Here is a 57,671-nt window from a genome sequence, read left to right as displayed (position 1 = left end):
TATGCGAATTTTCGTGGTATAGCGTAACCAATAGGTTATCGTTTAGCCAATAAATATTATTAGGCTCTATGTTGTTTATCTCGGTTAAGTGTACTTTAGTCCCTGCCATAGCAAGTCCCACATTTTTAGAGCCATCAGTGTTAAAAGCTGGCTGTCCCAACAATACAAGTGTATTGAAAGAATGTTCTTTCAAAAACCTTTGTGAAGTAATTTTCACATAAGGCTCTATGAATAAGTATTTAAATACATTTACAAATTCTACTGCCTTATCGTATTGTGTAGGTGTATAGGGATACTCTCGGTTAATAAACTTTTTATCTTGAAATCGATACACTACCTCTATACCGTAAGGTCCCGCAATGTATTTGTCTAAATATTTATCCAATCGGTTTTGAGGATTCAAAGGGCGTTGAGGAGTAGCGTTTTCTTTCATCACCTCCTCAGGAATTATATCATCGTTATCACAGCCCATAAAGCTGAGTGCAACGAGCAAAGGAAATATTATTTTTCTCATAACGGTCTCTTTTTTAAATTATTTCTAAAAGGTTATCTCGGGTTTGCTTGCATCCCTGCCCCAATGGCTGCATCGGGTAGTTGTAGCGTGCGTCTTAAGTCGTTAGGAGGCAAAATAGCTTTAATAGTAGAAAGGTTTCTATCACTATTATCGCGCTCATAGCGAGCCACTTCTATATTGTAACGGCGTATATCTTGCCAGCGTAAGCCTTCACCCAAAGTAAGGATACGCCTACATTGTAGTACATAGTGTAATAAAGGTTCTTGTATACCGTCATTTACTATTGTAAATGAGGGTGATAAACGTTTCTTCTGGGTGGCACCATTGTTAGTAGCTGTAGATGAATATTCCAGTCCGTTATAAAAATCAACAATTTCTTGTTGTGTAAATTCGTTCTTGCTGGTATATCCTCCTATGGTTACATCTTTTTTTATAAATTTAGCCGTCCACATATTCAGGTCGGTAATGGCACTTTGATATTGTTGCAAATGTATTTTAGCTTCTGCACGCACCAATAGCGTTTCATCTGTAGTAAAAGGCACCATTATACTCTTTGTTGTGTTGGCACCCATTTCTGTTTTAGCAGTAAATTTAGGAAATTTATCCAGTACTACCCCATCAGCTCGGGCACTAGTAGGTATAAAAGGCTCAAAATAGTAGTAATTAAATACAAAATTAGTACTTGATTGTCTTTGTTGATACCACACATTGGCAGTTACCAAAGTTTCTTCACTATTAGTACGCCTATTATGTACAAACCGAACAGTATAAGGATTGAAATACAAAACCGAAATATCTGAATTTACAGGTAAAAGTAATAAATTAGCAATATGGCTTTCTTTAGTATAGTAAATTGCAAACCTACCAAATACTTTTCCTCCAGTTTTATTAGCATCGGTAAAATCGCTCCAGTTGCGCAATAAGCCTGCCGTAGTAGCATTATTAGTAGTTAGTACTACATTAGCAGCATCTAAGGATTTTTGCCATTGTTGATAGTACAAATAAAAACGTGCTGCAAACGCATAAGCCGCTTTTTTATTGAAGTGATATTTAGGCGTTTTATAATAGCTATCGTTTATCAGTGGTAAGCCTGCTGTTAGGTCTGCATCTATTTTGGCATATACCTCAGCCACAGTACCCCTATCGTATTTAGGAAAAAGTTTTTCTTCGGGACGCAACATATAAGGAATACCCAAATCGGTAGCGCTGGTGGTAAGATTATAAGGTTTTGAAAAAAGATTAACTAGTACAAAGTGAGCATAAGCTCTTGCCAATAAGGCTTCTCCTTTGCTCGCTTTCACTTCAGCAGAGTTACCCATCTTCTCAAGGGCTTCCAATGCTGTATTAGCTGTATTAATCGCTTGGTAGTGAGCTGTCCAAACGTTTTGTAACCCATCTTTATTAGAGTATTCTTTTATCACCTGCCAATACGAAGCCTCTACACTCAAGTAGTTTGCATTAGATATAATAGTACCATTATCATCTATATTGTCTGATGATAACTCACTAATAAGTGCTTCACTACTTTTAGGATAGGCATTAGTAAGCAAGCGGCGCGCTTTTTCGGGAGTATCTATGCGCACTTGGTTATCAGGTATTTCATCTAACAGATTGTTACAAGCAGTTAAACTACAAGCCGTTAGTATTAGGGTATATATCTTTTTCATCATATGCTAAGTTTAAATGTTAAGTATTAAAGTCCTACACGTAATGTAAAAATCAATCGTTTAGGCTGAATAGGTGTACCAGTCGCCAAATAGTCAGGGTCATCACCATTCAATTTTTTATCAGCATATAGTAGAGCAAGGTTAGTACCTTGTACTTTGATACTCAGCTGGCGAAGGTGATTTCTCTTCAAGAAGTCTTTATCAAAAGTATAGCCTATAGAAATCTCTTTCAAGCGTATATTATCACCTTTAGCAATACGAATATCAGTATAATCATAAGTGCTATAAGCTCGTACTAAAGGATCTCTTTGATATTGCTCAAGCATATAAGAGGTAAATGTCCTTGGCATATTAGTTATTTTTTCATCACCTTCTTTTAGCCAACGATTATTTACTTCACGAGGGGCAGAACCATATTCAGTAACATAAGCATTAATAATCTTGCTAAGACGTACTACGTTACCGTAAGAATACGTAAATACCACACCTAATGACAATCCTTTATAGGTAAATGAATTGCTCAAACTTCCTTTATCGGTAGGAATGAGTGTACCCGAGTATTTAAGAAAGTCTACATTTCGGCTGTCAAAACTTATACCACTCATAGTAGGGTTCCCGTCAGCTCCCATAAAGGTAGGTAGTCCTTTTTCGTTCAAACCGTTAAAAGGTACCGAAAAGAGTGAGTTCAGCGGATAACCTTCTTTTGCAAAACCTACAGAACCGTTAGAGGTAGAGTAGCCTGTCATATCCTTAATTGTAGGGGCAGTAAGTAGTTTGGTAATTTTATTAGTAGCACGAGAGTGAATAAACGACGTTTTCCAGCTGAAGTCTGCTGTTTTTATATTCGTAGTTTCTAACCCAAATTCCAAACCTTGAATACGCATCTCTGCCATATTTCCTTTTTTGGTTACGACACCTCCCACACCTTGTGTTGTAATGTTACCTATCAAGTCGTAGCTATTACGGTTAAACCACTCTGCCGATATATTGATGCGATTATTAAATAATCCAAATTGGGTACCGAGGTTTAACTCTTGGTTTTTCTCGTAAGTAAGGTCGTGATTGGCTGCATTTTTTATATATAAAGCCGTTTCACGCTCATTAGAGTTACGCCAAGGTATATCGGTGTAAATTTGAGAAAGCGAATTGGTAATTGAAGGTGATATTGCAGTTATCCCAAAAGATGCTTTAAATGATAAGTGTGAGAGAGGTTTAAGTTTAGGGAAGAAACTTTCATTGGTTACATTCCAGCTTACCCCCGTATTCCAAGTTGGCATCCAGCGTATATAACGCGATTCTGCAAATTTGTTAGACGCATCGTAGCGCAAAGTGCCGTTAAAGCTATAACGATTTAAAAACGTATAACTCATATTGCCAAAAAGTGCTTGGTTGTTATTCACTGTGTTGTTAATGGCGTAATAACCTTTATTTTCCTCTTGTCGTTTTTTGAAGAATAAATAAGAGTAATAACTATGGTTTCCAGAATTGTAAAGCACTCCATAATCTTCATTTTCATCTACGTGGCGTTTTGTATTGTCCATTTCAAAACCTGCCAACATTGTCAAGGCGTGCATACCATTTTTGAAACTATCATTGTAGCGTAAGGTCGTACGAAAGTTATTAGTAAAAGTAGAAGTTTCTCGTTTAGAACGTATTCCACCTTCTGGCAGTACCGAGATAGGCAAAGCAAAAGGATCATTAGGATCTTTATACAAATAAGTATTGTTACTGCGTATTATATCGGTGGACATTTCGCGATATGACATTGCTTCGTTTGAATTTTCAGTACGCTCAGTATTGCGTATGAGCGTTTGGTAACGCACAGCTCCCATCATAGCCGCTTCCAATTTGGCGTTTATTTTCCACGTAAGTTGTGCTTGCAAGCGCACATTAGAAGTATATTTGTTTCGGTAAGCATTATCTATCTCATTAAATATATTATAGGGAGTATGTCTGTAAGTGTAATAGGCTTTAGGGTCTAAAGTACGTGAATAACCCAAAGCATAGTTATACAAATCCTTCTCAGGGTCTCTTTCTTCTCTATACGACAAATCATTGATGATATTCAAGCGAAGTTTCTTTGATAGATTGTAGTTGGCATTTAAGTTACCCGCGTATTGTTGTAGCGTACTTCCTTTTGTCCATCCTGGGTCGTTTAGCATACTCAAGGCTGCATAATAGGTAGATTTTTCATTCCCCGAAGTAAAAGAAAGTGTATGATTTTGCATTATATTAGTTTGAAACAATTCATTAAACCAATTAGTATTTCTAAGAGCTGCTTCTCGCAAATATGCATTACGTCCTGCATCGGTATTAGGAACTATAGCATTACCATTAGCATCAAGTTCTCGGTAGAGTTTATACATTTTATAAATAAGCCCCGATTGAGCGTAATAATCATCTACCTTGAAGTGTCCATTCTCTATAAACTCCTTATATAGTATTGCCTGATTTTGTGAGTTCATAATATTGTATTGTCCATAGGTAGGAATAAACCTAAAGGTAGACTCATTGGTATAAGTTATATTACTACTACCTGTACTACCGCGTTTGGTGGTGATTACCACTACCCCACCAATAGCTCGCTGCCCATAAATAGCCGTTGCCGAAGCATCTTTCAGTATTCTAAAACTATCAATACTTTCAGCTGTAAGCCCTGGTATGGCAGAAGCTATAAGCATCTTAGCATCGTCCGATACCAAATCCTCAGGCTTAAGGTCTACTGTATCTTCCAAGATTACCCCATTGAGTACCCATAAAGGCTTGTTACTCCCCGAAATTGAAGTCTCACCCCTCGTATTGGTATTCATAGGCGTTTGGGCTGTAGCTGTTTGGGTAGTTTGCACCGTAGTTTTCGTTTGTTGAGCAAACAACGTACCTGCAGTAGCCAAACAAAGCAATAAAAATAATTTGTTCAGTTTTTCCATAGTCATTATTTTAGTTTTACTACCTATCATCTTTACATTCCTTTTTGCAGGTTCAGTATTTTTTAATACTTTTGTAAAGTAATACAATATTTATTATTTTTTTAACAATGAAACAACGTAATCTTCTTATTGATGTACTTAAAGGATTTACTATTATCTTAGTAGTAATGGGGCACGCCTCGCAATGGTTCTCAGGTGATGACCGTTCCAATCCTTTTTATGTAACTATCTACGCTTTTCATATGCCCTTATTTATGTTCCTATCAGGCTATGTGTGTTATAACAATCGTGGTGAAATAAACTTATTTAAACGTTTTCAAGTGCTGGTAATCCCTTTTTTTGTTTGGTTTTTTATCTCACTCGCCTTCCACAAAGAAATTATTTATCCCAATATAGTAATAGAAAAACTTCTCATTCTGCTAAAGAACCCTGCTAAGGGAATGTGGTTCTTATGGTTGTTGTTCTGGCAATGTGTGTTACTATATCTTGCTATTAAAGTCAACAAACAACGCGAAGTGTTTGTACTTATAGGGTTATGGAGTATCCTTATTTTCATTCATCGCATTTTAGGTGCTCCTATTCCTTTTTACGGACTTTCAGATTTATGTTGGTATCTTCTTTACTTTACAATAGGTTATGTACTACATAAATACGAACCCATTGCTATAAAAGTGATACGCCCTGCAGGCTGGTGCAGTTTGATCATTTTCCCTACCTTACTCTTCATTACTATAGATCCCGCAGAAAATCTATTTTATGCACTTCGTCTTTATTGTTTAGCACTATCAGGTACTTTTGCTTCCTATGTGTTTTGGGAATGGATAACCCAACGTAACAGCCTCTTAAAGCGATGCCTTGTCTATTTAGGAGGTATCTCGTTAGAAATATATGTTACACACTATTATTTTCGCTTTTTAAAACAATACATTACAAAATATATAGGTGATAATTTCTATATCAATGTAATTGTATTTACAGCTTTAGCTATTTTAGGTTGCGTACTTACCGAATTGCTCATTCGTCGTATCAAACCCTTGCGCCGTATTCTTTACGGACGCTTTTAGTTAGCATTCTCGTTTTCTTTTTCTTTTTCCCTATTCATTTCTCTTTTTCGTGATACCTCTATAAAGGTTTTAAATTCCTTGCCATAGGTAGAAGCAGCTACCTCTTTTGAAAGTTTGTTGTAAATAGAATCTAAGTATTTTACCCTTGTATTAGGTGCATCTACTAATACCACATAAGGTGTTATATACGAATCGGGGTGGGTAAGTGCGTAGTTCAGTACAAATAAATGTCTGCGAAAGTTATTCTTTTCAGATACTGTATTTAGTGAATCTACCAGCTTCATCTTCCCTGCTTTAAAAGCATTCACTTGTTTTTCTAATAATTCAGCATTTCTATTAGAAAACTGGCGCATCACTTTAGAGTATTCAGCGTATTGTTTTTGTGATTCAGAACCACTTACCCTCGCCTTTACCTCCAACATATCATACGAGCTATTAATTGTAATTTTCTTAGGCTCACCAAAGAACATCAATCTATCACCAAGGTCAGTGCCTGCTTGTTTGTGAAGGTCTAAGTAAAGGTAAAAAACTTCAGGTGTCTTTAAAGGCTGTTTAAAGCTAAATTTGCCACTGCCATTTGCCACTACCGAGTCTATATTTACGAGCTTATCTTTTATGTACTTCTGCAAATAGATAGTCCCTATTTTTAGCCCATTGATATCACCCTCCACTGTCATTGTATCCTTCTCTTCTGTATCATTACAACTAATTAAAAATAAAGCTGTTATGGCTATAAAAACTTTTTTCATAAAGGTATAGTAAAATTAATTGATGTGGCAAAAGTAATAAAAAAAATCATATTAGCAAGTTTTTATAACATTCAATCTGTAAAAAATACATTATATATAATCAATCCTATCTATCTATAAATAATTTTTGTATATTTGCACCCACTTGTATTACTTACAATTAATAACACATAGAAACAATGATACAAATTAAAATCTTTGGTAAGCTTACCGAGTTTTTCGGCACCGATACCTACAATACTTCTTTTGATAAAAAAACAGTAGCCGAGCTAAAAGCCCAGCTACATAATACTTTTCCTACCCTTGCTACAATGACCTACCTTGTGGTAGTAAATAACCAAAAAGCTAATGATGATACTATTATACCCGTCAATGCTTCATTAGCACTACTACCCCCTTATTCTGGAGGATAGAGAACACTTATTTTTCATCATTCACCACTAATCATGTCTTCCCCCTTTTAGCATCTTAAAGATGTGAAATACAGCAGGAAAAACAGCATCCATAGATTCGGTAGCACCTTTGGTAGAACCTGGCAAGGCAATTACCAAGCTATTACCTATGGTACCCGCTACACTGCGCGAAAGCATAGAATAAGGGGTGCGATCTTGCCCATAACTGCGAATAGTTTCGGCAATACCTTCAATTTCTCTATCCAACAGAGGGCGAACCGCTTCGGGAGTAACATCGCGAGGCGATAAGCCTGTGCCTCCTGTAATAAGTACTAACGAGGTGTTTTCGTTTACAGCTTGTTTTATATGGTTTTGTATATCAGCTACTTCATCAGGAATAATGGTATAAGTAGCAGGAACAGCATAGCGTTCTAAGTGTGCTAAAATCGCTTTCCCAGCTTTGTCTTCTTTTTTACCCGCTGCAATAGTATCAGAACATACTATTACTGCAGCAGTAAGCCCTTCAGTAGCTTCTTTATAGTCAGTTTTACCTCCTTTTTTCTCTACCAAGCGAATATTGCGTATTTCAATACCTTTATCAATAGGTTTTAGCATATCGTAAAGTGTAAGAGCTACTACCGAAGCAGCGTGCATAGCCTCTACTTCCACCCCTGTTTTGTAAATAGTATGTACTTCTACAAAAATGTGAATTTCTAATCCTTTTACCTCAAAACTAATATGCGTATATTCTATAGGTAACGGGTGGCAATCAGGAATCATATCACTTGTGCGTTTAGCAGCAAATAGTCCTGCTGTTTTGCTCATTTCAAACACGTTACCTTTAGGCACTTGATTGTTATTAATTGCAGTAATTGTAGCCTCGCTACTTACTGCCACTACTGCGGTTGCGATAGCTTTGCGCAGCGTATTACTTTTATGAGTTATATTTACCACAATTTTAATGTTTAATTATTTTCTTTCCACTGATGGCTACCATCTTCAAAAAGTTCTTTCCCAAAGATAGGCACTTCGTTTTTGATGCGATCTACGATTTCATCACAAGCCTGAATGGCAGCTTTGCGATGTGGAGCTGAAGTGAAAACAAAAAAACACACTTCACCTGCAGCAATTACACCCAATGAATGATGAATATGCGCACACGATAAACCATACTTTACAATAATTTCTTCACGTATTTCAGCAGCCTTTTGGTTTGCCATTTCTTCGTAAGCAGTAAATTCTATAGCACTTACTGTCTTGCCGTCAATTACATCGGCACGCACTTGTCCTAAAAAAATACTATGTCCGCCAATATCAGTTTTCACTTGGTGTTTAGCAATGCTATCAGCTACAGCGGTTGCTTGTATAGCTCCTTGTTTAAATATATTTTTTATCTTCATATTTCTTATTATTACACTAATGGTGAAAAGCCTTTTGTAAAACTTTTAAGTTCCTTTTCAGGGAAAAAGTGTTGCATAAATTTAAGTGCTTTTTTGCTTCTAACACCAGCTACGCACACAAAGCAAATTTTAGGGTAATCTTTCAGCTGTTCCCATTCATCAGGCAAGGTAGATAATGGAATTTCCAATACTTTGTACTTTTTTATCTTAGGCTGCTCATTGGCTTCGCGTACATCTACCAAGATAGCATTTTCATCAGCCAAAAAGCGTTCTAAACCGCTCACAGTATCAATATCTTCGTCTATACCTTGATGACAAAAAGATGGGTAATCGCAGTTTTGCACCTCTTCAACAGTTTTCGGTACATTTTGTTGTTCAGTTGCCATATATTGTATTTTTGTAAGTTGATAATTTTTAGTATTTACAATTAAAAGAGTATGTATTAGTACCTCATCAGAATGGGTAAGGAGTTTTATTACCTCATTGGCTTGCAAATGTGCTATAAATGACGATATAGTAGGCAGTACCCCCGCCTGATTGCAAGTAGGGATTTCCTCAGGTTGAGGAGCAGTAGGAAACACATCGCGATAAGTGGTAGTATAACCATTTTTAGGAACATTAAACACACTCACCTGACCTTCATATTGGTAAAGTGCCCCATATACTAAAGGCTTTTTAGCAATAGCACAAGCGTCGGATAATAAGTAACGAACCGCAAAATTATCAGTACAATCTACTACTATATCGTAAGGAGAAATTGTAGCAAATACGTTAGCATTAGTAAGCGTATAAGGGTAGGTAAGATATTGAATACTATCATTACGCGCTTTCAGGCGAGCCACAGCAGCTTCAGTTTTTAGTAAGCCTACCGAAGCCTTATCAAAAAGAAACTGACGGTGCAAGTTGTGTGCCTCTACCCTATCAAAATCAACCAGACCCAGCTTGCCAATACCCATTGAAGAGAGCAGCTGCAATACAGGGCAGCCCAATCCTCCTATACCTACCACCAGCACGCTTGCTTTTGATAAAAGTTCCTGATTATCAGCTCCAAAAAGCTGTATTTGTCGTGTATAATCCACTTAACAATCTCTTTATTAAAATTCAAGTGCAAAGATATAAAATAATGTTTAATTATCAATACCTAATGATTATTTTTTCTATTTGTCAATTCATAATTCATAATTCTTCCCAGCGAACCTTCAGCGAAGGATGAGCGAAGGATAAGCGAAGGATAAGGGGTAGATAAGGGGTAGATAAGGGGAGGATATGACAAAAGTCAGTGAGCTGGTGCAGCCGACAAACCAATATATTCATATCATATTTTTTTTATGCTATCTCTTTGTTTATTTCTATTTTTTTACTACCTTTGCCCGCTCAATGGGAGTAATTTATAACACTACTTAAATTCTAAAATCACAAAAAATGAATAAATTAGACGCTTTTAAAGAAACAATACACAACGGATATACTTTCAAGGGGGACTATATTACCTTAGGGAGTGCTGTTTATGAAGGGCAACCTCTTCAGAATGTATTCGTGAATATTCCTTTAAAAACGCTCAATAGGCACGGACTAATAGCAGGAGCTACAGGTACTGGTAAAACAAAAACCTTACAAGTAATGGCTGAGCATCTCTCAAAAAAAGGAGTGCCTGTATTGTTAATGGACATCAAAGGAGACCTTAGCGGCATCGGGGCTGCTGGTGAGGTAAAACCTTTTATTTTGGAACGTCTTCGCAAAATAGGGCTCGACTTCCAGCCTCAAGCCTTTCCTACCGAACTGCTTACTATTTCAAAACAAAAAGGCGTTCGCTTGCGCGCTACAGTATCCGAATTTGGAGCTGTTCTCTTATCGCGTATCTTAGACCTTAGCGATGTGCAAGAAGGTGTTTTAGCCGTTGTATTTAAATACTGCGATGACCATTCTCTACCCTTGTTAGACCTTAAAGACCTAAAAAAGGTACTTCAATACGCTACCGATGAGGGAAAAGCTTCTTTTGAAAAAGAATACGGTTCGGTAGCCAAAACCTCTACAAGTGCTATTTTACGCAAAATAACTGAATTGGAACATCAGGGAGGAGATCAGTTCTTTGGTGAGCTGAGTTTTGACCCACAAGACCTAATGCGCACCAACGAACAAGGTGAGGGTTACGTAAATATCATTCGCCTGACAGATATACAAGACCGCCCAAAGCTATTTTCTACCTTTATGCTCAGTTTATTAGGCGAAATATACACCACTTTCCCCGAAGTAGGTGATATGGCAAAGCCTAAATTGGTGATTTTTATAGACGAAGCTCACTTAATATTCAACGAGGCATCAAAAACATTGCTAAACCAATTAGAAAACATCGTAAAACTGATACGTTCTAAAGGTGTGGGGCTTATTTTTTGTACTCAAAACCCTACCGACATACCCGATGGCGTACTTTCACAGCTGGGTATGAAGGTACAACACGCCTTACGTGCCTTTACAGCCAAAGACCGTAAAGCCATTAAGCTCATAGCCGAAAACTACCCCTTATCCGACTATTTCGATACGGTAGAGGCACTAACAACATTAGGCACGGGCGAAGCTCTTATTACTGCTTTAAACGAAAAAGGAGTTCCTACCCCCTTGGCAGCTACAATGATGCGTGCGCCAATGAGCAAACTCGATATCCTTACCGATGAAGAAATAGACGCTCTTGTAAACAACTCGGCTTTAGTACGCAAATACAACGAAACCATAGACCGCGAAAGTGCTTATGAAATCCTCAACAAAAAAATAGATGAGGTGCACCAAGAAGAAGAAAAACAAAAAGAAGCTACACAAAGCAAAGAAACCGAAAAAACAAATACCACAAGCAAAGGAAAAACAAGTACTGCCAAAAAAACAACTTCTAATAGCACTACCAATAGTATTATAAAAATGGTTACAAGTGCTACTTTCATAAGAGGTGTTTTTGGTATATTAAATAAAATAATGAAAAAATAATGAAAAAGTACATCATCACTGCTATTACACTTTTAGGTATTATAGCTTGTAATAATAGCAAAAATGAATTTTTAATTACGAATAATAGTGTAGGTGGTATAGAAAAAAATACTCCTATACAGAAATTAGATTCTATTTTTGCAAAAGATTCAATTGTAAATTCTAATTTGGAAGGAGAATTGCGCTATGCAAGTACCGAACGCATTACAATATACAACAAAGAGGGTAATGAATTATTAGAAATTACTCCCAAAATAGATGAAAAGAACGAAAAATTGGTAGAATCAATCTTTGTTTTATCACCTTTATACGTTACTGAAAAGGGAATTTCGCTAAAAAGTACCTTTAAAGATGTAAAAGAAAAATATCCCGATATAGAGATAGAGCCCTCTATCAGCAGTATTATTGTAACTCCTAAGGGCAAAAACTACTATTTTACTTTTGATAAAACAGCATTGAAAAGTACTAACTTTGGGCTCAGCGACAGTGTGAGCGAAAACGACATTGAAGAGAGTGCTGTAATCACAAGAATAACGCTAAACTTTTAAGTAACAATCGTTACCCTATAAATTTTAAAAATAAATGAACACTTTTAAACTAAACAGCATAGAAGAAGCTGTTGAAGATATTAAAAAAGGGAAAGTAGTTATCGTAGTAGATGACGAAGATCGTGAAAATGAAGGAGACTTTGTAGCTGCGGCAGAAAAAGTTACTCCCGAAATGATTAACTTTATGATTACTCACGGGCGCGGGCTGGTATGTGCCCCGCTTACTGAAAAACGCTGTGCCGAGCTGGACTTACCTATGATGGTACAAAACAACACGGTATTGCACGAAACACAGTTTACAGTATCAGTAGATTTAAAAGGGCAAGGGTGCACTACAGGTATTTCAGCTTTTGACCGTGCCAAAACCATAAAAGCATTAGTAAATCCTGATACCAAGCCTTTTGACTTGGGTAGACCGGGGCACATATTCCCTTTACGTGCTAAAGAAGGAGGGGTATTGCGCCGTACAGGACACACCGAAGCAGCTATAGACCTTACTCGTATTGCAGGATTACAGCCTGCAGGTATATTGGTAGAAATACTAAACGAAGACGGCACTATGGCACGCTTGCCACAACTGACAGAAGTTGCTAAGAAATTTGACCTTAAAATTATATCAATAGAAGACCTGATTGCCTACCGTATGCGCAAAGATACTTTGGTAATTAAAAAAGAGGATTTTGCTTTGCAAACACCTTATGGCGAATTTCGTTTGCGTGCATACGAGCAAACTACAAATCACCAAATACACTTAGCTTTTACTAAAGGGTCTTGGAAGGCTGAAGAGCCTGTGCTCACAAGGGTACATTCATCATTCATCAGCAATGATATACTAGAAGTATTGGCAGGCGATAAAGATAACCCCTTAGAGCGTATTTTTAAGAAAATAAGCGAAGAAGGTAAAGGAGCGGTAATCGTTATCAATAAAGAAGGTTATTCGCAAAATTTATTACAGCGAATTACCGAAATGAAAGAACAACAGAAAGGGCATACACTTCCTAAAACCGACAAAGATACTAAGGACATAGGAATGGGTGCACAAATACTAAACGATTTGGGCATCAGGAAACTGCGATTGCTCACCAATTCTAAAAACGCTTCTAATTACGTAGGTATGTCGGGTTACGGATTGGAAATTACAGAGGAAATTCCATATTAATAATATTTACTTATTAAATTTAATTATTTAATTGAGAAAGATTACATTAATTTTATCATTATTGGCTACAGCTCTTGCTACTGCGCAAGAGCTGAATGCCATTGTAACAGTTAATACACAGCAGGTAAACCAAAGCAATCGTTCGGTATTTAAAACCTTAGAAAAGTCATTGCACGAGTTTATCAATCAAACGCGTTGGACAGAGCTGAAAGTAGAGGAAAATGAGCGCATTCGTTGTAATTTTACTTTGGTAATCAACAAAGTGGAAGGCAATCATTATCAGGCGACACTTTTAGTACAGTCATCACGCCCTGTGTATAACAGCAATTACCAAACGCCTATATTTAATCTACAAGATAAGGAAGTAGATTTTGATTATCAGGAGTTTGCTCCGCTTACATTTTCAGAAAATACCTTTGAGTCTAACCTTACTTCAGTAATAGCTTACTATGTGTACGTGCTTTTGGGTACTGATGCAGATACTTTTGCCTTGCAAGGAGGAAAGCCCTATTTTATAAAAGCACAACAAATAGCCAACATAGCACGTACCAACAACAATGGAGGTTGGGAAGACAACGGCAAGAGCAATCGTTTTTTGCTCATAAACGAACTTATATCGGAAAACTACGATCTTTACCACAAGGCTTATTACAATTATCACCGCTTAGGCTTGGATATGATGAGTAACAATGAGAAACAAGCCAAAGAAGAGGTAGCTGCTGCTGTAGATTTGCTCACACAAATCCCCAGTTTGCGACTTAATTCATATGCTATGATTGCATTTTTCAATGCAAAGACCGATGAAATTACAGCTATTTTTTCTTCAGGAGCTATGGTAGATACCAAAAAGCTAAAAGAGGCGGTATTTAAACTATCACCAGCACAAGTAACCAAGTGGAACAAAATAAAATAAACTAAGAAAAGTATATGCTTACAGCTTTATCTATAAAAAACTACGCCCTAATAGATGACTTAAAAGTTAATTTTGGGGAGGGATTTATTATTATCACAGGAGAAACGGGGTCGGGTAAATCGATTATGCTTGATGCACTATCGCTTATTTTAGGAAAAAGAGCCGATATGTCGGCATTGCGCAATAAGGAAGAAAAATGTGTAATAGAAGCCGAGTTTAGTGTAGATAAATACAATTTTCAGTCGCTTTACGACTCTTTAGAACTCGAGTACGACCCGCAAACCATTATAAGGCGCGAGATACTCCCTTCGGGAAAATCACGTGCTTTTGTGAATGATTCGCCCGTAACCTTAGATGTACTTTCACAATTAGGGCAAGCCTTAGTAGATATACATTCGCAACACCAAACGCTTGCCTTAAGCAACACTTCATTTCAGTTTGAAATTATAGATGCAATGGCTGATAATTACCAGCTACTTACTGACTATGCACAATTGTACAAACAACTGAAAAAAGAACAAAAAAAATTGGAAGAGCTCATTGAGTTTCAGAAAAATGCCAAAAAAGAATACGATTACAATGTACATCAGCTAAAGGAGTTTAAATCGGTAACATTAGAGTCCGGTATATTGGAAGAATTGGAAGAGAGTTATGAAGAAGCATCAAATGTAGAGGACATCAAGGCTACTGTGGAAGAGAGCTTGCAACTGCTAAACGATGAAACAATAGGAGTGCTAAACAATTTACGCGACTTGAGGCGTATATTTGCAGGGCTTACCGAATACAAACAGCAATATAGGGAACTCTACGACCGCATAGAATCGGCTTTCTTAGATTTAGAAGATGTAAATAGCGAGATTATAGATATAGATGAGAACATAGAAACCGACCCTGAAAATTTAGAACATATATCACGACAGCTAAACAAAATATACGCCCTACAAAAGAAACATAGGGTACAAACCATTGAGGAGCTTATTGCCATACGCAAAGAATTAGAAGAAGCCGTATCTAAAACAGAAACTGCTGATTTAGACTTAAGTGAACAACAAAAAGCAGTAGCTGAACAACAAGAAGCTACCCTGAAGAAAGCAACTCAGCTACACAAAAACCGAAGCAAGGTATTGCCTGCTTTAGATAAAAAACTTACTGAATATATGCACGAGCTGGGAATGCCCAACGGTAAATTTAACATACAACTCACTACAAGTAGCAATTTCTTCAGTAATGGTAATGATGAGCTTACGTTTTTATTCTCGGCAAACAAAGGCGGTGACTTTGGTCAGCTAAAGAAAGTAGCCTCTGGGGGGGAACTTTCGCGTATTATGCTGGCTGTAAAAGCTATAATGGCAGCGCATACAGCATTGCCTACAATAATGTTTGACGAAATAGACACAGGGGTATCCGGCGAAATATCACAAAAAATGGGTGATATAATGAAAACTATGAGCCAAAACCGACAAGTATTTGCAATTACACACTTGCCACAAGTGGCAGCAAAAGGAGCTTACCACTACAAAGTATTTAAAGATGATGTGAAAGGTAAGACTACTACTCATCTAAAACTCTTAAGCGAAGAGGAACGCATCGTAGAACTATCGGAAATGCTGGAAGGCAAAAATAGTGGAGCTTCGGCACGCAATCACGCAATAGAACTACTCAGAAAAGGTTGATACACAAGCAATGAAACAACACCTCTTAATATTTATTTTACTACTGAGTAGTGGCAGCATACTCTGGGGGCAGCAGCCTACCCCTATGGCAACCATTAAAGGGGGAAGTTACTTGCCGCTGTACGGCATTAAAGATCGTGATAAAACTACCAAACGCGTAAGCCTAAAATCTTTTAAGATAGATATTTACCCCGTTACAAATGCTCAGTATAAACAATTCTTAGAAAAATACCCTGAGTATAGACGGTCTCGCCTCAAAGGTATTTTTGCAGAAAAAAGTTACCTTTCGCAATGGAAAGGAGATGTAGACTTTGGAACGCTTGATGCTGAAGCTCCTGTTACTAATATTTCTTGGTTTGCTGCTAAAAAGTACTGCGAGTGCCAAGGCAAACGTTTACCTACAATGGACGAATGGGAATACGTAGCACAAGCTAATGCCACACTGATAGATGCTCGCAAAGAAAAAAGTTATCAGGAGTTTATTAGCTTATGGTTGCAAACCCCTAAAACTTACCTAAACAAGGTGGGCAGTACTCCTAAAAATTATTGGGGGGTGTATGATATGCACGGACTGGTATGGGAGTGGGTATCAGACTTTAACAGTGTATTCTTTTCGGGTGAAGGACGTAAAGATAACTTTGGTGATGATAGTTTATTTTGCGGAGGGGGTGCTTTAAACGCTACCGACCTTACTAACTATGGAGCGTTTATGCGATATTCACTTCGCGGTAGCCTAAAAGCGAACTATACAACTATCAATTTAGGTTTCAGGTGTGCAAGTAGTAATAACTGAGGTAATTTAAACATTTATAATTAAAAATTATTTTGTAACTTTGCACTTTAATAATTTATAGTATTTATGAAAAAAATTAGTATGACCCTTATGGCGATGTTGCTGCTTATCCCTGTAGCACGTGCTGATGAAGGAATGTGGTTTTTGATGTTCATAGAACGTTTAAACCAAAGGGATATGCAGAAGCTGGGCTTGCAACTAACAGCTCAAGAGATTTACAGCATCAACAATAATAGTTTGAAAGATGCTATAGTGCAATTCAATGGTGGATGTACAGCGAGTATCATATCAAAAGATGGATTGGTGCTTACCAACCACCACTGTGGCTACGGCAATATAGCTGAGCTTTCTACTCCTGAAAAGAACCACCTAAAGAATGGTTTTTGGGCACGTACTAAAGCTGAAGAACTATCACCTAAACAATCATTTGTGCGTTTCTTTGTGCGTATGGATAACGTAACCGACCGTATGCTAAAGGTGGTAACTCCAAAAATGACCGAAGAGGAACGCCAAGCGGCATTAAACCGAGAAATGGCTGCTATTCAAAAAGAAAATAGTGAAGGAGGAAAATACGTAGTTTCGGTACGTCCTTTCTTTCAAGGGAACGAATATTACTATTTTGTTTACCAAGATTTTAAAGATGTGCGCTTGGTAGGTACACCACCTGAAAGCATTGGTAAATTTGGTGGAGATACCGACAACTGGGAATGGCCACGCCAAACAGGAGATTTTTCGCTCTTCCGTGTATATACTGATAAAAATGGAAATGCTACTAATGGTTACGCAGCTGATAATATACCTATGAAGGCTAAAAAATACCTAAAAGTAAGTTTAAAAGGGGTACAAGATAAAGATTTTGCTATGATTATGGGATACCCTGGCAGAACAAACCGTTGGGAAAGCTCATTTTGGGTAGATCAGAAGGTAAAATATGCTTATCCTGCGTGGGTAGAAGGTTCTAAAACAGCAATGGATGCTATGAAGCAATTTATGGATAAAGATGATGCTATCCGCTTGCAATACGCTTCTAAATACTCAAGCATAGCTAACTATTGGAAGAACCGACAAGGAATGATAGATGCTTTGACAGCTCACAAAACAGCTGATACCAAACGAAAAGCAGAAGCTAAATTTGAGAAATGGGCAAATAAACCTGAAAACAAAGCTGAATATGGTATTGTATTAAAAACTATGGCTGATTATTTTACTAAAACAAATGATAAATCGGCTGATGAGAACTATATGATTTCTATATTGCGCTCTTCATTCTTAGCCGTGTTTCCTTCGCGTTTTATAGCGATGAAAGAAGCAGCTGAAAAAGGTAATATGCCTGCAGAAGTAGCAAAACAAAACTTAAATTCGCTTATTGCAGGATATGACGATATAAATATAGATGTAGAACAGGCTTTATTGGCAGACCTTTTGAAACTTTACGCTACCAAAAGTAAAGACGTAGCCCCTGAGGTATTGGCTATTAAGAAACAATACGGAGGAGACTTTAATAAATACGTAGATAATGCTGTGCAAACAAGCTTTTTTGGCAGTAAAAAAACGGCAGAACAAGCTACTGCTGCAAAAACTGCTGACGAACTGAAAGAAGACCCTTTATACAAACTTTCGACTGCATTGTTTGAAAAATACAATACCATTTCGCCTGAATTTAACCGTTTGGAAGATGCTTACCAAAAAGCTTTCCGCAAGTTTGTAAAAGGAATGCGTGATTCAAAAATAAGTACTATTCTTTACCCTGATGCTAATTCTACTTTGCGCCTTACTTATGGTACTGTAGTGCCTTTGGCTGCTGATAAACGCAATCCCGATGTAAGTAAGAATTTTTATACTACCTTTGGTACAATGGTAGCTAAATACAAAGCAGGAGATGCTGAATTTGATATGCCCCAACGTTTATTAGATCTTTACAAAAAGAAAGAGTTTGGAAGGTATTTGGACAAAGATGGTTCTATGCACGTAAACTTCTTAACAAATAATGATATTACAGGAGGAAACTCAGGTTCACCAGTGATGAATGGCAAAGGAGAGCTTATAGGGCTTGCTTTTGATGGTAATATAGAAGCAATGGCTGGCGATGTAATTTTTGACGAGAAATTACAACGCACTATCAATGTAGATATACGCTATGTACTTTGGGTAATAGATATTTATGCCGGAGCTAAGAATATTATTGATGAAATAGAAGTAAATTAGCGTTTGGAAGTTAGTCTTTAGTTGTTAGAACTATGCAATCTAATGACTAAAGACTAATTTTTACATAGGTTAACTAACTATAATACAATCCATTACCAAAATGTTTTACCTTTTCTTTTGATGCTACCAATAGCATTAAAATTAAAAAATTAACAATTCATAATTAGAGAAAGTGTCGTTATCAGATTATACAAAAGAATTTAAATACAATTTTAAGATAGCTTACCCTGTGATATTGGGAATGTTAGGACATACGTTGGTAGGTTTTGTAGATAATGTAATGGTGGGTAAAGTGGGTATTACCGAATTGGGTGCTGCGGCTTTGGGTAATACCGCTATTTTTATAGCGATGTCGTTTGCCATAGGTTTTTCAATAGCTACAACTTCATTGGTAGCGATGAATGACGAAGCAGGCAATAAAGATGCTGTACAATCTATACTAAACCATAGTATGCTATTAAATGTAATATTAGGTATTATCCTTTTTGTATTGATGTTCTTTGTAGAACCTGTGATGCGACTTACAGGGCAAAGTGAAAATATCGTTGCTTTGGCAGTACCTTATACTCACTTAGTAGCTTTTTCACTAATTCCTTTAGGGGTATTTACTACCTTTAAACAGTTTGCCGATGGACTTTCAATGACCAAATACGCAATGTACGTTACCTTACTAGCAAATTTAGTGAATATATTTTTCAATTACCTATTTATCTATGGGCACTGGGGTTGCCCTAAATTAGGGGTATTGGGAGCTGGTATTGGTACGCTCATTTCACGAATAGCAATGCCTATAATGCTGTATTATATGCTGAAATACTTGCCAAAGAGCAAAGCGTATGTTACGCACATCAGTTTTAAAAACATCAAGAAAACAATGCTGAAGAAAATCAGTGGGATAGGTTTTCCTACAGGATTACAAATGATTTTTGAAACAGGAGTATTTTCAGCAGCAATATGGATTAGTGGTATGCTGGGTGAGAATGAATTATCGGCGAACCAAATTGCCTTAAACTTATCTACGATGACTTTTATGGTGGCTAACGGTTTAGGGATTACAGCAATGATACGTGTAGGAAACCAATTAGGAGCTAAAAACTATGTAAATTTGCGTAGAGTAGCCTTTTCGGTATTTCTATTAGTGCTTTGTACACAAGTATTTTTTGCTATTCTTTTAGCCGTATTGCGTGAATGGCTGCCCTCATTATACTTAGAAATGGATAATATAGAAAAAGCTGCTAATAACGCCGTTGTGATAGGTGAAGCTGCCAATCTTTTGCTTATAGCTGCTATTTTCCAAATTTCGGACGGATTGCAAGTTACAGCTTTAGGAGCTTTACGAGGGGTGCAAGATGCTAAGGTGCCTATGTATATTACTTTTGTAGCTTATTGGCTTATTGCCTTTCCAATATTATATGTGCTAGGGGTACATACCTCTTTGGGCAATATCGGTATTTGGATAGGTTTATTAATAGGACTTACTGCGGCAGCTGTGTGCTTATTTTATCGTTTTAACCGCATCAGTTTAAGACTTATAAAAAACAGACATCAAATTAATTAGCCTATTTGCTAATTCAAAAATCATAACTTAAAATTCAAAATTAATTCAATATGAAAGCAGGGATTGTAGGCTTGCCAAATGTGGGCAAATCCACTCTTTTTAATTGTTTATCAAATGCTAAAGCACAAAGTGCAAATTTTCCATTTTGCACTATAGAACCAAATTTGGGGGTAGTAAATGTTCCTGACCCACGCTTGGAGATACTTGAAAATCTTGTAAAACCAGAACGAGTGTTGCCCGCTACGGTAGAAATCGTAGATATAGCAGGACTTGTGAAAGGGGCGAGCAAAGGTGAAGGATTGGGCAACCAATTTTTAGGAAATATACGTGAGTGCAACGCTATCATACACGTATTGCGCTGTTTTGAAAATGATAATATAGTGCACGTAGATGGTAGTGTGAACCCTATACGCGACAAAGAAACAATTGATATAGAACTACAACTAAAAGACCTTGAGACTGTAGAAAAACGATTGGAAAAAGTAACTCGTGCAGCTAAAGCTGGCGATAAAAAGGCAGCTAAAGAAATGGAGCTGCTAAATCGTATAAAAGAAGCCCTTTTGACAGGAGTCTCTGCACGGGCAGTACAGGTAAATGACGATGAAAAAGAGCTTTTAGAGAGTTTTCAGTTACTTACTACCAAGCCTGTACTTTATGTGTGCAATGTAGATGAGAAATCGGCTAAAGATGGGAATGCTTTTGTTGCACAAGTGAAGGAAGCTGTAAAAAACGAAGAAGCCGAAGTAATTGTACTTGCTGTGGCTACAGAGGCTGATATTACCGAATTGGAAAGCTACGAAGAACGCAAAATGTTTTTGGAAGATATAGGCTTAGAAGAGCCAGGAGCTTCTAAACTAATACGTGCTGCTTATCATTTACTGAATTTACAAACCTACTTTACAGCAGGGGTAAAAGAAGTGCGTGCTTGGACAATACACCAAGGAGATACAGCACCACAAGCCGCAGGGGTAATACACACTGATTTTGAAAAAGGGTTTATTCGTGCTGAAGTAATTGCTTATGATGACTTTGTAACCTATGGTAGCGAAGCAAAAGTAAAAGAGGCAGGAAAAATGCGTGTAGAAGGTAAGGAATACATAGTGAAAGATGGTGATATTATGCATTTCCGTTTCAATGTATAAAAAAAATCGGTAAGTGATTCACATCACTTACCGACAAAATAATTCTAAATTAAATAATCTTTATGGTTCAACTCAGTCATTCAAAGATCTTGCTTACCTTTGAATAACGGTGCAAAGATACAACAAGGTGCTTTTAGAAACAATATAAATTGATAAATTTTAGTTATACGTATTTAGATTGTTTTCTATTTTTATATATAATACACTGAAATACAAAAATATAATCTTTCTTACCAAAGATGAAATATTGAGATTTAACACTTGTTATTAAAAATTCATCATTGATAATTAAACATTATTTCGTATCTTTGCCCCAAAAGAAATAGAAACCAAAAATTCATTATATGAGAAAAAAAATTGTAGCAGGAAACTGGAAGATGAACAATGATATAAAGAAGTCATTATCATTAATTTCAGACCTATTAGGAAAACTACCTCAAACAGAAGCAGAGGTGATGATAGCCCCTACTTTCGTAAACCTTATACCATCGGTAGAAGCTGTAAAAAACAGCAAAATAGAGGTAATTGCACAAAATATGCACTTTGCTGAAAGTGGGGCTTATACAGGTGAAATATCAGCTGATATGCTTACAAGCATAGGTGTAAAAACTACCATTTTAGGACACTCAGAACGCCGTGCTTACTTTAATGAAACTGACGAGAGTTTATCAAAAAAAGTAGATACTGCACTTAAACACGGTATTCGCGTGGTGTTTTGTATTGGGGAAGAGTTGGCAGACCGTAAAGCTAACAAACACTTTGAGGTGGTGGGTAACCAAATAAAGAACGGTTTGTTTCATTTGCCAGCCGAAGCGTGGCAACACCTTGTATTGGCTTATGAGCCTGTATGGGCTATTGGTACAGGAGAAACAGCTACTCCTGAGCAAGCACAAGAAATTCACCACTTTATTCGCAAAACAATTGCAGATAAATATGGTAAAGATGTAGCTGACAATGTATCTATTCTTTATGGTGGTAGTGTGAAACCCGATAACGCTAAAGAAATCTTTGCAAAAGAAGATGTGGACGGCGGACTTATAGGGGGCGCTGCCCTTAAAGCTGATGACTTTGTGAGCATTATCAAAAGCATTTAGTTTAGTATTATTAGATGAAGGGACTGCCCAATGAGAGTTGAGCAGCCTCTTCTTTTTTATCTTATAAAAAATGTTACAGAACGATATATTTTTAAGAATCCTCAATGGTGAAATTACCGAACGCCCTGCTGTGTGGATGATGCGACAAGCAGGACGCTATTTACCCGAATTTAGGGCATTACGTGATAAATACGATTTCTTTACACGATGCAAAACCCCTGAATTAGCAGCAGAAATTACTGTACAGCCCGTAGACATTGTGGGGGTAGATGCTGCTATCTTATTTTCAGATATACTTGTAGTACCCCAAGCTATGAATATAACTGTTGAGATGAAAGCAGGTGTGGGACCTGTAATTCCTAACCCTATACGCACTATCCAAGACCTTAACAATGTAATTATCCCCAATATAGAAGAGCGCTTGGGCTATGTAATGGACGCTATAAAACTTACTAAGGAACTTTTGAACCATAGAGTACCTCTTATAGGTTTTGCAGGAGCTCCTTGGACGATATTTTGTTATGCTGTTGAAGGGTCGGGGTCACGAGACTACAGTAAAGCTAAAGAACTATGTTTTACTAATGCTGCTGTAGCGCATCAATTTTTACAAAAAATCACAGATACAACAATTGCTTACCTAAAAGAGAAAGTAAAGGCTGGAGTGGATGCTGTACAGCTATTTGACAGTTGGGGAGGGGTTCTTTCTCCTGAAGATTATAGTAGCTTTTCACTTCCTTACATCAAGCAGATTGTAGAAGCTCTTGCCCCTATTACTAAAGTAATTGTTTTTGCTAAAGGCTGTTGGTATGCCTTGCCTGAAATGGCTGCTACTAATGCTGCCGCTTTGGGTATCGATTGGACTTGCTCTGCTGCCAAAGCACGCCAACTGACAGGGGGCAAAAAGGTGCTACAAGGTAATTTAGACCCTTCTTTTTTGCTGTCTTCTCCTGCAGATATTAAACAAAAAGTACAACAAATGATTCGTGATTTTGGCAGTGCTCATTATATTGCCAATCTAGGTCACGGCATCTTACCCAATGTGCCTGTAGCTAATGCACAAGCCTTTGTAAATGCTGTAAAAGAATATCATTCTTAAAAAACTCGTATCATAGGGTGCAGATATCAATAAAAATTGTATTTTTGCACCCACTTATTAAAACTATAATGAAATCAAAATATGCTTTCCTTATTATCCTATTGGTACTTATTATAGATCAATGGAGTAAAATATATATAAAAACTCACTTTATATTGAATGAAGCAGTAAGAGTATTTAGCTGGTTTCAAATCTATTTTGTAGAAAATGAAGGAGCTGCTTGGGGTACTAAAATACCTGGTGAATATGGCAAGCTTCTATTGACCCTTTTCCGTATTATAGCTGTAATAGGTATTGGGTATTGGTTGATAACAGCCACTAAAAAACAACAGCCTAAAGTGCTTATTGTCTCTATTTCACTGATTTTAGCAGGTGCATTAGGAAATATTATCGACTCGGTTTTCTATGGTATACTATTCAACCATAGTTATGGACAGATAGCCACCCTATTTTCTAACGAACCCTATGGAACGCTATTACACGGTAAAGTTGTAGATATGTTCTACTTTCCTTTAATAGATACCACACTACCCAATTGGGTACCTATATGGGGGGGCGAACGTTTTCGTTTCTTTGAGCCTGTTTTCAATGTAGCTGATTCGGCTATTTGTATAGCTGTAGGGCTAATGATTATTTTCCACAAGAAAGTATTTAAAAGTTAGTATTTTTCATTTCTACATACAGAGGCTGTCCGAAAAGTTTTGTTTTGTGAGGGCGATTGGCAAATCACCCTCACAATGTGAATAAAAGTGATTGATTATCAGAGCAATTAACTTTGTCAAACTTTCAAAGTTTGACAAAGTGTGTATTAACATCCCCCCTTCCCCCCTTCAAAGGGGGGAGATGCCGAAGTAGTACTACTAAAGACTTTTCGGACAGCTCCTTTTTTATTGTCTATACTTCCTTTCCACAATTCACATAATACTAATTTCAAATTAGCAAATTAGCAAATTAGCAGATTAGCAAATTAGCAAATTAGCAAATTTGTTAATCTGCCAATTATCCCCTATCTTTGCCTCTATTATCATTTTATTAGTTGGTATGGTGGGAATAGAAGCCCACTTGTGGGACGATCAAGAATATTTTGCTATCATCAAAGGATATTACAACCTTGAAGAGCAATTCCCTAAGTTTGTATTTCACTATTTTAGCTGTTAAATCATTAACCACGCATCTTACCACTCACATAAAAAAGCAAATTTTTGAGCAACTCTCTCAAAAAATTAAAAAATATAAATGTAATGAAAGATATATCTAAAATATTAAAATCTGATATAAAAATAGAAGACGTAAAACAAGAAAATGGTATTTTTTGCTGTATGAATGACCATTTTGTAAGTGGAGACAATCAAAAGTATATGAAAATGTATGATTGGATGTCTTTTTTCTATGATTTTGGAGAAAAATGGATAGGAAAACTCAAATATGGCAATGCTATTGACCATTTGCGTACGGAATTGATGCATCGTTTGGAATGGAAAAATAACATTTCAGTACTTTATGTTTCTATAGGTACAGGGGCAGACTTGCGTTATATACCACAAGGAATAGACCTGAAAACGATAGAGCTTATAGGGGCTGACATCTCAATGGGAATGCTCAAAAAATGCAAAAGAGAGTGGCAAAAACAAACAAATCTTACGCTTGTACAATGTCCTGCCGAAGAATTACCTTTTGCCGATAATACTTTTGATATTGTATTTCACAACGGAGGTATCAATTTTTTCAACGATAAAGCACTTGCCATAAGCGAAATGCTCAGAGTTGCAAAAATAGGGAGCAAACTTCTTATTGCTGATGAAACTGCTGATTTTGTGGAGACCCAATACAAAAAAAGCCTCTTCTCCAAATCCTATTTTAAAGACAAAACAGTAGATTTGAATGCTATAGAACAATGTATTCCTACTTCAGTAACAGAAAAGAAAACAGAATTGTTCTGGGATAATAAATTTTATAGTATTACTTTTAGAAAACCTATTTAAGCGTGATGTAATGGAGTATTCTCCTTTTTCAAAGTATAAAAACAAAGTAAGATTTATGATAACACAAAAACTAATAGCCTTAGCCGATGTTCCTTATCGCGATTTCACGGCTGCTCTTATCCCTACGATTGATAAATCACGTATTATAGGGGTACGCACCCCTGCTATACGCACATTGGCTAAAGATTTGCTAAAAAACGAATCTGAAAAAGCAATAACTTTCTTAGAAAAACTGCCGCATTATTACTACGAAGAAAACAATTTGCACGCTTTTATAATAGCAGAACTAAAAGATTTTGAGCAGGTAATGAAGTATACCGAACGCTTTTTGCCTTATATTGATAATTGGGCTACTTGCGATACATTTGCCCCTAAAATCTTTCTGAAATACCCCAAAGAGACACTCACCTATGTACAGAAATGGTTGGCAAGCACTGATACTTACACAGTGCGCTATGGTATAGGGATATTGCTATCTAACTATTTAGACACACACTTCAACCCAATACACCTGCAATGGGTTACAGCTATTCAATCGGACGAATATTATATCAATATGATGATAGCGTGGTACTTAGCAACGGCTTTAGCCAAACAATACGAGGCTACCTTACCTTATTTGACATCTAAAACGCTGAAGCCTTTTATCCAAAATAAAACGATACAAAAAGCACGCGAAAGCAGACGTATTGCTCCCGAAATAAAAGATTATCTAAAAACGTTACGCAAGTAATAGAACACATTAATTGGGGGAGTCCCTCCCCTACTCCAAAAAAATTAACGAAAAAAACTTGCTACTTTCAGTAGAATCATTTATTTTTGCACCAAATTTAACATACTCTAATGAAAGTAGCTATAGTGATGGGTAGCCAAAGCGACCTTCCGGTGATGCAACAGGCTATAGACATCTTAAAGACATTTGGTATAGAAACCGTTGTGGACATTGTTTCGGCACATCGTACCCCCGAAAAGCTTACAGATTTTAGTACAAACGCACATAAGCGTGGAATAAACGTAATTATAGCAGGTGCTGGAGGTGCAGCCCACTTGCCAGGTATGGTAGCCGCTATGTCGCCTTTGCCAGTAATAGGAGTACCCATTAAAAGCTCAAACTCTATTGATGGCTGGGATTCTGTGCTCTCTATCTTGCAAATGCCCGCAGGAGTGCCTGTAGCCACTGTAGCCCTCAACGGGGCTAAAAATGCAGGTATCTTGGCTGCGCAAATATTAGCAAGCCAACAAGCTTCATTATTACAAAAAATATTAGATTACAAAGATAGTTTAAAACAAGCCGTACTCACTGCTGCGGCTGCTCTCAAAAATGAATAAAGATACTTTTCAGGGCTCTCGCCTATTGATTTTAGACTTTGGGTCGCAATACACCCAGCTCATAGCACGCCGTGTGCGCGAACTTAACGTTTATTGTGAAATACACCCTTATAACCATTTGCCTGAGAACATCAGTAGCTTTTCGGCAGTGATACTTTCCGGCTCACCTTATTCAGTGCGCAGTGCTGAAGCTTTACACCCCGATTTAAATGCTTTAAAAGGTAAAATGCCACTTTTGGCGGTATGCTATGGGGCACAATATTTAGCACACTTTGGAGGTGGAGAAGTAGCACCCTCTAACATACGCGAATATGGGCGTGCACAGCTATCTTACATCAAAAAAACTGACGATCCTCTGTTTGAAGATATTAGTGAAGGTAGCCAAGTGTGGATGAGCCATAGCGACACTATTAAGCAACTACCTACCAATGCGGTTTGCTTAGCAAGCACCGCCGATGTTGCTAATGCTGCTTATCGCATTGAAGGTGAAGACACTTATGCTATTCAGTTTCACCCTGAAGTTACTCACTCTACCGATGGTGTAAAACTATTGAGCAACTTCCTCTTCAAGATTGCTAAATTAACTCCTAATTGGACATCTGCCAACTTTGTAGATATGACCGTAGCCCAGCTAAAGGAACAAATAGGCAACGATAAAGTAGTTTTAGGTTTATCAGGTGGTGTAGATTCTACCGTGGCAGCAGTGTTATTACATAAGGCTATTGGGAAACAACTACATTGTATTTTTGTAAATAACGGCTTATTGCGAAAAAACGAGTTCCAAAACGTACTAAAGCAGTATGAGGGTATGGGCTTAAACGTGAAAGGTGTAGATGCAAGTGAACGCTTTTTAACAGCCTTAGCAGGGAAAACAGACCCTGAAGAAAAACGAAAGACCATAGGGCGTGTATTTATTGAAGTATTTGATGATGAAGCACATAAAATAGCTGATGTGAAATGGTTGGGACAAGGCACTATTTATCCTGATGTGATTGAGTCGCTATCGGTGAAAGGTCCTTCAGCAACTATTAAATCGCACCATAATGTGGGTGGCTTACCTGACTATATGAAACTGAAAATTGTAGAGCCTTTGCGAATGCTCTTCAAAGATGAAGTACGCCGTGTAGGACGCAGTATGGGCATTAGCGATGAACTATTAGGGCGACACCCTTTCCCAGGTCCTGGTTTAGCTATCCGTATTTTGGGGGACATTACAGCTGAAAAGGTAGCTGTATTGCAAGAAGTAGATGCTATTTTTATCAATGCACTAAAAGAACATCAGCTATATGATAAAGTATGGCAAGCTGGGGCTATTTTACTACCTATTAATAGTGTGGGGGTAATGGGAGACGAACGTACTTATGAGCGTGTAGTTGCCTTGCGTGCTGTAGAAAGCGTAGACGGAATGACTGCCGACTGGGTAGATTTGCCTTATAAGTTCTTGCAAAAAGTATCAAACGACATTATTAATAAGGTAAAAGGCGTAAACCGTGTGGTGTATGATATCAGTAGCAAACCACCTGCAACAATTGAATGGGAATAATAAGCATCAAACTAAAAACGAAACTATATGAAAAAATTTTTATCACTAACCACCTTATTATGTTTTGTTGCAGTAGGCGCACAAACAAAGCACACTGCAAGTAATTACGAAAGCATTGAAAGCATTGCCAAAACGTATCGCTTTTCACCTTCTGATATACTAAAACTGAACCCAGGTGTAAAAGAAGGGATTGCTAAAGGCGTGAGTATCAACATTCCTGTAAGCGATGTAAAACACTATAATACTGAACGCCCCGTAGGCTTTGATTCCTATATAGTACAACCCAAAGAGACATCTTTTAGTATTGCTCAAAAAAAAGGTATCTCAGTAGATGATTTGAAGCGCTACAACCTTGAATTGTACAAACGCGATATTTACGAAAATGAGCGTATCACTATCCCTATCTTTAAGCGAGCTCAAGATATGGTGAAAAAAGGTGTAGAGGGTTACAAACGCTATGTGGTAAAACCTCAAGAAACACTTTGGAAAATAGCGAAAAACCACAATGTGAATGTAGAGGATTTAGAGCGTATCAATAAAAAAGAAAAAAACTTCAACCCCGACCAATTGCGTGAGGGACAGGAAATATGGATACCTGCTTCAGCAGTAGATAGTTCGGTACCCAACACTAATAGTAGCTATGTAGCACCTGCGAGCAATAATAGCACAGGAGGTATGGTTACTTATATCATTGAAAAAGGGGAAGGTTTTTTTAGTTTAGAACGCAAATTTGGGTTATCTGAAAACGAACTTATCAAACTAAATCCTTCACTTAAAAGCGGATTGAAAAGCGAGATGCAAATAAATATCCCTAAAGAGAATTACGATCGTTATGTAGCGAGCTCTTTTGGTACTTATAACTTTGAGGATTCTAATAGTGCTCTACGCTCTTCATCTCATCCTTCTAATGTAAAAGAAATCTCATTTGTATTACCTTTCAAGGTGGAGGGTGGAAGCAACAAAACTACTGATTTGCGCAGCCTCCTTACCGATAACAAAGTAACGCCTATAGCTACTGATTTTTATTCAGGAGCACTTATCGCTTTGGACTCATTGCAAAAAATGGGCTATAAGTTTAAAGTAAACGTTTTTGATAGTGAAGGTGACATAAAAAAGATTATTAATAATGCTAATTTTAAGAGTTCGCAAGTAGTAATAGGGCCTTTTGCAACCAAAACATTCAATAGCTTAGCTTCGGCAGTGGGTGGTGGTAGCAACACTGCTTTGTTAGCTCCTTTATCTAACAAAAATGTATTATTAAACCCCAATGTATATCAAACATTGCCATCAGATGACGCACAGCAAGCTCAAATGCTTAGTTATTTAGCTAAAAACTATTCTGATGAAAATATGATTCTTTTAGCAGATAGCAAAAATGCTGCTTTACGCGAAAAAATGGAGCGTTTATTCCCTAATGCTAAAGTAGTAACTGAAATGTCTGCTAATGGTTTTGCCAATGCACTGAATTACGGCAAAGAAAATGTAGTGATTTTACAATCTAACAACATAGGCTATGTATCTATGGCAGTACGTTTATTGCACGGAGCTTTGAAATCTAAAAAGAACAACGTTTCTCCGAAAATAGTACTTGCTACAGTTGATAGAGGCTCTGTATTTGATTCGAGCAGTCTTTCTAACAACCAGCTTTCCGACCTTCACTTTACTTACCCTACCATAAATAAATACAGCAATGGTAGTGATACATTCTCTGTACGTTACCTAAAAACTTATGGTGTGTTGCCCAACAAATATGCCGTACGAGGCTTTGACCTTACTATGGACGCTGTACTACGTTTGGGAGTAGCTGGTAACCTGACAAATAACAATAATACCATAGGGGAAACCTCGTTTTTAGAAAACAAATTTGCCTATAGCAAGAATAGCCTAAAAGGTGGAGGTTATGAAAACCAAGGTATTTATATTGTGCAATACGACAATATGGAAGTAAAAGAAGTAAAATAATTATGGAAGTACGTATAGACCCCAGCTGGAAAGCCGTATTACAAAACGAATTTGACAAGCCTTATTTTGCTACGCTCACAGCGTTCGTAAAAGAAGAATATAAAAAAAATATTTGTTACCCAAAAGGGCAACAAATATTTTCTGCTTTTAACCATTGTCCACTCCCCAAAGTAAAAGTAGTACTTTTAGGGCAAGACCCCTATCACGGAGCAGGACAAGCTAATGGGCTTTGTTTCTCGGTAAATGATGGGATAGCTCACCCTCCTTCATTGGTGAATATCTTTAAAGAAATAAGCGATGATGTAGCTTTGCCATACCCTATTAGCGGTAATTTGGAGCGCTGGGCTACCCAAGGTGTGCTGTTACTCAACGCTACCCTCACTGTTCGTGCTAATGAGGCAGGAAGCCACCAGCATCAGGGGTGGGAAACTTTTACTGATAATGTTATAAAAACCGTATCTGACAACTGTGAACACGTAGTATTTATGTTATGGGGAAGCTTTGCTAAAAAGAAAACAACCCTCATAGATAGTACTAAGCATTGTATCCTTACTTCAGGACACCCTTCACCCTTGAGTGCCAACAGAGGCTATTGGTTTGGCAACAAACACTTTAGCAAAGCCAATGACTACTTGAGCAGTGTAGGCAAAACAGTTATCAATTGGGCATAAAGGTTAATTAGCCTTTTTTACATACTGGGTAAGTATCACAATTTGTTGCCCCTCTACTTTCCCCTCGATATATTGCGCATTTTCGGGGTCTAACGCAATCTTACGCACTACCGTACCTTGCTTGGCAGTCATACTACTACCTTTTACTTTTAGGTCTTTGATAAGTACCACATTATCACCATTGGCAAGTGCTGCCCCATTACTATCTTTGTGAATAACCTTTTCACTCTCCTCTAAATGGTCGTCGGATGCTTTTGCAAAAGTTAATTCCTCATCGTCTAAATACATCATATTGAGCAAATCAAGAGACCAACCTTCACTTTTCAAGCGGTTGAGCAAACGCCACGCCATTACTTTTACAGGACGATGCTCACTCCACATACTATCATTTAGACAACGCCAATGGTTGGAATCCATAGTTTCGGGGTGCTGTATTTGGTTAAGACAAGTATCACACACCAAGATAGCGTTATCTACACTATCCCCTTTAGTAGGTGGTACCCCGTAAACACTTAGGTTTGCCGTAGCATTACAAAGTTCGCAATGATTATTGCTTCGTTTTTTCAGTTCTTGTAATATATCCATTTTAATTATTAGTTTGGGCGCAAAGTTACAAAAAATCATAGAAATATAGCAGAAAAAAAACTAAGTGACACTTTTTGGCGTTTTGCTACTGTATCTTTGCCCCGTGAAACTAAAAACTAATAAAAATGGTATACTTAGAAACTTTTTATTTCCCTTCAGTAGAAAAAGAGGAAGAAAAAATACAAGAAATCATAGAGAATAAGGAACAAAAGCCTGCTATTAACTACATTGCTGAAAAAGTTTATCCGTTTAGTCTTCTTACCCATCGCCTTACCTGCTTAGATTTTGAACCTATTACTATTCTCTATGGGGGTAATGGTTCGGGTAAGTCTACAATTTTAAATGTAATTTCAAACAAATTGCATATTTCAAGAGAGGCTCCTTATAATTCGTCTTATTTAATGGAAAAATACGTAAAAATGTGTTCTTTCAAAACTGATTTGCGTTATACAGGCGAAGAATTTGACTTCTTGAAAATGCGCAACAGCAAGTATGATATTGCAGAAATCAGCAAGGTGATTACCAGCGATGATATATTCAAGAAAATGATAGAGAAACGCCTTAAAGACGAGCAAAAACGTTTTAAGAGCGAGATGCTTATAGCAAAAAAGACGAAGCAAAAAAAAGATTGTATTATGCCTAAGTCTATCAATTTGGAAGATAGGAGAAGTGTAGAAGAATTTAATGATTTTTACACTATGAGGGAGAGCAGTTATACCCAATACCTCAAAAAAACGATAGGCGAAGTAGAACCTTTATATTCTAATGGCGAAACAGGGCTTTTGTACCTTATAGAGCAGATAGCCGACCCAGGGTTGTACTTATTAGACGAACCAGAGAACAGTATGTCGTGCGAAACCCAATTAAAGTTAGTAGAGTTTATTGAGCTTTCAGCACGTGCTTATAATACCCAGTTTATTATTGCAACACATTCGCCTTTTTTGCTTTCTATTCCCAATGCCAAAATATACAATCTCGATACCAGCCCTGTAAGTTTATCTAAATGGTGGGAACTTGAGAATATGAAACATTATTTTGAACTTTTTAATAAATACCAAACTGAATTTCAAAAATCATTATAAATAACTTCACTGCCCGTAGGGTTCATAATAAATTTAACATTATGGCAAATAAAAAAAGTAGAAGAATTCAATACCTATTAGAATACCTTAAAAACAAAGGTGAAAGAGGAGCCTCTTTTGAAGAGATAAAGAATTATGTAAAAAGACGTTTTAAGCCTGAAGATGAATTTCAAGAATACAGCGAACGCAGTTTTTTACGTGATAAAAAAGACCTTTACGATGAGCGTGAAATAACCATTAATTATAACCGCGCTGACAATGTTTATACCATCAATTGGGAAACCGTAGATGAATACCAATTGCAGCTAATGGAACACGATTGGCTAATGGAAGCCTTGCGACAAAGTACCTATAATCGTCAGTTTATACACTTTGAAAAACGCCCTGCACGCGGACTGAATCACCTACACGGACTTATCTATGCTATTGAGAACCACCTCCGGCTTCGTTTCAGCTATCATAAGTTCCGCGAAAACACTCATACCCCACACATTGTGCAGCCCTATGCCCTAAAAGAGTTTGATTATCACTGGTATTTGTTGGGGCGTGATGTGGTTAATAATACCGAAGAAACTGCTATAAGGGTTTTTGCTGTAGATCGCATTAGTGATTTGGATATTCTGAAAAAGAAATTTACTCCTACGCCATTTGATGTGGAAAAGCATTTCAAAAATGCTTTTGGAGTGATAGCCCTACCCGATGCCCCTGAAGATATAGTGTTGCGTTTTGACCGTCATCAAGGTAATTATATCAAGGTGCGACCTTTGCACCACAGCCAACAGATAGTGAGTGATAATGATGAAGCATTGGTAGTACGTTTACATCTTACCCCTTCCTACGATTTTGATTTGAAACTATTATCACTTGGCAACCGCGTGCAAGTGCTTGAACCACAGTGGTATCGCGAACATATTATAATGAGAATCAAGCAAGCGTTGGATAATTATAGTTAGCAAGCTAACAATCCTAAAAAAAAGACTGTTAAAAAAATTGGAAAATATTTTGTATTTGTGAAAAAAAATATTAATTTTGCGCCATAAAGAAAAAGATAACAGCGTTTCGCTTTACATTTTCCGCATACTCGAGAATACGACCAATTTTTTCAAAATGCTAAAGGAAAGTGAAGTGGAAATGCCTACGTTTTACAAGCGTGGGCATTCCTTTTGCATTTAGCATTAGCCTTTGGTCGGGCTTCGAGTATAAGCAAAGAGGAATGGCTCACGCTTTTTTTAAATACCAAAAAAAGATAAAAAAAAATTTAACGACCATTTTTTGGCGTAGTCATACCTTACCTTTGCCACCGAAATAAAAAATAATTAAATATGAGTACAGAAGTTCAAAACAACCACACAAGTGAATAGGTATGGGCTGGGTAGATGATTTTTTTGTAGCTACCATAGGTGGGCTGAACCTTTTGCAAGGCTACGCTGCCGATAGTAGCCGAGGTCTTGCAGGTATTTTAAAGATGATAAAATGGGCAGTTATCATCTTAGGGGTCATCTGTATCCTTTTAGTAGTGCTATTAGGAGCCTTGATCGTAAAACTATTTACAAATTAATAAAATGTTTTATGAATAGAAGTGTTATTTCTACAAACAGAATAAATGATAAGTATATAACAAATGAATGAAAATAGTGTAATGACATTAGATAATTTACAAGCTGAAGCAATGAGCTTAGATGAGCTTGAAGCTAACTTATCTAATGAATTGGAAGAACAATTATCAGGGCTTGAGTTTCTTGAAAAAGAACGTGAGAAAATAGGTAACCCTGAAGGTTTAGGAGCAACTATAGAAAATGCAGTTTGGGAACAATTCGGACTGCAAATAGGTTCTATAGCTGGAGAAGATTTTATAAGTGCTAATAGAGGGAATACATTGAATTTAAGAGATTCAGCTCATATTCAAACGAAAGATAACTTTGCTGATGGAAAAATTGCAACTCATAACTACATAAGTAAAGAACAATTAGAACAAAACTATAATAGATATAAAAACACACCTCATAAGGAATTTCGGAAAGAATATGTAAATCCAGGAATGAATGAAACCTTAGAAAGAGCAGGGAGTCTATATAATGAGGGAGTTGAAACAGTTAAGGATATATACACAGGGAAGCAAATACCAACTAAAACAAAATTAGAAAATGGTAAAAATAATCCTCAAGCAGCACAGAGAGAGCATGTTAAATCATCATCAGAGTTATATGAGAATAAATCTCTTCAGATGGCATATGATGACAAAGAATTAGCAGTTGTAATAAATGATCGTGAAAATCTACAAGGTTACACAACTGCAGAAAGGAATAACAGAAAGAGTGATAGAACAGCAGAAGAGATGCATGATAAAGATAGGAATAAACATTGGGAAAAAGCAAATAAAAGAGCTGAAGAACATATTAATAAAAAAGAAAGAGAAGGGGAAGAACGTTTAAGGAGAGAAGGTCGTCAAACTCAAAAAGAGGAGGCTCTCCGTATAGGAGGTAAAGCCCTTAGAGCAGTTGTTTTAGGTCTTTTAGCTGATTTTCTTAAGGTAGTTATTAAGAAATTAGTTTCTTGGTTTAGAAGTGCTGAGAGAAGATTTAGTACCTTTATAGAGCAGTTTAAAGAAGCATGGAAAGAGTTTTGGGGAAATCTTAAAAGCCATTTAATGAATGCAGGTAAAGTACTTGTCTCAACAATAGTAACTGCTATTTTTGGACCTATTGTAAGTGTTTTTACAAAATTATGGACAGTACTTAAAACGGGATATTCATCTCTTTTGCAGGCTATTTCTTATATTCGTAATCCTGAAAACAGAACAAAACCTTTCAGTGTATTAATGCTTGAAGCAGGAAAAATAATAGTAGCAGGGCTATCAGGAATAGGAGCTCTTGTTTTAGGGGAAGTTATAGAAAAAGGACTAATTTCTGCCGGGCTTGTAATTCAAATACCCCTTTTAGGTAGTTTAGCAAGTATTATAGGTTTATTTGTAGGAGCCATTGTTTCAGGAATTGTAGGAGCTTTAGTTTTACGTTGGATAGATAAGCTTATTGCAAATAAACTTAAAAATGAAAATGGTAAACAGCAAATAGAAAAACAGAATGAGATATTAGCAACTCAAGAAAAATTAATGATTATAACTGATGCTAAGCTAGATAATATTAAAGAAAATGTAGCGAGAAGAATTATAGAACGCCACGACTTAGCAGTAGCAATAATACAAAAAGAAATTAATACTACAGAAGAGTTTTGTAATACTGTAAACATTTCAAGAACTAAAAATGATGATCTATTGGATAAGTTGTTTGAAGATTTGAATAATTTATAAATATTTTAAAATGAGTGATATACAGATAACTAAATATAATTTTGAAATAGCTAAAAATAGGATACAAGAGTTTTCTAATAAAATACCTAAAAAAAGTGAACTTGCTCCATTAAAAACTTCATATTTATTTGGATTAATTGATAAAGTGGTTACAGGAGCTGAGATGAATGATATAACAAAGACTATAAATAGCTATTTTCTTGACTGCAATGACCAGATAATCAATATTAAAAAAGAATTTGGAGAAGTTTATAAAGCCTTTGAAGCTCTTGAAAACGAATATATTCAGGGGATTATCACAGCGGTCAATGAATCCTCAAAAGCAAGCAGAAGGGCAAAAGAAGCAAGCGAAAAAGCTATTTCTGCTCAGAGTGATATTGATAGAACTATTAAGACTTTAATACTTACCGTCTCTAAGCTTAAAGAAATTGAGAGGTTTTTTGTTGAAAATCCAGATGAAGTTTTACAAATGAGAGATATAGGGAAAATGCAGAAAGATTTACAACAACATCAAACAGATATTTCTAAGGTGTTTATTGATATCTCAAATATTTCAGAAACAGTACAAAAAGCACATCTGTCTTTTCAAAATGAAATAAATGCTCTACAAGAATATCGTTTTCAACTTGAAAAATATAGACACTTGCCTGATATAGATTCTATTTGGGAAAAAGTAGAATATCATCAACAAGAAATAAAAGTCTTGTCTAAAGGTATAGAAGCTCATAACAAGCAACTTACCTATTTAGAGGCTGAACAGTCTCAAACAAATAGTAATCTGTTAAATTTAAAAGAAGATACAAAACAGTCTTTTGAAAAAACTTACTCTCAAATAAAAAATACACAGTCTCAGATAGAATCAAAAAGTGAATTGTTTGAAAAACGATTGCGTATAGCTTATTGGATAGTAGGCGGGGCTTTGTTTTTAGTGTTGTTCCAGTTTGCATTACTAATGTTTAAAGTACTATAAAATGAAAAGTAAATATCACGAACACTTTTTAAGAGCAGCCCAAAAATTAGATGATGTAACTAAGAGCAATAATGCTATTTATCAGTTAGCTCTTGACATTTCTGATAGTTTTGACCCCCAAGCTATCAAAGAGCTCTGTATCAAAATTCAAAATATATCAAAAACTTCTAACCAAGAACTAGTAATAGAAGCTTGTAAAGATTTGTATTTAAGTCTTATTACAGTAGTAGGGGTAGAACGTGTGCAAGAAATTACTTATAAAGCACAAGAAGATAGCTATAAAGCAAAGGAACGTACATTAGAAGAGTTAATGGCTGAACTAAATACGCTTATAGGGCTACAAAAAGTAAAACAAAAAGTTACAGACTTAATTGCTTATAAAAAAGTACAATCTTTGCGAAAGCAATACAAGCTAAAGACAGCTTCAAGCACATTACACCTTGCTTTTATAGGAAACCCGGGAACAGGAAAGACTACTGTAGCTCGTATTGTAGGGCTTATTTATAAACAATTAGGTATACTCTCAAAGGGGCATTTTATAGAAGTTTCAAGAACAGACCTTATAGCGGGTTATCAAGGGCAAACTGCTTTAAAAGTAAAGAAAGTTGTGGAGCAAGCTAAAGGAGGAGTATTGTTTATAGATGAAGCCTATAGCATTACAGAAAATGACCATAGTGATTCTTATGGTCGTGAGTGCTTAACAGAACTCACCAAAGCATTAGAAGACTATCGCGATGATCTTGTGGTTATTGTAGCGGGGTATACAGAACCTATGCATAAGTTTTTTAATTCAAACCCTGGACTTAAATCAAGGTTTAATACCTTTATAGAGTTTGACGATTACAATACAGAAGAATTATGGCAAATATTCTCTCAAATGTGTAAGAATAATGACTATACTATTTCATCTGAAGCTAAAGAGCAAATTAAACAGCAACTTGAAGAGAAAACAACTCATAAAGAAGGAGACTTTTCAAACGGCAGACTTGTTCGTAATATGTATGAAGATTTTATTTTAAACCAAGCTCGTAGAGTCAGTAAAATAGCTTCTCCTACCCAACAAGAACTTCAAGAAATAACAACTGAAGATATAACAAAATTATCAAAAATATGAATATAGGATTAGGACTATTTAATGTTGTATCACAATCTACATCATCTTCTCAAAATAAAGAGAATAACACTGAAAAAGATTTAAGTGAGAAAGAAAAAATGATTTTAGAAAATCTTTATAGATGTAGAGATTTAGAACTTAATAACCTGTGGCAAAAGAGTATATTTTTAGGACCTATTTTGGTATTGTGTTTTACTGGATATGGATTTTTATTGGATAAATTATTTGAAAGAGAGAGTTTTTCACTCAAAACAAATATACTATGTATAGTATTATGCATTGTTAGTGCTATATTCTCTATGTTGTGGATTTATATGTTTAAAGGTTCAAAAGCTCAATATGAACTTTGCGAGAGAGCTATTGCTAATTATGAACAAAGAGAATTAAATATTCCTTATGGTTACGCAATGGGAACATTGAGGTATAATGATATAGAATTTAATAATAATCTATTGAGTACTAAAGCAGGTAAGTTTTCTCCTTCTAAGATCAATATTCTTATTGGACAAGTGAGTTTATGGTTATGGATTGTTTGTTTTGTGTGTCATTTTATTTTATTTTGTTTTGAAATGGCTAAAATGTATTTATCTTTAAAAGATTTTCCAATAAACTATATACCTATAATATTCTTTCTATTATTTACTTTTTTACTTATAGTTCCTCATATTTTAATGTATATAGAGAAAATTATTACAAGTAGTTATTTATCTCCAAGTAATCAAGAAAGATATACAAGGGAGCTCCTTAGAATTGTTAGTAAAGAAAGGTCTAAAAAAATAGTAAAAGGAAAAGATAAAGATAGAGAATATATAGAAGAAATTATAGAGAATAATCCTGAACTTTTAGGATGTTTATGGAATATATATGAAACAGAGGGTAAAGTACCTCCATTCTTTACAGAAAGAGAAGAAATTTACCTTGATACTTATAGATATTTAATAGAGTCAGGGAAAATAGATATTTCAAAACAAGAGGAATCAGCACCCACTACCTCAATAGATTTAAATAAGGAACTTTCTTCTCTTGCTTCAAGACTTGGTATTAAAGAAGGAAGAGTAAAAGAATTAAATGAGTGCATTAGAAAAAAATATCAGAAATAGCCCTTCTTTATTTTAATCTACTTGCCTATTTGTAAAAAAGTTAGAACTTTGCGGCGTAAAAGTAACAGAAAAAGTAACAGATACTATGAACACATCTTTAAAAGAGGAACAAAAATTACTGAAGAGGGCTGAACGTAAGCTGCGTATGGAGCAGAGTAGAAGCTATAGGGCTATGAAGTCGGCTACTAAAATGATGGACGACTACTACTTAGACCCTATACTTGGGTTGGTGCCGGTGGTGGGCGATATTGTGCCGCACTTGTTCAATGCTTCTTTTTTCTATATTTCTATTTTTAAAATTAGGTCGTATGCGCTTACTGTAACACTCTTGCGAAATGTGCTAATAGATACTTTCGTAGGTATGATACCTTATGTGGGGATTGTACTTGATTTTTTCTATAAATCTTACCGAGAAAATACGATTTTGATAGAGGGTTTTGTGAATGATGACCCGAATATCGTTAAAAAGGTGAAGCGAAGGGCTGTCTATACTACTATATTTATTGTGGTTTTAGGGGTGGCTATTTATTACCTTGCGGTATTTTTATGGTGGACAGTAACGCAACTGGTAGAGATGATAATGAGGTAACATAAAAAAAGATAGAAAAAATTAGTAGGTATTATTTTTTTTTGTACCTTTGCGGCGTGAAACTATAAAAGATGTTTTACCAAATAAAACCTACATACAAAAATGTTTAGTGAAAATACTCCGAAAGTATCTAAAATCTTTGCGTGCTCTAAAAGTATTGCATTAGCAGAGAAAATTGCAGAAAAGTACGGCACTCAACTCGGTGAAATTAAACTATCATACTATAGCGATGGCGAATTTCAGCCCTCATTTGAGGAATCTATTAGAGGGCTACGGGTGTTCTTGATAGGTTCTACCTTTCCAAACTCGGACAACTTGATGGAGCTTTTGCTGATGATTGATGCTGCAAAGCGCGCTTCGGCAAGGCATATTACAGCTGTAATACCTTATTTTGGATGGGCAAGACAAGATAGGAAAGATAAACCTAGAGTACCTATAGGGGCTAAATTGGTAGCTAACTTACTGCAAGCAGCAGGTGCTACACGAATAATGACAATGGACTTGCACGCCGACCAAATACAAGGTTTTTTTGAGCGTCCTGTGGATCATCTTTTCGCATCGAGTATATTCTTGCCTTATTTAGAGAGCTTAAACTTAGATAACTTGTGTATCGCTTCACCTGATATGGGAGGATCTAAACGTGCGTATGCATACTCTAAATACCTAAATTGTGATGTTGTGATTTGCTACAAACAACGCAAACAGGCAAATATTATTGATACAATGGAGCTTATAGGTGATGTAGAGGGCAAAAATGTAGTACTTGTAGATGATATGGTAGATACTGCTGGTACTCTTGTAAAAGCGGCTCAAATAATGAAAGAACGTGGCGCTATGAGCGTACGTGCCGTTGCTACTCACGCTATACTAAGTGGAAATGCTTATGAGCGTATTGAAAACTCTCAAATGGAGGAACTAATCGTTACTGACACTATTCCGCTAAAACATCCTTCATCTAAAATAAAAGTGCTTACTTGTGCTGATTTATTTGCTGAGGTGATGCATAGGGTGCACGAGAACGAATCTATCAGTTCTAAATTCATAATGTAACTTAATAACTATTTATAAATAAATGAAATCAATTACAATCAAAGGATCTCAAAGAGAAAGCGTGGGCAAAGCTGCGACTAAAGCCTTACGTAATGCTGGACAGGTACCTTGCGTATTATACGGAGGAGACAATGTTCTGCATTTTTCGGCACCTGAAATGGCCTTCAAGAGCATAGTATATACTCCTAACGTATATACTGCTACGATTGAATTAGGCGGTAAAAGTTACACTGCTATTTTGCAAGACATTCAGTTTGACCCTGTAAGTGACAAAATCCTTCACGTAGATTTTTACGAGCTTAACAAGAATAAGGAAATCACTATTGAAGTGCCTATCCAAATAGAAGGTACTTCGCCTGGTGTAATGGCTGGTGGTACTTTGCGCATTGTAAACCGTAAATTGAAGGTGAAAGCGCTTCCTGATAATCTTCCTGACTTTGTATCAGTAGATATTTCGGGTATGGAAATGGGTAACAAATTGTATGTTACTAAATTACCTCAAGAGAACTACAAGATTATGCACCCTGATAACACTGTAGTTTGCCAGATAAGAATATCACGTGCTGCTATGAAGGCTGCGCAAGATGCTGCTAAAGCTGAAAAAGGTGGTAAAAAGAAATAATTAGGAATTTTGAATTCAAAATAAAGGCTGTCTAAAAAGTTATCATTTTTTTAGACAGCCCTTTTTGTAGTAATATCCCCCCTCTTTTAACTATAGCTTTGAAAAAACGGCTCTTTCTAAAGCTTCACGATGATTGGGGTGCGCAATATTAATAAGGGCTTTGGCGCGCTGATGTAGGTTTTTACCGAAAAGTTCGGCTACACCATATTCTGTAACAATGTACTGCACGTGTGCACGGGTGGTTACTACGCCTGCGCCTTGCTTTAAAAAAGGTACTATTTTACTTTCGCCTTTATTGGTTAATGAAGGAAAGGCAATAATAGATTTTCCTCCTTCGCTTAGCATCGCACCTCGTACAAAATCTACTTGCCCTCCAAACCCTGAATATATATTACTACCAATGGAGTCGGCGCATACTTGCCCTGTAATATCTACTTCTATAGCGGAATTGATAGAGACTACTTTGGGGTTTTGTCGTATTACTCCTACCTCGTTGGTATAACAAGCTTCTGCAATTTCTACAGAGGGATTTTTATCAATAAAATCGTATAATCTTTGGGTGCCCATAGCAAATGAAGCTATGATTTTACCTTTGTCAATTTTCTTTTCATAGCCGTTGATAACTCCTTTTTTTACCAAATCGAGTACTCCTTCCGTGAGAAGTTCGGTGTGAATACCTAAGTTTTTGAGGTGTCCCATTTCAGCTAAAGTGGCATTGGGAATATTGCCTATCCCTAATTGTAAGGTACTACCATCTTCTATCAGGGGGACTATATGTTGTGCTATTTGGGTTTCGATAGCAGTAGGTGTGGTAAGTTGTAGCGAAAATATAGGGGCATCGTGTTCTACCAGAAAATCTATTTCATCTATATGAAACATAGCATCGCCGTAGGTGCGTGGCATTTGGTTATTTACTTGTGCAATAACGTATTTGGCATTGCGAATAGCGGACTTGGAGGCTTCGACACTTACCCCCATAGAGCAGAACCCGAATTTATCAGGAGGAGTTACTTGTATAAGTACGACATCTACTTTGATGTGTTTGCGGTCGAATAATAACGGCATATCGCTTAGGAAAATAGGTGTATATGACCCATTATCAGTTTGATTTATATGTCTCACATTGGAAGAGAGAAAGAAAGAATTGACGAAGAAGCTATCTTTATACTGGGGGTGGGCATAAGCTGCTTTGCCTTCGATATGTATATGCCCAATAGTAACGTTACGCAGTTCGGGGGCTCGTGCCACAAGAGCATCGATAAGGATTTCGGGTACAGCAGCTCCGCCGTGAATATAGACGAAATCGTTACTTTTGACATTTTTCAGTGCTTCTTGCGCTGTTGTAATTTTTGTCATAAAAAATAGTTTTTAGTTTTGCGGCTCAAAGGTAGTTATAAAAAACGATTTTACAAAATATTTGGTGAATAAAAAAAAATTAGTACCTTTGCACCAATAAAATAAAGAATATTATGTATCCACCTGAATTGGTAAAACCTATGATAGAGGAACTAACAAATGTTGGTTTCCACGAATTGAAGACTGTAGAAGCTGTAAAAGAGGCGATAGAGCGCGATGGGACTACTTTGGTAGTAGTAAATTCGGTATGTGGTTGTGCAGCTCGCAATGCACGCCCTGCGGTAGTATATAGCTTGCAAAATGCTAAAAAACCTGATTATTTAGCAACTGTATTTGCGGGTGTAGATAAAGAAGCAACTAATGAGGCTCGCGAATATATGCTACCTTTTCCACCTTCATCACCAAGTATTGCGCTATTTAAAGATGGTGAATTGGTGCATATGCTTGAACGTCATCATATTGAAGGGCGTATGGCTGAAGCAATTGCTGAGAATTTACAGCAAGCTTATGACGAATATTGTTAATACTTATCTTTTATTTTACACTTTGCTAAAGTATAGTTGCTTTAGCAAAGTTTTTTATTTTTAAAATATGATGAAAATACTTTCTTATCCTCTTAGTGTTTTGCATTACTTGCTTTACGGCGGCTTATTGCTTCTTTTTCACCCCATACAATGGATTTGTATTCACTTTATAGGGCGAAAAGCTCATAAAGCCGTTGTAGATTTTCTCACATTGATACTTACCAAAATAATGATCGTATCAGCCAATTGGGTACGCTTTACTATAGAAGTACCGCTACCCGATAATGTTCCGCTTATTTTTGCTCCTAATCACCAAAGTATTTACGATATACCACCACTAATATGGTATTTGCGCCGTTACAGCGTACGTTTTGTAGGTAAAAAAGAGTTGGGCGGCGGAATACCAAGTATCACAATAAATTTGCGTAATAATGGTTCCGTACTCATAGATCGCAGTCGTCCACAAGATGCTGTGCCACAACTAAAAGAATTTGGTGCCGACTTGCAAGCAAAACGAGGTGCTGGACTCATATTTCCTGAAGGTACGCGTAGCCGCAACGGAGTGCCTCGCCCTTTTAAAATAAAAGGGTTACAGACAATTATGGAGCAAATGCCTGATGGCTATGTAGTGCCTGTAACTATTAATAATTCTTGGAAAATACTCAAATATGGACAATTTCCTTTAGGAATTGGCAATCTCATTAGTTTTTATGTGCATAAACCTATTAAGATAGAACAAGATAGAATCATAGAACAAATAGAGGAAGTAGAAGCTAAAGTAAAATCGATGATTGATAAATAAGGATATAAGCAAAGGATAAGCTTATAAATCAAAATTTATGATTTGTTGTTTATCATTTGTCATTTATCATTATTTTCGTATCTTTGCAGCAAAATTAAGACAATGGCTAATTGTAAATATATATTCGTTACGGGGGGGGTTACTTCCTCTCTTGGCAAGGGTATTATTGCGGCATCTCTTGCTAAATTACTTCAGGCACGTGGCTATCGCGTTACTATTCAAAAATTTGACCCTTATATAAACGTAGACCCTGGTACGCTTAATCCTTATGAACACGGCGAATGCTATGTAACAGAAGATGGTGCAGAAACCGACCTTGACCTTGGACATTATGAGCGTTTTTTGAATGTTCCTACTTCGCAGGCGAACAATGTTACCACAGGACGCATCTACCAAAGCGTTATAGAAAAAGAAAGACGAGGTGAATTTTTGGGTAAGACGGTACAGGTGGTACCTCACATTACTAATGAAATAAAGGAGCGTATACAGATACTTGGCAAAACAGGCGAGTATGACATAGTGATTACTGAGATTGGCGGTACTGTAGGCGATATAGAATCATTACCTTATATAGAGTCGGTACGGCAATTGTTATGGGATTTAGGAGAACACAATGGTATTGTTATTCACCTTACTTTGGTACCTTACCTTGCTGCTGCAGGCGAACTCAAGACAAAACCTACCCAACATAGTGTAAAGATGCTGATGGAAAGCGGTATTCAGGCAGATATTTTGGTATGCCGTACTGAACACGAACTTTCTGATGATCTTCGTTATAAATTGGCACTTTTCTGCAATGTAAAGCGCGAGGCTGTTATACAATCAATAGATGTGCCTACGATTTACGATGTGCCCAATATGATGCTCTTGGAGGGCTTAGACAAAGTAGCTCTGAAAAAATTAGACCTTCCTTATAAAAATGACCCTGATTTGACCCAATGGAACGCTTTCTTACAACGATATAAAAACCCCAAACATCGTGTAAAAATAGGTTTGGTGGGTAAATACGTAGAGCTACAAGATTCTTATAAATCTATTTTAGAGGCATTTATTCACGCTGGCGCTGCAAATGAAATACGAGTGGATGTAGAAACCATTCACTCCGAACATCTAAACGAAGAAAATATAACAGCTAAATTGTCTCATTTAGATGCAGTGCTTGTGGCACCAGGTTTTGGTGGGCGTGGTATTGAAGGAAAAATAAAAGCAATAGCCTACGTACGCGAACACAATATACCTTTCTTGGGTATTTGCTTGGGTATGCAAATGGCTGTGATAGAATTTGCACGTAATGTGGCTGGAATGCCTGATGCCAATTCTACTGAAATGAACCCTAACACACCTTATCCTGTTATCAGCTTAATGGAAGCACAAAAAGAGGTAACGCACAAAGGGGGTACAATGCGCTTGGGTGCGTGGGATTGTGATTTATTGCCCGATAGCAAGATTTATGAGGCTTATGGCAAAACTCACATCTCGGAACGCCACCGTCATCGCTATGAGTTTAATAACGATTTTAAAGAGCCTTTAGAAAAAGCTGGCTTGCGCTGCACCGGGTTAAACCCTATAACGGGATTGGTAGAGGTGGTAGAATTGCCTACCCACCCTTGGTTTATAGGGGTGCAATACCACCCAGAGTATAAAAGTACGGTAGCCAATCCGCACCCGCTATTTGTGGCGTTTGTGAAAGCTGCTTTAGATAACAAACTTAAAAAGAACTAAAAAACGGATATTTATATATATGGAAGAAAAAAGGTTTGATATACAAACGATTATTGGTTTTGTATTATTGTCGGTGTTATTTATTTGGATAGTAATAAACAACCGACCTAACGAGGCGGAAATAGCAAAACAAAAAGCACAACAAGAACAAGCAGAAGCTGCAGCAGCTAATAAAGCTAAAGCAGAGGCTGCAACAGCGGCGGCTTCATATCAAAACATACCTACTGACTCTGTAGGATTGGCAGCTTACAAGGCTACTTTGGGTGATTTTGCTTATTCAGCAACTTTACCTTCTGCTAAAAATGCAGTAACTGTTATAGAAAACAAGGATTTAAAACTAACCATTAGTAATAAAGGTGGTATCCCTAAAGAAGTATTACTGAAGGAGTTTAAAACTTATGACACTTTGCCTGTATACTTAATAAAAGACGGCAATGCTTCATTTGCAGTGGATTTCACTACTGTAGATGGAAAAAAGCTAAATACTAAAAACTTGTATTTTGAACCTTCATTGACTACAAAAGACGGCAAGCAAGTGCTTACAATGCGTTTGAAAACAGCTGAAAACAATTATTTGGAATACGTGTATACACTTGGGGCTGAGGGATATATGGTGGATGTAGCCGTACGCAGCCAAGGTTTGGCTAAAACGTTAAATAGTAGTGCTCCTATTGCTATAGATTGGCAGCTGAAAGCACGCCGTATGGAAAAGAGTGTTACTTATGAAAACCGCTATACACAAGCTACTATACAATACGACAATGGCGAGATTAGCCGTATGAACCAAGCTGGTAATGATGGCAATAAAAAATCTCAAGTGAACTGGGTGGCTTATAAACAACATCTTTTCACTTCTGTAATGATTCAAGATACTCCTTTTGCTAATGCCGATTTTCTCTCATACAATATCGCTAATAATGAGGGAAAAGAAGTGAAATACACAAAAAACTTCAGAACTACAGCTCCTATAAAAACAAAAGGAGGAGAATTAAGTGAATCATTGCATTTTTACTTTGGACCAAGTGATTATAATGTATTAAAGCAATACAATGATAAATATGATCTTACAGAGCTTATACCATTAGGTTGGGGAATTTTTGGATGGCTAAACAAATGGGCTTTTATACCGCTCTATAATTTCTTATCTGACTATTTTTCAGTAGGCTTGGTAATTATACTAATGACCATTATTGTACGTTTATTCTTGTCGCCAATGGTATATAAATCATATGTATCACAAGCTAAAATGAAGGTATTACGCCCTGAAATAGAAGAGATTAACAAGAAATACGAAGAGCCTATGAAACGCCAACAAGAAACAATGGCACTCTACAGTAAAGCTGGTGTAAACCCTATGAGTGGCTGTATACCTGCCTTGTTGCAGTTGCCAGTTTTCTTGGCACTCTTCAACTTCTTCCCTACCGAATTTGGACTTAGACAAAAGAGTTTCTTATGGGCACAAGATTTATCATCGTACGATGCTATTTTTGAATTGCCTTTCTCTATTCCGTTCTATGGTAGCCATATTAGTTTGTTTCCTCTATTAGCTTCGGTAGCGATTCTTATTTATTCGCTGATGACAATGGCGCAAACAGTACAACCACAGCAACCTGGTATGCCTAATATGAAATTCTTGATTTACTTATCCCCTATAATGATGTTGTTTTTCTTTAATAACTATGCGAGTGGATTGAGTTTGTACTATTTCATATCAAACTTGCTAACTATCCTGATAATGTTGGTTATTAAACACTTTATTATAGATGAAAAGAAGATTCACGCACAAATACAAGAAAATAAGAAAAAACCTAAAAAAGAAGGTAAATTTCAGGCAAAAATGCGTGAGATGATGGAGCAAGCAGAAGCGCAAAGAAAAGCGCAACAACGAAAATAAAATAAGAACGAGATACGTGTATAGGTATCTCGTTTTTTTTATAGAAAGAAGTTGTAAATAAATCTTAAAATTATTTGTACAATTCATAAAAGAATTGTACCTTTGCCGTGTTAAAGAAAAACTAAAAAATTATCATTTATCAAACAAAATGAGAACACATATTAAAAAAGAAGTTTCATCGATTGCTCATCACCCAGCGGGGTCGGTGGAAGAGACACGTTTTGAGAAGATCGATAATGTAATTTTCTCAAGCTCAGTAACAGCTTCAATAAGTGTTGCACACGAAATAGCTGCATTAATCAGAAAAAAAGAAGCAGAAGGCAAACCTTGTGTGCTGGGCTTAGCTACAGGGTCATCACCTGTGAAAGTGTATGATGAATTGGTGCGAATGCACAAAGAAGAAGGACTTAGCTTTAAAAATGTCATTACCTTTAACTTGGACGAGTATTATCCTATGGAAAAACAGGATATACAAAGCTATTGGTACTTTATGCACGAGCATTTGTTTAACCATATTGATATTCCAAAAGAAAATATCAATATTCCTAACGGAACGGTTTCACACGAAGAACTTGAAGCTTACTGCCAAGGTTACGACAAAAAAATAGAAGAATGTGGCGGTATAGACTTTCAGCTTTTGGGTATAGGGCGTACAGGACATATTGGTTTTAACGAACCTGGTTCTAACCGCAATTCGGGTACTCGTATTATCACACTTGACCATATTACCCGTTCTGATGCTGCTGAAACTTTTCACGGCATAGATAACGTACCACGCCAAGCTATCACTATGGGTATCCGTACCGTAATGAAAGCACGCCGTATTGTACTATTGGCGTGGGGTAATAGTAAAGCCTCTATCGTAGCAAAAGCTGTAGAAGGCGAAATCACTTCGGAAGTGCCTTCATCTTACCTACAATTGCACGACAATACTACTTTCGTGCTTGACCAAGAAGCGGCTTCAGACCTTACTCGTATCAATACACCTTGGCTAGTAACTGATGTACAATGGAATGAAGACCTTAAAGCTAAAGCTATTGTATGGCTATGTGAGCACTTAGGCAAAACAATACTTAAACTTACCGACTCTGACTACAACGAAAACGGTATGTCTAAACTTCTTGCGGAATCGGGTCCTGCTTACGATTTGAATATTGCGATGTTTAACCGCTTACAACACACTATCACAGGCTGGCCAGGTGGTAAACCTAATGCTGATGATACTAATCGTCCTGAACGCGAACACCCACACAAAAAACGCATTATTATCTTCAGTCCGCACCCTGATGATGATGTTATCTCAATGGGCGGTACTTTTGACCGCTTGGTATCACAAGGACACGAAGTACACATTGCTTACCAAACTTCTGGTAACTTTGCCGTATCAGACCACGAAGCGTTGAAATTTGCTGAAGTGTTTAAAGATATGGTAAAAGAAAACAAGGGCGAAGTAGCTGTACTTGATGAGATTATCAGCAATATCACTAATAAAAAATCTAATGAAATAGATACTTTATTAGTACGCCAACTAAAAGGTAATATACGTCGCCACGAATCATTGGCAGCTACTCGCTACGAAGGTGTACCTGATAAACACGTACACTTCCTGAACTTGCCTTTCTACGAAACAGGAGGTGTGAAGAAAAACCCTATAGGTGAGGCAGATATCAAAATCATTATGAATTTGATTGAAGAGGTAAAACCACACCAAATATATGCAGCTGGTGACCTTGCTGACCCACACGGCACTCACAAAGTGTGCTTAGACGCTATTTTTGCAGCTCTTAAGAACTTGAAACACAAAGATTATATGAAAGACTGCTGGGTATGGCTATACCGCGGAGCTTGGCACGAATGGGATATACACGAAATAGAAATGGCAGTGCCTATGAGTCCGGCGCAAGTGCTTAAGAAACGTCAAGCTATTTTCTTCCACCAATCACAAAAAGATGGTGCTATGTTTCAAGGAGATGACTTGCGTGAGTTCTGGCAACGTGCAGAAGCGCGCAATAGCCAAACGGCACAACGCTATCGCAATTTAGGCTTAGCTGATTATGAGGCTATAGAAGCGTTTAAACGTTACTTTTTTTAATTAGCAAATTTGAGAATTAGTAAATTTGAGAATTAGCAAATTAAATTACAGATAAAATAAAAAAGGCAGTGCAGTGATGTGCTGCTTTTTTAGTTTGTAAAGAAATTATGAATTATAGTTGCAGGAGTGAAAAAATAGTTGTACTTTTGCCTAATCATTTAACTTAAATGATTAACTACTAAAAAATAATTAAAAAACAATGAGAAAAACTTTTTTAAACTTAGGTGTTTTTGTGCTTTTATCTACTTCGGTAGGAGCACAAGTAAAAGATATTAGCTTCGCTGTAGCCCCTACGGGTGATTATGTGTGGTGGCAAAAGAAAACCGCTATCACCAATGGCTTTATGGCAGGTGGTTACGTAGGCTTCGGGTTTGGTAGAAATATAGAGTTATTGGGTTCGTATAGACAATCGATAGGGATGAAATCGACTCTTACGGGTTATGATGCTCCTAATGCTATTAGCAATGTTTTTGAATCTAAAGAGGTAGCTGTGCACAGATGGGGTGGCGAACTGAAAGGTAATATACCGATGGCATACTCTTTTCAGCCTTATGTTACCTTGGGTTCAGGAGTACAAACCATCAAAGCTAATGAATTAAGTCAAGACCAAGTGTACTTTGCTTTAGGATTGGGGGCTAAGTTTAACCTTGCGCGCCGCCTTACCCTGAACCTACAAGCTAAAGCGACTCGTTTCAGCTTTGACCCTAGCAATGTGCTTTATAAACCTACAGAGGCTAACACTTCAGCTTATAACACTTGGATAAATAATAACGTAGATGAAGAAAATCACTTGGCGTGGAGTGTAGGCGCAGGACTACAGCTTTACTTAGGAGGTCGCAACCCTAATCAGCTAACAGAATTAGACCAAGCGTATACAAACTTGAAGAGCTTCAAAGTAGTAATAGAGCCTACTTTGGGTTACTTAAACTTCAATAGTGATAGTAATCTACGCGATGCTTACTTTGGAGGCTTGGCATTGGGAGTAGATTTTACTGAATACATAGGTATCAGAGGGTATTACCACCAAGCAATGACTGAAAGAAAATTATCAACTAAATTTGATAAATTATCAATGTATGGTGGTGATTTCTTAGCACGCCTAAATGTAGCTAATGGTGTAGTGCCTTACGTGCAATTGGGTGCAGGTTATATGAGAGTAGGCGATGATTATGTAGGTAAGGTAGCAAGTGTAGCAAATAAATCGGGGATTTTTGCTAAAGGGGGGATAGGATTAGCTATACCTTTAGGCAAGCGCGTAGAGCTTTTTGGGGTAGCTAATTTGCTCTATACAACTCATAACAAAGATGTAAGTACTGCCCTAAGTGCTATAAATGAATTGCAAAGCAATGTATTTTACAACGCAGGGATACGTATCAAGTTAGCTAAAAAGGTAGAAAGAGAAGTGTATGAAGAACCAAAAGAAGTAACAGCTGTTGCTACTACTCCTGTTTCGCCCGAAAAACAAAAATTAACTTACTACAATAGCCAAATAACCATAATAGAAAAACAAATACAATTGGCTTACCAAAATGGCGATACAGTTAATGCCAATCGTTTGCTAAAGGAAAAACAACAATGGGAAGACCTTAGAAATACGTATGTGGCAGAGCATCAGCCCTACCCTACTGCTGAACAAGTGCGCTTGGTACGTATGACTCCAGAAGAACTACAACAACTTATAGATAATGTAGTAAAAAGTATCAAGGAGGGCGAAGGCAAAACTCCTGAGCAACGTATAGACCGATTAGAAAAACTACTTTTAGAGGCACAAAAAGCTAAAGACGAAGTACAAAATACAAAAACTGTAGTACCTACAGCAGAATAATTTATGAAGTATATCTATCATATTATAGGGGTTTTATTGCTATGTGTACCTACTATGAGAGCACAAGTAGCTCCTACCCCAACAAAAACAGAGATAGTAATGACGGTAGATGAACTGCGCTTACTCTTAGAACAAATAGGGAGGGCAGAGCTAACTTCCTTAAGAGATAAGCAGTTAGACAGTATGCTATCGGCTGTAAATTACAAAACAACGGCAGTATCGCCTACTTCGGTAGTTATAAATGAGTATCGATTAGTAGAAGCAGCTGCAGTAAGTCCTACAGTAGTGGGAACAAATAGTAGTACTATTATCAACCGCACGATGAGTAATACTGCTATCGCTCGTACTGCAAATTCTATGGTAGTTGCCCATACGGCGGGTAGTACTACAGCTCAGCGTTCTGTAGTACCTGCTGCTGTAGCTCAACCACAGAATACTGCTGCGATAGCCCAACAGGTAGCTCAACTATCGGGGGTAGTAGAACAGTTGCGCAAACAGCAGCAATTGTTATTGGCAGCTTTGACAGCTAATACAGGAGTGGTAGCGGCTAATACAGGAGTGGTAGCGGCTAAAAGTAAAGCTACTCCTACAGCTACTGCTACCCCTGCCAATACTCAGTCTGCCGCTGTAAGTACCCAAGCTACGACAACAGCCACTACGGCAACAGCGGGCTATACTCCCATAGTAGTGCAAAGCGTAACTGCTACAGGGGTGCCTGTACAAATTTCGGCAGAAAAACGCAGTGAATTGGAACAGCTATTGGCTGCATATGGGCATAAGAAAGCGGTACTCTATTTTGCTAATAATAAAACGATACCTTTGGCTTACAACCCTACAATAGTAGACGAAATGGTAGCGATGTTACAAGCGCACCCTGAACTATCTATACTCTTAGAAGGTTATGCAAGTGCCGTAGGGAGTGCTTCCTACAACAATGTGCTCTCTATGGAGCGCGCTGTAGCAGTTGCCCAAATACTAAATGGTAAGGGGATAAGCAACGAGCGTATATTGACTGCTTTTAAAGGAATTGACTCGCAAGCTACCCCTGCACAAGCGCGCCGTGTAGAGCTACGGGTAATTATTCGCAGTTATTAGGTGTCATCAGTTTAAAATAAAGACTGATTGTTTTAGAAATTAGTTTTAGAAATGAAATAGAAAAAGGTAGTGTAACAATAAACTGCCTTTTTCTTGCTTTTATGTTGTAGATATAATGCTATATGTATTGACAAGTGTCCTTATTATAAGTGTCCTTTTGGTTTTAGTATTCCATTTGATACGAAAAAAGTATAGGATTTTTTATTACGAATTTTATATTTCGGCTTCATTATTTGATGTTATAATTGAAACAGAAAATGAGGTTAATAAAAAGGCAATTTATCATTTTTTTGGACGAAAACCTTATTTTTGCAACAAAAAGAATATCAGTATAATACGACAAGCTGATAAACTTTTCTATTTGTATATAAGATTTTATGATGAAGAAAAAATGATTCTTTTTAGAGAAGAAATTGAAAAATATAAAGAAATATTTCCTTTTTGGGTGGTGTTTCCTAATAATTTTTATGGAGCTCCTCGTTGGAATCAAGGATATCAAGAACAATATAGGGATGTTTTTTTGAAATATTGGAAGACTTTGAGCTATAAAGAACAAGAAGAATATATGAATAAATACAACTGCCCAACTGAGTGGTGCGAATGGTTGGGTGATTATAAAAAATCTCTTTTGAACTGATTATATTATTTTTTGTAATTTGGTATTTTATTCGTAATTTTGCAGGCAAAAATAATAGAGTAATATGTTTCATAAAGAAGGTTTTAAGATTATCTTGGTTAGCTTTACTATTACGATGGTAGTAGCATTGATAGCTCATTATTGTATTGATATAGAATGGATTAGATTGACAATACAGCTGTTGGCTTTTGTCTTTTTGATAGCTATACTACAGTTTTTTAGAAACCCTAAACGCGTCACACCTAAGAATGACACGCATATTATTGCTCCTGTAGATGGTAAGGTGGTGGTAATAGAAGAGGTATTTGAAAAAGAATACTTCAAAGATAAACGTTTGCAGGTATCAATATTTATGTCGCCTTTAAACGTACACGTAACACGTTATGCTTTAGGTGGTAAGGTAACCTACAGCAAATATCACCCAGGTAAGTACTTGGTAGCGTGGCACCCTAAGGCTTCTGAAGAGAATGAACGCACTACTATAGTGGTAGATAACCCTGTGTTTGGTGAGGTACTATACCGACAAATAGCAGGAGCTTTGGCAAAACGTATTGTTAATTACGCTAAAGTAGGCGATACAGCAGTGCAAGGCGAAGATGCAGGCTTTATAAAGTTTGGCTCGCGTGTGGATGTATATCTACCTTTAGGTACCAAAGTAAAGGTGCAGTTAGGTGATAAAGTAAAAGGAGGCGTACAAGTAATTGCTGAAAAATAAGAAAGACTATGAAAAAAACACTTCTGTTATTAGCAGTTATATTTGTAGGGACTCTTTATGCACAAACTGATACTCAAATAGATGCGACTTCATTAGTAACAAAAGATACTCTTACTATTGTGGCAGTAGGCGATGTAATGATAGGCTCAGCTTTTCCTGCAGGCAATCTGCCACCTGATGATGCTAAGAATAGCTTTAAGCACGTGAAACCTTATCTGAAAGGCGATATAGTGTTTGGCAATTTGGAAGGTGCTATTTTAGATACAGGCAATTCAGAGAAATGTAAAGGCTCGGAAGCAGGTACTTGTTACGCTTTTAGGATGCCAGATCGCTATGGTGATATACTAAAAGAGGCGGGTTTTAACCTTATGAGTACTGCTAATAATCACGCTAACGACTTTGGTGAAAAAGGGCGCCGCAATACGGCTAAAGTATTGGATAATGTAGGGATTTACCACGCAGGACCTGTAGAAAATAAGTCGGTAGTATTTGAAAAAGATGGAGTGAAGTATGGCTTCTGTGCTTTTTCGCCTAATAGCAATATGTTGTCAGTAAACAATATAGCTCAAGCGACTGACTTAGTAAAGGAGCTAAGAGCGCAAGCTGATATAGTTATTGTTTCGTTTCACGGAGGTGCCGAGGGCTCTAAACATACCCGCGTACCCCGAACGAATGAGTTTTTCTACGGTGAAAATAGAGGAGATGTGCATAAATTTGCTCACTCAGTAATAGATGCAGGAGCAGATATAGTATTGGGACACGGGCCGCACGTTACACGCGCTGTAGAGGTGTACAAAGGAAAGTTTATCACCTATAGTATGGGTAACTTTAATACTTATGGGCAGTTTAACCTGCAAGGTGTTAATGGGATAGCTCCCCTCTACCAAATAAAAATAGATAAGAACGGCAATTTTATATATGCAGATGTCATCTCTACAAAGCAAACTAAAGGGATTGGCTTAGAGTTGGACGCTGAAGGTAGGGTATTTCAGGAAATAAAAAAGCTTACAGGACTTGATTTTCCTGAAGCACAATTGCAATTTGAAGAAGGAAAAATTAGACAATTAGTCAATTAACTATTAAAATAAACAATTAACCATTAATAATTAATTATTAAAAAAGATGGGAAGAGCATTTGAATTTAGAAAAGCCCGTAAATTTAAACGTTGGGCTGCAATGGCAAAAACATTCACTCGTATAGGAAAAGATATTGTAATGGCAGTGAAAGAGGGAGGTCCACACCCTGAAAGTAACTCTCGACTACGTGCCGTAATACAAAATGCTAAGGCAGCTAATATGCCGAAAGAAAATATAGAACGCGCTATAAAAAAAGCAAGTGAAAAGGATACCGCTAACTATAAAGAAGTACTTTTTGAAGGCTATGCACCACACGGTATAGCTGTGCTGATAGAAACTGCTACTGATAATAACAACCGTACCGTAGCAAATATACGTAGCTACTTCAATAAATGCAATGGTACATTGGGGACTTCTGGTTCTGTAGAATTTATGTTTGACCATACGTGTAACTTTCGTATCAATGCTGAAGGTATAGACCCTGAGGAATTGGAACTTGAAATGATAGATTTTGGAGCAGAAGAGGTATTTGCTGACGAAGATGGTATTCTTATTTATGCTCCTTTTGAGAGTTTTGGAGCTATACAAAAAGAGCTTGAAAGTAGGAATATAGAGATTCTGTCATCAGGTTTTGAACGCATTCCACAGGTTACCAAAGAACTCACTCCTGAAGAACAAGCTGATGTAGAGAAACTATTAGAAAAAATAGAAGAAGACGAGGATGTCCAGAATGTTTATCACACTATGAAGGAATCGGAAGAATAAGCCTATTATAGTTGACTATTCATCAAAAAAAGAGAATGCTTGGCTTAAACATTCTCTTTTTCCTTTTATATAAGAAGTAACGCAGAGGCAAGACCCCTTGTAAAAATTGATGTAAGGTTTAAAATAAAACTTATTTACCGCCGACCTAGCTTTGATATTGATGCTGCAATAATACGAATACATAAAGAAATAGATAAAAGAGCTGATAAAAAATCTATTGGTTATTGCGCAAGATATGTAAGATGGGGCTTAGAATCAGGAGGAATTAATACAAGTGACCGTCCTAATTATGCTTGTAAATATGGTCCTTTTTTACTGAGAAAGGGATTTAATCAAATAAATATAACAGACCCTAATGATTATACTCCTATCAAAGGGGATATTGTTGTTTTTGACACATACCCAGGTCAGCCAAAATATCCTGCTGGGCATATCCAAATGTACAATGGAGAGAAGTGGGTGTCAGATTTTGTGCAAAGACGTTTCTGGCCTGGTACTGCTTATGAAAATGATTATAAAAAGAGAAAAGAAGAAAAAAGAGAAATTAATTTTAAAATATTCAGATGGTAAAGATTTATTATTTTATTTCAGCGGGTTTATTGTTGTTTGCTTGTAACAATAACAACACCCAAGTGTCATCTTTCGATGATAGTACAGATACTATTTCCTCTATCAAAAGAGATACAATAGTAAATAAGGATACAATTGCACCAATTCAAGCTCCTAAAGAAGAAACTGATGAAGCTACAAAAATGATTTTAGAATTTTATGATAAGTACATCAGGCAGAAAGATAAAATGCCTTGTCTTGATTGCGAAGAATTAAGGGAAATAGAAAGGGAGTTTCTATCAAGTAAATTAATACGGAAAGTAAATTCAGATGAATTAAGTGCAGATCCTATTGTAGGAGCCCAAGATATCTTCATAGAATGGTTGGACTCTATTAAGGTAAAGAAGATAAATTCAAAAAGATATAATGTGTATCTTTTTGACTTTTATGAAAACAGATATGATGATAGCATACAATTAAAAGTAGCTAAGAAGAAAGACAGGTACATCATTGATGATATTAATTTTAAAATATTCAGATGGTAAAGATTTATTATTTTATTTCAGCGTGTTTATTGTTGTTTTCTTGTAACAATAGCAATAATACCCAAGTGTCATCTTCTAATGATACTACAGATACTATTTCCTCTATCAAAAGAGATACCATAGTAGAAAAAGATACAATTGCACCAATTCAAGTGCCTAAAGAAGAAACTGATGAAGCTACAAAAATGATTTTAGAATTTTATGATAAGTACATCAGGCAACAAGATAAAATGCCTTGTCTTGATAACAGGGAGTTTTGTGAAGAAGAATTAAGGGAAATAGAAAGGGAGTTTCTAT

The 57,671-nt window shown here is 36.8% G+C and carries 52 protein-coding genes and 1 pseudogene (1 of these 53 cut by a window edge); 43 read left to right on the top strand and 10 right to left on the bottom strand.

Annotated features, from left to right (window positions below):
- The 3 genes in view from HMPREF9075_RS01580 to HMPREF9075_RS01570 are tightly spaced (at most 32 nt apart) and all read right to left on the bottom strand, a layout consistent with a single transcriptional unit that may run on beyond the window.
- A protein-coding gene (locus HMPREF9075_RS01580; protein WP_009751239.1) for a substrate import-associated zinc metallohydrolase lipoprotein crosses the window boundary here: on the bottom strand, nucleotides 1-514 show its beginning. 572 nt of this gene lie to the left of the window's left edge; 514 of the gene's 1,086 nt are visible here — the first part of the coding sequence; it begins with the start codon at nucleotides 512-514; its stop codon lies beyond the left edge, outside the window.
- A gap of 32 nt (nucleotides 515-546) precedes the next feature.
- Entirely contained in the window at nucleotides 547-2,181 is a 1,635-nt protein-coding gene (locus HMPREF9075_RS01575; RefSeq protein ID WP_009751238.1) for a RagB/SusD family nutrient uptake outer membrane protein, read from the bottom strand.
- Between the two features lie 26 nt (nucleotides 2,182-2,207).
- Nucleotides 2,208-5,138 carry a SusC/RagA family TonB-linked outer membrane protein gene (locus HMPREF9075_RS01570; RefSeq protein WP_232305036.1) on the bottom strand — a complete coding sequence of 977 codons (2,931 nt, stop codon included), beginning with the start codon at nucleotides 5,136-5,138 and terminating at the stop codon, nucleotides 2,208-2,210.
- Between the two features lie 77 nt (nucleotides 5,139-5,215).
- Here HMPREF9075_RS01570 and HMPREF9075_RS01565 point away from each other — a divergent pair, with 77 nt between their 5' ends.
- Nucleotides 5,216-6,172: an acyltransferase family protein gene (locus HMPREF9075_RS01565; RefSeq protein ID WP_009751236.1), complete on the top strand. Its 957-nt coding sequence runs from the start codon at nucleotides 5,216-5,218 to the stop codon at nucleotides 6,170-6,172.
- Here HMPREF9075_RS01565 and HMPREF9075_RS01560 read toward each other — a convergent pair.
- Complete coding sequence (locus tag HMPREF9075_RS01560; RefSeq protein WP_009751235.1) at nucleotides 6,169-6,921, bottom strand: DUF4369 domain-containing protein; 753 nt, start codon at nucleotides 6,919-6,921, stop codon at nucleotides 6,169-6,171. The genes HMPREF9075_RS01565 and HMPREF9075_RS01560 overlap by 4 nt on opposite strands.
- Before the next feature lie 179 nt (nucleotides 6,922-7,100).
- On the opposite strand from HMPREF9075_RS01560, the gene HMPREF9075_RS01555 reads away from it, so the two are divergent.
- Nucleotides 7,101-7,334, top strand: a complete 234-nt coding sequence (locus HMPREF9075_RS01555) for a MoaD/ThiS family protein (protein WP_009751234.1) — start codon at nucleotides 7,101-7,103, stop codon at nucleotides 7,332-7,334.
- A 27-nt stretch (nucleotides 7,335-7,361) separates the two neighbouring features.
- Here HMPREF9075_RS01555 and moaCB read toward each other — a convergent pair whose 3' ends face one another.
- The 4 genes from moaCB to HMPREF9075_RS13045 form a co-directional block, all read right to left on the bottom strand.
- Nucleotides 7,362-8,267 carry a bifunctional molybdenum cofactor biosynthesis protein MoaC/MoaB gene (moaCB, locus tag HMPREF9075_RS01550; RefSeq protein WP_009751233.1) on the bottom strand — a complete coding sequence of 302 codons (906 nt, stop codon included), beginning with the start codon at nucleotides 8,265-8,267 and terminating at the stop codon, nucleotides 7,362-7,364.
- Between the two features lie 11 nt (nucleotides 8,268-8,278).
- Nucleotides 8,279-8,713: a molybdenum cofactor biosynthesis protein MoaE gene (locus tag HMPREF9075_RS01545; protein ID WP_009751232.1), complete on the bottom strand. Its 435-nt coding sequence runs from the start codon at nucleotides 8,711-8,713 to the stop codon at nucleotides 8,279-8,281.
- 11 nt (nucleotides 8,714-8,724) lie between these two features.
- Complete coding sequence (locus HMPREF9075_RS01540; protein WP_009751231.1) at nucleotides 8,725-9,792, bottom strand: ThiF family adenylyltransferase; 1,068 nt, start codon at nucleotides 9,790-9,792, stop codon at nucleotides 8,725-8,727.
- Nucleotides 9,793-9,889: 97 nt separating this feature from the next.
- Nucleotides 9,890-10,027 (bottom strand): hypothetical protein, encoded by a 138-nt coding sequence (locus HMPREF9075_RS13045; protein ID WP_157049193.1) that lies wholly within the window; start codon nucleotides 10,025-10,027, stop codon nucleotides 9,890-9,892.
- Between the two features lie 108 nt (nucleotides 10,028-10,135).
- Here HMPREF9075_RS13045 and HMPREF9075_RS01535 point away from each other — a divergent pair, with 108 nt between their 5' ends.
- The 18 genes from HMPREF9075_RS01535 to ung all read left to right on the top strand — a co-directional run bounded on the left by HMPREF9075_RS01535 (nucleotide 10,136) and on the right by ung (nucleotide 31,357).
- Nucleotides 10,136-11,689 (top strand): helicase HerA-like domain-containing protein, encoded by a 1,554-nt coding sequence (locus HMPREF9075_RS01535; RefSeq protein ID WP_009751229.1) that lies wholly within the window; start codon nucleotides 10,136-10,138, stop codon nucleotides 11,687-11,689.
- A complete protein-coding gene (locus HMPREF9075_RS01530; RefSeq protein ID WP_009751228.1) occupies nucleotides 11,689-12,237 on the top strand; it encodes a hypothetical protein in 549 nt (182 codons plus the stop codon). The genes HMPREF9075_RS01535 and HMPREF9075_RS01530 overlap by 1 nt, the downstream gene beginning before the upstream one ends.
- A gap of 34 nt (nucleotides 12,238-12,271) precedes the next feature.
- Complete coding sequence (gene ribB, locus HMPREF9075_RS01525) at nucleotides 12,272-13,396, top strand: 3,4-dihydroxy-2-butanone-4-phosphate synthase (RefSeq protein ID WP_009751227.1); 1,125 nt, start codon at nucleotides 12,272-12,274, stop codon at nucleotides 13,394-13,396.
- Between the two features lie 31 nt (nucleotides 13,397-13,427).
- Complete coding sequence (locus HMPREF9075_RS01520; RefSeq protein WP_034556509.1) at nucleotides 13,428-14,309, top strand: DUF4835 family protein; 882 nt, start codon at nucleotides 13,428-13,430, stop codon at nucleotides 14,307-14,309.
- Between the two features lie 14 nt (nucleotides 14,310-14,323).
- Nucleotides 14,324-15,982 carry a DNA repair protein RecN gene (gene recN, locus HMPREF9075_RS01515; RefSeq protein ID WP_009751225.1) on the top strand — a complete coding sequence of 553 codons (1,659 nt, stop codon included), beginning with the start codon at nucleotides 14,324-14,326 and terminating at the stop codon, nucleotides 15,980-15,982.
- A 10-nt stretch (nucleotides 15,983-15,992) separates the two neighbouring features.
- Complete coding sequence (locus tag HMPREF9075_RS01510) at nucleotides 15,993-16,775, top strand: formylglycine-generating enzyme family protein (RefSeq protein WP_009751224.1); 783 nt, start codon at nucleotides 15,993-15,995, stop codon at nucleotides 16,773-16,775.
- Nucleotides 16,776-16,841: 66 nt separating this feature from the next.
- On the top strand, nucleotides 16,842-18,980 hold the full coding sequence (locus HMPREF9075_RS01505; RefSeq protein ID WP_009751223.1) for a S46 family peptidase: 2,139 nt from the start codon (nucleotides 16,842-16,844) through the stop codon (nucleotides 18,978-18,980).
- Nucleotides 18,981-19,152: 172 nt separating this feature from the next.
- Nucleotides 19,153-20,538: an MATE family efflux transporter gene (locus HMPREF9075_RS01500; RefSeq protein WP_009751222.1), complete on the top strand. Its 1,386-nt coding sequence runs from the start codon at nucleotides 19,153-19,155 to the stop codon at nucleotides 20,536-20,538.
- Between the two features lie 50 nt (nucleotides 20,539-20,588).
- Nucleotides 20,589-21,680 (top strand): redox-regulated ATPase YchF, encoded by a 1,092-nt coding sequence (gene ychF / locus HMPREF9075_RS01495; protein WP_009751221.1) that lies wholly within the window; start codon nucleotides 20,589-20,591, stop codon nucleotides 21,678-21,680.
- Nucleotides 21,681-22,024: 344 nt separating this feature from the next.
- Nucleotides 22,025-22,774 (top strand): triose-phosphate isomerase, encoded by a 750-nt coding sequence (tpiA, locus tag HMPREF9075_RS01490; protein ID WP_009751220.1) that lies wholly within the window; start codon nucleotides 22,025-22,027, stop codon nucleotides 22,772-22,774.
- A 70-nt stretch (nucleotides 22,775-22,844) separates the two neighbouring features.
- Nucleotides 22,845-23,870: a uroporphyrinogen decarboxylase gene (gene hemE, locus HMPREF9075_RS01485; RefSeq protein WP_009751219.1), complete on the top strand. Its 1,026-nt coding sequence runs from the start codon at nucleotides 22,845-22,847 to the stop codon at nucleotides 23,868-23,870.
- A 68-nt stretch (nucleotides 23,871-23,938) separates the two neighbouring features.
- The gene (locus HMPREF9075_RS01480) at nucleotides 23,939-24,532 is read left to right on the top strand and encodes a lipoprotein signal peptidase (protein WP_009751218.1); all 594 of its coding nucleotides are present in this window, start codon (nucleotides 23,939-23,941) and stop codon (nucleotides 24,530-24,532) included.
- Between the two features lie 579 nt (nucleotides 24,533-25,111).
- A complete protein-coding gene (locus tag HMPREF9075_RS01475) occupies nucleotides 25,112-25,852 on the top strand; it encodes a class I SAM-dependent methyltransferase (RefSeq protein WP_009751217.1) in 741 nt (246 codons plus the stop codon).
- Between the two features lie 55 nt (nucleotides 25,853-25,907).
- Entirely contained in the window at nucleotides 25,908-26,585 is a 678-nt protein-coding gene (locus tag HMPREF9075_RS01470; protein ID WP_034556529.1) for a DNA alkylation repair protein, read from the top strand.
- A 110-nt stretch (nucleotides 26,586-26,695) separates the two neighbouring features.
- Entirely contained in the window at nucleotides 26,696-27,181 is a 486-nt protein-coding gene (gene purE, locus HMPREF9075_RS01465; protein WP_009751215.1) for a 5-(carboxyamino)imidazole ribonucleotide mutase, read from the top strand.
- A complete protein-coding gene (gene guaA / locus HMPREF9075_RS01460) occupies nucleotides 27,174-28,724 on the top strand; it encodes a glutamine-hydrolyzing GMP synthase (RefSeq protein ID WP_009751214.1) in 1,551 nt (516 codons plus the stop codon). Before purE ends, guaA begins: the two co-directional genes overlap by 8 nt.
- A 27-nt stretch (nucleotides 28,725-28,751) precedes the next feature.
- Nucleotides 28,752-30,686, top strand: a complete 1,935-nt coding sequence (locus tag HMPREF9075_RS01455) for a LysM peptidoglycan-binding domain-containing protein (protein ID WP_009751213.1) — start codon at nucleotides 28,752-28,754, stop codon at nucleotides 30,684-30,686.
- A 2-nt stretch (nucleotides 30,687-30,688) separates the two neighbouring features.
- Nucleotides 30,689-31,357 (top strand): uracil-DNA glycosylase, encoded by a 669-nt coding sequence (gene ung / locus HMPREF9075_RS01450; RefSeq protein WP_009751212.1) that lies wholly within the window; start codon nucleotides 30,689-30,691, stop codon nucleotides 31,355-31,357.
- A 3-nt stretch (nucleotides 31,358-31,360) separates the two neighbouring features.
- Here the strand turns inward: ung and HMPREF9075_RS01445 are convergent, their stop codons facing one another.
- Complete coding sequence (locus HMPREF9075_RS01445) at nucleotides 31,361-31,936, bottom strand: alkylphosphonate utilization protein (protein ID WP_034556528.1); 576 nt, start codon at nucleotides 31,934-31,936, stop codon at nucleotides 31,361-31,363.
- 131 nt (nucleotides 31,937-32,067) lie between these two features.
- Here HMPREF9075_RS01445 and HMPREF9075_RS01440 point away from each other — a divergent pair, with 131 nt between their 5' ends.
- The 10 genes from HMPREF9075_RS01440 (at nucleotide 32,068) to HMPREF9075_RS01395 (ending at nucleotide 41,776) form a co-directional block, all read left to right on the top strand.
- Nucleotides 32,068-33,024 (top strand): AAA family ATPase, encoded by a 957-nt coding sequence (locus tag HMPREF9075_RS01440; RefSeq protein WP_009751210.1) that lies wholly within the window; start codon nucleotides 32,068-32,070, stop codon nucleotides 33,022-33,024.
- A gap of 41 nt (nucleotides 33,025-33,065) precedes the next feature.
- A complete protein-coding gene (locus HMPREF9075_RS01435; RefSeq protein WP_009751209.1) occupies nucleotides 33,066-33,977 on the top strand; it encodes a YafY family protein in 912 nt (303 codons plus the stop codon).
- Between the two features lie 410 nt (nucleotides 33,978-34,387).
- Complete coding sequence (locus HMPREF9075_RS01430) at nucleotides 34,388-34,582, top strand: hypothetical protein (protein ID WP_009751206.1); 195 nt, start codon at nucleotides 34,388-34,390, stop codon at nucleotides 34,580-34,582.
- Nucleotides 34,583-34,645: 63 nt separating this feature from the next.
- Nucleotides 34,646-36,331, top strand: coding sequence for a cation diffusion facilitator transporter (locus HMPREF9075_RS01425; RefSeq protein WP_009751205.1), 1,686 nt, complete (start codon nucleotides 34,646-34,648; stop codon nucleotides 36,329-36,331).
- A 10-nt stretch (nucleotides 36,332-36,341) separates the two neighbouring features.
- Nucleotides 36,342-37,301, top strand: a complete 960-nt coding sequence (locus tag HMPREF9075_RS01420; protein ID WP_009751204.1) for a hypothetical protein — start codon at nucleotides 36,342-36,344, stop codon at nucleotides 37,299-37,301.
- Between the two features lies 1 nt (nucleotide 37,302).
- Nucleotides 37,303-38,415 (top strand): AAA family ATPase, encoded by a 1,113-nt coding sequence (locus HMPREF9075_RS01415; RefSeq protein WP_009751203.1) that lies wholly within the window; start codon nucleotides 37,303-37,305, stop codon nucleotides 38,413-38,415.
- Nucleotides 38,412-39,515: a hypothetical protein gene (locus HMPREF9075_RS01410; protein ID WP_009751202.1), complete on the top strand. Its 1,104-nt coding sequence runs from the start codon at nucleotides 38,412-38,414 to the stop codon at nucleotides 39,513-39,515. Before HMPREF9075_RS01415 ends, HMPREF9075_RS01410 begins: the two co-directional genes overlap by 4 nt.
- Nucleotides 39,516-39,600: 85 nt before the next feature.
- Entirely contained in the window at nucleotides 39,601-40,104 is a 504-nt protein-coding gene (locus tag HMPREF9075_RS01405; protein ID WP_009751201.1) for a DUF4112 domain-containing protein, read from the top strand.
- A 102-nt stretch (nucleotides 40,105-40,206) separates the two neighbouring features.
- A complete protein-coding gene (locus HMPREF9075_RS01400) occupies nucleotides 40,207-41,154 on the top strand; it encodes a ribose-phosphate pyrophosphokinase (protein ID WP_009751200.1) in 948 nt (315 codons plus the stop codon).
- Nucleotides 41,155-41,176: 22 nt separating this feature from the next.
- Nucleotides 41,177-41,776: a 50S ribosomal protein L25/general stress protein Ctc gene (locus HMPREF9075_RS01395; RefSeq protein WP_009751199.1), complete on the top strand. Its 600-nt coding sequence runs from the start codon at nucleotides 41,177-41,179 to the stop codon at nucleotides 41,774-41,776.
- A 90-nt stretch (nucleotides 41,777-41,866) separates the two neighbouring features.
- On the opposite strand, the gene HMPREF9075_RS01390 is transcribed toward HMPREF9075_RS01395, so the two are convergent.
- Complete coding sequence (locus HMPREF9075_RS01390) at nucleotides 41,867-43,132, bottom strand: acetyl-CoA hydrolase/transferase family protein (protein WP_009751198.1); 1,266 nt, start codon at nucleotides 43,130-43,132, stop codon at nucleotides 41,867-41,869.
- Nucleotides 43,133-43,245: 113 nt separating this feature from the next.
- Between HMPREF9075_RS01390 and HMPREF9075_RS01385 the strand changes: the two genes are divergently transcribed.
- From HMPREF9075_RS01385 to HMPREF9075_RS12650, 13 genes and pseudogenes are all read left to right on the top strand, one after another.
- On the top strand, nucleotides 43,246-43,656 hold the full coding sequence (locus HMPREF9075_RS01385; RefSeq protein WP_009751197.1) for a BrxA/BrxB family bacilliredoxin: 411 nt from the start codon (nucleotides 43,246-43,248) through the stop codon (nucleotides 43,654-43,656).
- 67 nt (nucleotides 43,657-43,723) lie between these two features.
- Nucleotides 43,724-44,458: a 1-acyl-sn-glycerol-3-phosphate acyltransferase gene (locus tag HMPREF9075_RS01380; RefSeq protein ID WP_009751196.1), complete on the top strand. Its 735-nt coding sequence runs from the start codon at nucleotides 43,724-43,726 to the stop codon at nucleotides 44,456-44,458.
- 102 nt (nucleotides 44,459-44,560) lie between these two features.
- Nucleotides 44,561-46,180: a CTP synthase gene (locus HMPREF9075_RS01375; protein ID WP_009751195.1), complete on the top strand. Its 1,620-nt coding sequence runs from the start codon at nucleotides 44,561-44,563 to the stop codon at nucleotides 46,178-46,180.
- A gap of 19 nt (nucleotides 46,181-46,199) precedes the next feature.
- Complete coding sequence (gene yidC / locus HMPREF9075_RS01370) at nucleotides 46,200-48,074, top strand: membrane protein insertase YidC (protein WP_009751194.1); 1,875 nt, start codon at nucleotides 46,200-46,202, stop codon at nucleotides 48,072-48,074.
- Between the two features lie 148 nt (nucleotides 48,075-48,222).
- Nucleotides 48,223-50,166, top strand: coding sequence for a glucosamine-6-phosphate deaminase (gene nagB / locus HMPREF9075_RS01365; RefSeq protein WP_009751193.1), 1,944 nt, complete (start codon nucleotides 48,223-48,225; stop codon nucleotides 50,164-50,166).
- Nucleotides 50,167-50,365: 199 nt separating this feature from the next.
- Complete coding sequence (locus HMPREF9075_RS01360; RefSeq protein ID WP_009751192.1) at nucleotides 50,366-51,991, top strand: outer membrane beta-barrel protein; 1,626 nt, start codon at nucleotides 50,366-50,368, stop codon at nucleotides 51,989-51,991.
- Between the two features lie 3 nt (nucleotides 51,992-51,994).
- Nucleotides 51,995-53,086, top strand: a complete 1,092-nt coding sequence (locus tag HMPREF9075_RS01355) for an OmpA family protein (RefSeq protein ID WP_009751191.1) — start codon at nucleotides 51,995-51,997, stop codon at nucleotides 53,084-53,086.
- Nucleotides 53,087-53,447: 361 nt separating this feature from the next.
- Nucleotides 53,448-53,723: a hypothetical protein gene (locus tag HMPREF9075_RS13690; protein ID WP_232305035.1), complete on the top strand. Its 276-nt coding sequence runs from the start codon at nucleotides 53,448-53,450 to the stop codon at nucleotides 53,721-53,723.
- Between the two features lie 64 nt (nucleotides 53,724-53,787).
- The gene (locus HMPREF9075_RS01345; RefSeq protein ID WP_009751189.1) at nucleotides 53,788-54,438 is read left to right on the top strand and encodes a phosphatidylserine decarboxylase family protein; all 651 of its coding nucleotides are present in this window, start codon (nucleotides 53,788-53,790) and stop codon (nucleotides 54,436-54,438) included.
- Between the two features lie 8 nt (nucleotides 54,439-54,446).
- Nucleotides 54,447-55,514 (top strand): CapA family protein, encoded by a 1,068-nt coding sequence (locus HMPREF9075_RS01340; RefSeq protein WP_009414801.1) that lies wholly within the window; start codon nucleotides 54,447-54,449, stop codon nucleotides 55,512-55,514.
- 46 nt (nucleotides 55,515-55,560) lie between these two features.
- Nucleotides 55,561-56,280, top strand: a complete 720-nt coding sequence (locus HMPREF9075_RS01335; protein ID WP_009414800.1) for a YebC/PmpR family DNA-binding transcriptional regulator — start codon at nucleotides 55,561-55,563, stop codon at nucleotides 56,278-56,280.
- Between the two features lie 563 nt (nucleotides 56,281-56,843).
- Nucleotides 56,844-57,374, top strand: a complete 531-nt coding sequence (locus tag HMPREF9075_RS01330; protein ID WP_009414798.1) for a DUF3828 domain-containing protein — start codon at nucleotides 56,844-56,846, stop codon at nucleotides 57,372-57,374.
- Nucleotides 57,368-57,671, top strand: a pseudogene (locus tag HMPREF9075_RS12650) (DUF3828 domain-containing protein); the annotation flags it as partial. The gene HMPREF9075_RS01330 and the pseudogene HMPREF9075_RS12650, both read left to right, overlap by 7 nt.

Source organism: Capnocytophaga sp. oral taxon 332 str. F0381, assembly GCF_000318275.2.
Classification (GTDB): Bacteria; Bacteroidota; Bacteroidia; order Flavobacteriales; family Flavobacteriaceae; genus Capnocytophaga; species Capnocytophaga bilenii.
The sequence above is the reverse complement of the archived record's forward strand: the minus strand, read 5'-3'. Positions and strand labels throughout refer to the sequence as shown.

Coding starts and splice junctions, on each gene's coding strand:
- HMPREF9075_RS01575 (WP_009751238.1), bottom strand. CDS start 2,181: ATGAAAAAGATATATACCCTAATACTAACGGCTTGTAGTTTAACTGCT.
- HMPREF9075_RS01570 (WP_232305036.1), bottom strand. CDS start 5,138: ATGATAGGTAGTAAAACTAAAATAATGACTATGGAAAAACTGAACAAA.
- HMPREF9075_RS01565 (WP_009751236.1), top strand. CDS start 5,216: ATGAAACAACGTAATCTTCTTATTGATGTACTTAAAGGATTTACTATT.
- HMPREF9075_RS01560 (WP_009751235.1), bottom strand. CDS start 6,921: ATGAAAAAAGTTTTTATAGCCATAACAGCTTTATTTTTAATTAGTTGT.
- HMPREF9075_RS01555 (WP_009751234.1), top strand. CDS start 7,101: ATGATACAAATTAAAATCTTTGGTAAGCTTACCGAGTTTTTCGGCACC.
- HMPREF9075_RS01545 (WP_009751232.1), bottom strand. CDS start 8,713: ATGAAGATAAAAAATATATTTAAACAAGGAGCTATACAAGCAACCGCT.
- HMPREF9075_RS13045 (WP_157049193.1), bottom strand. CDS start 10,027: ATGAATATATTGGTTTGTCGGCTGCACCAGCTCACTGACTTTTGTCAT.
- HMPREF9075_RS01535 (WP_009751229.1), top strand. CDS start 10,136: ATGAATAAATTAGACGCTTTTAAAGAAACAATACACAACGGATATACT.
- HMPREF9075_RS01530 (WP_009751228.1), top strand. CDS start 11,689: ATGAAAAAGTACATCATCACTGCTATTACACTTTTAGGTATTATAGCT.
- ribB (WP_009751227.1), top strand. CDS start 12,272: ATGAACACTTTTAAACTAAACAGCATAGAAGAAGCTGTTGAAGATATT.
- recN (WP_009751225.1), top strand. CDS start 14,324: ATGCTTACAGCTTTATCTATAAAAAACTACGCCCTAATAGATGACTTA.
- HMPREF9075_RS01510 (WP_009751224.1), top strand. CDS start 15,993: ATGAAACAACACCTCTTAATATTTATTTTACTACTGAGTAGTGGCAGC.
- HMPREF9075_RS01505 (WP_009751223.1), top strand. CDS start 16,842: ATGAAAAAAATTAGTATGACCCTTATGGCGATGTTGCTGCTTATCCCT.
- ychF (WP_009751221.1), top strand. CDS start 20,589: ATGAAAGCAGGGATTGTAGGCTTGCCAAATGTGGGCAAATCCACTCTT.
- tpiA (WP_009751220.1), top strand. CDS start 22,025: ATGAGAAAAAAAATTGTAGCAGGAAACTGGAAGATGAACAATGATATA.
- hemE (WP_009751219.1), top strand. CDS start 22,845: ATGTTACAGAACGATATATTTTTAAGAATCCTCAATGGTGAAATTACC.
- HMPREF9075_RS01480 (WP_009751218.1), top strand. CDS start 23,939: ATGAAATCAAAATATGCTTTCCTTATTATCCTATTGGTACTTATTATA.
- HMPREF9075_RS01475 (WP_009751217.1), top strand. CDS start 25,112: ATGAAAGATATATCTAAAATATTAAAATCTGATATAAAAATAGAAGAC.
- HMPREF9075_RS01470 (WP_034556529.1), top strand. CDS start 25,908: ATGATAACACAAAAACTAATAGCCTTAGCCGATGTTCCTTATCGCGAT.
- purE (WP_009751215.1), top strand. CDS start 26,696: ATGAAAGTAGCTATAGTGATGGGTAGCCAAAGCGACCTTCCGGTGATG.
- guaA (WP_009751214.1), top strand. CDS start 27,174: ATGAATAAAGATACTTTTCAGGGCTCTCGCCTATTGATTTTAGACTTT.
- HMPREF9075_RS01455 (WP_009751213.1), top strand. CDS start 28,752: ATGAAAAAATTTTTATCACTAACCACCTTATTATGTTTTGTTGCAGTA.
- ung (WP_009751212.1), top strand. CDS start 30,689: ATGGAAGTACGTATAGACCCCAGCTGGAAAGCCGTATTACAAAACGAA.
- HMPREF9075_RS01440 (WP_009751210.1), top strand. CDS start 32,068: ATGGTATACTTAGAAACTTTTTATTTCCCTTCAGTAGAAAAAGAGGAA.
- HMPREF9075_RS01435 (WP_009751209.1), top strand. CDS start 33,066: ATGGCAAATAAAAAAAGTAGAAGAATTCAATACCTATTAGAATACCTT.
- HMPREF9075_RS01430 (WP_009751206.1), top strand. CDS start 34,388: ATGGGCTGGGTAGATGATTTTTTTGTAGCTACCATAGGTGGGCTGAAC.
- HMPREF9075_RS01425 (WP_009751205.1), top strand. CDS start 34,646: ATGAATGAAAATAGTGTAATGACATTAGATAATTTACAAGCTGAAGCA.
- HMPREF9075_RS01420 (WP_009751204.1), top strand. CDS start 36,342: ATGAGTGATATACAGATAACTAAATATAATTTTGAAATAGCTAAAAAT.
- HMPREF9075_RS01415 (WP_009751203.1), top strand. CDS start 37,303: ATGAAAAGTAAATATCACGAACACTTTTTAAGAGCAGCCCAAAAATTA.
- HMPREF9075_RS01410 (WP_009751202.1), top strand. CDS start 38,412: ATGAATATAGGATTAGGACTATTTAATGTTGTATCACAATCTACATCA.
- HMPREF9075_RS01405 (WP_009751201.1), top strand. CDS start 39,601: ATGAACACATCTTTAAAAGAGGAACAAAAATTACTGAAGAGGGCTGAA.
- HMPREF9075_RS01400 (WP_009751200.1), top strand. CDS start 40,207: ATGTTTAGTGAAAATACTCCGAAAGTATCTAAAATCTTTGCGTGCTCT.
- HMPREF9075_RS01395 (WP_009751199.1), top strand. CDS start 41,177: ATGAAATCAATTACAATCAAAGGATCTCAAAGAGAAAGCGTGGGCAAA.
- HMPREF9075_RS01390 (WP_009751198.1), bottom strand. CDS start 43,132: ATGACAAAAATTACAACAGCGCAAGAAGCACTGAAAAATGTCAAAAGT.
- HMPREF9075_RS01385 (WP_009751197.1), top strand. CDS start 43,246: ATGTATCCACCTGAATTGGTAAAACCTATGATAGAGGAACTAACAAAT.
- HMPREF9075_RS01380 (WP_009751196.1), top strand. CDS start 43,724: ATGATGAAAATACTTTCTTATCCTCTTAGTGTTTTGCATTACTTGCTT.
- HMPREF9075_RS01375 (WP_009751195.1), top strand. CDS start 44,561: ATGGCTAATTGTAAATATATATTCGTTACGGGGGGGGTTACTTCCTCT.
- yidC (WP_009751194.1), top strand. CDS start 46,200: ATGGAAGAAAAAAGGTTTGATATACAAACGATTATTGGTTTTGTATTA.
- nagB (WP_009751193.1), top strand. CDS start 48,223: ATGAGAACACATATTAAAAAAGAAGTTTCATCGATTGCTCATCACCCA.
- HMPREF9075_RS01360 (WP_009751192.1), top strand. CDS start 50,366: ATGAGAAAAACTTTTTTAAACTTAGGTGTTTTTGTGCTTTTATCTACT.
- HMPREF9075_RS01355 (WP_009751191.1), top strand. CDS start 51,995: ATGAAGTATATCTATCATATTATAGGGGTTTTATTGCTATGTGTACCT.
- HMPREF9075_RS01345 (WP_009751189.1), top strand. CDS start 53,788: ATGTTTCATAAAGAAGGTTTTAAGATTATCTTGGTTAGCTTTACTATT.
- HMPREF9075_RS01340 (WP_009414801.1), top strand. CDS start 54,447: ATGAAAAAAACACTTCTGTTATTAGCAGTTATATTTGTAGGGACTCTT.
- HMPREF9075_RS01335 (WP_009414800.1), top strand. CDS start 55,561: ATGGGAAGAGCATTTGAATTTAGAAAAGCCCGTAAATTTAAACGTTGG.
- HMPREF9075_RS01330 (WP_009414798.1), top strand. CDS start 56,844: ATGGTAAAGATTTATTATTTTATTTCAGCGGGTTTATTGTTGTTTGCT.